Genomic DNA, 56449 nt, shown 5'->3' on the forward strand with positions numbered 1-56449 from the left:
ATTCTGGCGGACGCTGTCGGTTTCATCGCGCTGCTGATCATCGACATCGGCGTGATCCACGAGCTGGCGATCGGCGCCTCCATTGGTGTCGCGGTGATCGTCTTCACCAACCTGATTCTGCTGCCGGTAGCGATCTCCTATCTGGGCATCAGCAAGCGCGCCATCGAGCGCAGCAAGCGTGACGAAGTCACCGAGAAGCCGATGTGGCGCCTGCTGGCCAAGGTCGCCCATCCCAACGTAGCGCCGTTCATGGTCGTGCTGGGTCTGCTGGCTGGTGTCAGCTGCTTCTTCTACCAGAAGGCCAACCTGCAGATCGGTGACCTCGATCAGGGGGCGCCGGAGCTTCGTCCGGATTCGCGCTACAACCTGGACAACGACTTCATCATCCAGAACTACTCGACCAGCTCCGACGTGCTGGTGGTCATGGTCAAGACCGAGGCCGAGGCCTGCTCGACCTATGAAACCCTGTCGGCGATGGACGAGCTGATGTGGAAGATGGAGAACACCCAGGGCGTGCAGTCGGCCATCTCCATGGTCACGGTGTCCAAGCAGCTGATCAAGGGCATGAACGAAGGCAACCTGAAGTGGGAAACCCTGTCCCGCAACCAGGACGTGCTGAACAACTCCATCGCCCGTGCCGACGGCCTGTACAACGGCGACTGCTCGCTGGCTCCGGTGCTGCTGTTCCTCGAGGACCACAAGGCAGAGACCCTCAAGCGCACTGTTGCTGCGGTTCAGGAGTTCGCCGACGAGCACAACCGGGACGGTCTGGAGTTCCTCCTGGCCGCCGGTAACGCGGGTATCGAGGCTGCCACCAACGAGGTGATCTCCACTTCCGAGCTGCTCATGCTGTCGCTGGTGTACCTGTGGGTGGCGGTGATGTGCCTGATCACCTTCCGTTCGATTCCGGCGATGATCTGCATCGTGCTGCCGCTGATCCTCACCTCGATCCTCGGCAACGCGCTGATGGCCTCGCTCGGCATCGGCATGAAGGTTGCGACCCTGCCGGTGATCGCCCTTGGCGTAGGTATCGGTGTCGACTACGGCATCTACATCTATAGCCGCCTGGAGAGTTTCCTGCGTGCGGGTCTGCCGTTGCAGGAAGCCTACTACCAGACGCTCAAGTCGACCGGCAAGGCGGTGCTGTTCACCGGTCTGTGCCTGGCCATCGGCGTGGCGACCTGGATGTTCTCGGCCATCAAGTTCCAGGCCGACATGGGCCTGATGCTGACCTTCATGTTCATCGTCAATATGTTCGGTGCCATGCTCCTGCTGCCGGCCCTGGCGCGCTTCCTGATCAAGCCTGAGAAGCTGGTGGGTAAGAAGGGGGGATCGCTGCTGGCACACTGAGACAGGTAGTGCTTGACGAAAAACCGCGGCCCCTGGGCCGCGGTTTTTTCGTTATGGGCTCCGATGGAGTGGGGATGCGCGGTGTGCTTGTACTTGAAGCATGTGTGCGTTTGCGTAGGGCGCGCCGCGCGCACCGCCGATTGCGGTTCTGGATGCGATGCACGCACAGGTCGTAGCCAGGAGAAATTGCCCGTCAGGGGACAGGGCAGATCCTATGCGTCGGAGCTGGTACGCGGGGCGCACCCTACAAAGTGCGGCGGCTATCGACAGCAGGGCGCGCCAGGCGTACCGCGGATATTGCAGTCAGCGTGGATAGAGCGGCGGCAATGCGCTGCTTTCCTGCGCCACCGCGCTGGGCTCCTGGCTGGCGGGCAGGTTGCGGATTGCCTTCCACAGCTCCTCGCCTTGCCATTGCTGGCCTGTCTCGCTGTACAGCGCGCCATTGAGGCCGTCGAGTGCGTCCGACAGCGGGACGTAGCGCGCAGCCATATCGGCGAGCGTTTCCGGCTGTTGCCGTGCCCAGGCATCCAGAGCGTGGCGGGTTGCCTGTGCATCGCCGGCCTGACAGGTGCGTTTGAGGTCATCGAGCAGTGTGCGCGGGCTCGGGCCAGCCTGTGCCGTGCGCTGAATCGCCGGTTGCCGACGGGCATGCCACCACAGTCCGAAGCCGAGCAGAGTGGTCAGGCTCAGCAGCGCGCAGGCCAATTGCCAGGGCCACAGCTGCGGCCCCTCGATCACCTGAGTCGTCACCATCGGCGTGTTGGGTTGTTCGTCATTCTGTAATTGCGGGTTCTCGGCAACCTGCAGGGTGCGGGCGGAGAGGGTGGTGCGCTCCAGCGTGTCGGTCTGGGTGTTCCACCACACTACCTCCAGCGGTGGCAGGTCGAAGCTGCCGGCGCGATTGGGTACCAGCGCTTCGCGCTCTTCACGGGTACCGATGATGCCGTTCTCGCTTTTCTGGTCGTTCATCTGCGGCTGATCCGGGTAACGACGCAGACCTTCGACCTGAGTCGCCGGCAACGGCGGCAACTGGGCGCTGGAAAGGCCGTCAACCTTGAGGATCAGGCGCCGGGTCAGCGAGTCGCCGACCTGGCTCCGTTCCGGTTGCGGGTTCCAGGTTTCCGCCAGGCCCAGAGCGCGTGCCGGCAGCCAGGGTACGTCAGCCGGGTAGTCGGCCGGTTTGGGTTTGACCTGCAGGGGAATGTCCGGCGACTTGACCTGGGTGACCTTGCCGGTACGCGGTCCGAAGGGCAGGAAATCGTTGTTGCGCGAGCGGTCGACCAGGGTGGCACTGAAGGTCTGTCCGGGAATCACCAGTTGGCCGCTGCGTTGCGGATAGATGGCGTATTGCAGCTCGATTACGCCGTGCAGCACTCCGCCGATGCTTTTCTCGTAGGTGCGTGGTTCGCCCAGCTGTTCGGCCCGTGCATTCTCTATGCGCAGCGGCGTCAGGTTGCTGTCGTCATACATGGACACCGAGTGGTAGATGCGCAGGGTCAGCACGGCCTGGGCCTGCACGTATACGCTTTCCTGATCGAGGCCGGCGTCGATGAACACGGGGGCCAGCTTGTCGGTGTTGCCGGTGTTGACCGCTTCCTCGACGATCAAGGTGATTGGCAGGGTTTCTGCGTCCTCCAGCCGGATCGCCGGAATGATCACTTCGCCACTGCGGCGTGGCTGCAGCGTGAGGATCCAGCGGGTGCTGGCGCGTGGCGTGTCACCAATGCTGCTGAGGCGATTGACCTGACGGCTGCCGAGAATCTCGAAGTCCTTTTCCAGCGGGCTCAGATCCGGGCGGCCGAAGCGGGTCGGGTCGGTGGACTCCAGGGTCAGCACCACGGTCTCGCCTTCGCTCAGGCGGGTACGGTCGACACTGGCGAAAAAGGCTTCGGCACAGGCCTGCCCGGCGAGCACTAGAAGGAGCAGGAAGAGCAGAGGCTTCATCGGTTCGAGTCCTGACGCTGTTGCTGTTCATACCAGAATTTACGCCGCAGCAGCTCGGCCGGATCGTCCGGGATCTGCCGCAGCCATTGTTCCAGCGCTTGTCGACGTTCGGCCGCAGTGCCCAGGTCGGCTTCCGTGCGGGGCCGCTCGACCGGCTCGGCTTCGTCCGGCGTTTGCTCGCTTGTGTCGGGCTGGGCGTTGTCTTCGCCTGCACCATTCGCGCTGCCTGGCGTCTCGCTGTCGTCGCCGTTCTCTGCCGTGTTGCCCGGTTGGGCTGGTTGCGCGGCATTATCTTCGGAGGGCTGGCCGGCCGACGATTCGTTCGCCTCCGGCTGCTCGTTGGCGGTGGGCTGCTGTTCGTCCGTATCGTCATCGGCAGACTGCTGCTGATTCTCGCGTTGGCGCAGGGCTTCTTCCACCAGAGCCTTGTTGTGCTGCGCGGCAGCCAGCTCCGGCTGGCGCTCCAGAGCCTGTTCGTAGGCGTCGAGCGCTGCCTCCAGTTCGCCGGCCTTGGCCAGGGCGTTGCCGCGATTGTAGTGGTCGGCGGCGCTGTCGCCCCTGGCAAAGCGTTCTGCCGCAGCGGAATAGTCCGCGGCCTCGTAGAGTGCCTTGCCTTGCCACTGCGGATTGACGAAGTGCCGCGCAGCCTCGTCCGGGCGTTGGGCTTGCAGCAGACGCTGGCCCTGTTGATCGGGGCGCAGCCAGAGTTCGTCGAACTCGAAGGCCAGGCTGCTTTGCGGCGGCAGCATCAGCAACAGTGGCAGGCAGAACAGCCAGCCGCGGCGTCCGGCGCAGGCGGCCAGCAACAGCAGCGGCAGCAACAGCCAGTAGCCCTGATCGATACGGCTGTCGAGCTGTGTCGGCTCGCCGGCAGCGCGCATGGTCTGCGGACTGTCGAGCAGGCCCAGGCTGCGCAGGTCTTCGTCATCCAGACGAATCGCAGCGTAACGGCCATCGTGGGCCTCGGCGGTTTCCCGCAGGCTGCGTGCATCGAGGCGTGGAATAAGGATGGCGCCGCGCGAGTCCTTGAGGAAGCTGCCGTCCTCCTGCGCCACCGGTGCGCCTTCACGGCTGCCGACGCCAAGCACCAGCAGCGGTACCGGGTGTTTCTTCAGCGCTTGCTGGATGCCGCCGCGTTCCGTTTCATCGAGGGTGCTGGTGATCAGCAACAGACGACCCTGACCCAGTTGCGCCTGCTCAAGCAGTTGCAGCGCACGTGTCACGGCCAGATCGGCGCGCCGCCCCGGTTCCGGCATCAGCGAAGGCTTCAGCGCTTCGAGCAGGTTGCGGCTGGTGGCCAGATCATCGGACAGCGGCACCAGGCTGTGCGCACTGCCGGCGTAGACGATGATCGCCGTCTGCGCATCGCGACGGGCCTCGAGCAGATCGAGCAGTTTGCGCCGGGTCTGTTCCAGGCGGTTGGGACGGCCATCTGTGGCGAGCATCTGTGGCGTCAGTTCGAGCAGAACCACCAGGGGATCGGCGGGCTTCTGGTTGCTCTGCTCGACACGCTGCCAGCTGGGGCCGAGCAGCGCCAGCACGGCCAGCAGCCAGGCCAGGCCGAGCGCCAGCCAGGGCAGCTTGCTGGAGCGTCCGCTGCCGCCCTTGAGCAGTACCTGATGGAATGCTGCCGGTAACAGCAGTTGCCAGCGCCCGCTCTGGCGCTCGCGGTGCCACAGGCGCCAGAGCAGCCAGGCCAGCACGGGCACGGCCAGCAACCACAAGGGGCGCAGCCATTCCGGCCAGAGCAGGCTCATGCCCGCCTCCTTGGCCGCTGCAGCAGGTCGGGCCAGAGTACCTGGCTGACCAGCAACAGCGAGCCCAGCAGCGCCAGCGCCAGCGGCCAGGCATAGAGCGCCAAGGCCGGGCGGGCGAGAGTGGGTTGCTGGGCGACCGGTTCGAGACGGTCGAGGGTCTTGCCGATCTGCTGCAGCTCGGTCTGATTGCGTGCGCGGAAGTATTCGCCGCCGGTGGTGTCGCTGATGCTGCGCAGGCTGGTTTCGTCCAGCTCCAGCGCGCTGAAACCGAAGCTGCCGAACGCGCCGCTTTGCCGCGGTTCAGCGCCGATACCGATGGTGTAGATACGTACGCCTTCGTCGGCGGCCAGTTGTGCGGCAACCAGCGGATCGATTTCGCCGCCGTTGTTCGCCCCGTCGGTGATCAGTACCAGCACGCGGCTCTGGGCCGGACGCTGACGCAGGCGCTTGACCGCCAGGCCGATTGCATCGCCGATGGCGGTGTTCTTGCCGGCGATGCCGATCAGCGCCTCGTCCAGCCAGGTGCGCACCGTGTGGCGGTCGAAGGTCAGCGGCGCCTGCAGGTAGGCCTGACTGCCGAACAGGATCAGGCCGACGCGATCACCACGGCGGCCTTCGATGAAATCGCCGAGCAGGCGCTTGACCAGTTCCAGGCGGCTGATTGGCTCGTCATTCCACTGCATGTCGGCGTAATCCATGGAGCCGGAGATATCCACGGCAAGCAGCAGATCACGGCCGCTGGCCGGCAGCGGCAAGGGCTCACCGACCCATTGAGGCCGTGCGGCGGCGCACAACAGCAAACACCAGAGCAGCACCAGCGGCGCCTGCTGGCGCCAACTGGGCAGGGCCGCACGAGCGCGGCGGCCACTCAGCGCTTGCAGCTCGTCCATGAAACCGACCCGCAGCGCGGCATCGCCACTGTCGGCCGGCGGCAGCAGCAGATGCAGCAGCCAGGGCAGCGGCGCGAGCAGAAAGACCCAGGGCCAGGCGAACTCAAACATGCTTGCGAATCCAGATGGCGACGGCCTGATCGAGTTCGTCGATGGCCTTGTCGCTCAGGGTGCACTGCGGCCTGTAACTGCCATCGACCAGGATCATCCAGCGGGTCAGGCCTGCCGCCGGGCAGCGGTTGTCGAGAAATGCCAGCCAGGCGCGGCTGCTCAGGGTGTGGCTGGCACTGTCCGGATAGCGCTCGCGGCACAGGCGTTTGAGCAGGGCATTGAGCTGCTGCAGCCAGGGGCCGGCGGGAGCGCCGTCGTAGGGTTTGTTCAGGCGTGCCAGTTCTTCGAGCGCGGCCTGGCGCAGCGGTTCGAGAGCCTGTTGTGCCGCTGCCCTGGGGGAACGCCGCCGCCAGCTGCGCAGCAAACGCCAGAGACCCCAGCCCAGCAGTGGCAGCAGCACAGCCAGCAACCACCAGCCCGGCGCCGGCGGCCACCAGGGCACCGGCGGTGGGTCGATCAGCGGCAACAACTGGTCGATGGGGTTCATAGAGATTTTCTCGGATGCAGGGCGCTGAGCTGTTCCTGCAATTGCTCGACCAGTTCGAACTGCGTGCTCAGCGGCAGCAGCGGAACGCCGAGCTTCTGTGCAAGGCGCTGCCAGCGTGTCTCGCGGGCCTGCGCCTGGGCACGATAAGCCTGGCGCAGGTCGCCATTATGGCTGTCGAGCTCCAGCTGCGCGCCATTCTGCGTGAAACGCAGCAGGCCTGCCGCCGGCAGGGCGTGGTCGAGCGGGTCGGACAGCGGCAACAGCAGCAGATCGCTGTGGCGCGCGAGCAGGGTCAGTTGCTGTTCGGCGTTATCGCTGAGGGCGCGTTCATCGCAGAGCACGATTACCAAACTGCCCGGGCGCAGCACCTCGCGAGCGCGGCGCAGGGCCAGGCCGAAGTTGTCACGGCTGGTGTTGGCCCGGCTTTCCGGGCCGAGCGCCTGGTTGGCACGGGCCAGCAGGTTGAGCAGTTGCAGCAGGCTCTGCTTGCTGCGCCGGGGTTTGACTTCGTGCTGATCGTTGTCGGCGAATACCAGGCCGCCGATGCGGTCGTTGTGACCCAGAGCGGCCCAGCCGATCAGTGCTGCGGCGCGGGCGGCGAGCACCGACTTGAAGCACAGGCCGGAGCCGAAGAACAGGCGCTGGCTCTGTTCGCTGACGATGAAGATGGGGCGCTCGCGCTCCTCATGGAACAGCTTGGTGTGGGGCTCCTGGGTCCGTGCGGTGACGCGCCAGTCGATGGTGCGCACATCGTCACCCGGCTGGTACACGCGCACCTGGTCGAAATCCACGCCACGGCCGCGCAGCCTGGAGCGATGCAGCCCCGTCAGCGGGCTGCGCCGGGCCGGCGTGGAGAACAACGGCACTTCATGCACCATGTGGCGCATCTCGATCAGCTCGCCGAGAGCGATATGGATGCCGGGGTGGCTGGTCAGGGTCTGCATGGGGGCTTCAGCCCGTAGCCTGGATGCAGGCCGGGGAAGACACGCAATCGGTCCCGGATCGTATCCGGGCTACGCAAGACAAGCGCGGGGCGCGCGGCTGCATCAGGCCACCGCCACCACGTCGAGGATGCGCTGGATCACGCGGTCCTGATCGACGCCCGAGGCTTCGGCCTCGAAGGACAGGATGATGCGATGACGCAGTACGTCGAACAGCACCGCCTGGATATCCTCCGGACTCACGAAGTCGCGCCCGGCCAGCCAGGCATGAGCGCGTGCGCAGCGGTCCAGGGCGATGGAGCCGCGCGGGCTGGCGCCATAGGCGATCCAGTCGGCCAGCTCGGCATCGAACTTGGCTGGTGTGCGGCTGGCCATCACCAGTTGCACCAGGTACTCCTCAACGGCATCGGCCATGTACAGGCCGAGAATTTCCTTGCGCGCGGCGAATACCGCCTGCTGGCTGACCCGGTGTTCGGGCTTGGCCTCGCCATTGAGTGCATCGCCGCGTGCCTGAGCGAGGATCTTGCGTTCCACCGCTGCGTCGGGAAAACCGATCTTCACGTGCATCAGGAAGCGATCGAGCTGCGCTTCGGGCAGCGGGTAGGTGCCTTCCTGCTCGATCGGGTTCTGCGTGGCCATGACCAGAAACAGCGGCGACAGGTCGTAGGTCGAGCGGCCTACCGAAACCTGGCGTTCGGCCATGGCTTCGAGCAGAGCCGACTGTACCTTGGCTGGTGCGCGGTTGATCTCGTCGGCCAGTACCAGGTTGTGGAAGATCGGCCCCTGCTGGAACACGAAGCTGCCGGTTTCCGGGCGATAGATCTCGGTGCCGGTGATGTCCGCAGGCAGCAGGTCTGGGGTGAACTGGATGCGATGGAACTCGCCTTCGATGCCTTCGGCCAGCTCCTTGATCGCCTTGGTCTTGGCCAGACCGGGAGCGCCTTCGACCAGCAGGTGGCCGTCGGCGAGCAGGGCGATCAGCAGGCGCTCGATCAGCTTGTCCTGGCCGAGAATCTGGGTGGAGAGAAATTGGCGTAACGCGACCAGCGCTTCACGGTGTTCCATCGTCGGGCTCTTCTGGCGGATGAGCGGGCGTTCAAAGCTCGCGTGCAGACCGCCGACTTTAATGCATTTGCCGCTTCAGCCGCTATCGGCGGCGCTGTTCGCGAACAGTCCGGCAACAGAAATGCGAGCTATGTCGCCCGTGCCGCAATGCCCCGCCATTGATGACGAGGCAGTTGGTTTTCTTGCCCCCGGCGCGGCGTTACTGCCATTGCCCGAGTAGCTGACGCTGGGCAAGCAGAGCGCTTTCCTGAGTGGTGGGCGTCAGGTACAGCGCCTGGCCGGGCAGGCATTGCGCCAGCCGTGCCACGGCCTGTGGCGTCAGCGCGCCCAGGCGCGGGTAGCCGCCGATTGTCTGGCGGTCGTTGAGCAGAATGATCGGCTGGCCGTCTGGCGGCACCTGAACCGCGCCCAGCGGAATGCCCTCGGAGATCATCGAGCCACGCTGACATTGCAGCTGCGGACCGTTGAGGCGGATGCCCATGCGGTCGGCGCGCTGGTCGATCAGCCATTCGCTGTTGAAGGCATCGAACAGGCTCTGTCCGCGAAAGTCGCCAATCTGCGCGCCTAGTACCAGCTGCAGGCGAGGCGTGCTGCGGTACTCGGGAATGCATTCGGCGGGTATCTGCCGTGTTGCGCTGGCGGCAGAGGTCCAGTCCAGCGAGTCGTCGACGGCGATGGCGCGACCATCGCCATGCAGACCACCGAGGCCTTCGCGCAGCATGCTGGCGCAACTGCCGAGTACCTGCGGCGCCTGGAACCCACCCGGCGCCGCCAGGTAGGCTCGCGCGCCCTGGCGCGGCTGGGCGAAGCTTAGCCGCTGGCCTTTACGCACTTCGAAGCTGCGCCAGGGGGCCAGCGTCTGGTCATCCAGGCGGGCGCCAAGGTCGGCGCCGGTCAGGGCCAGGGTCGCGTCGCGGCGGCATTCGAATTCGGCGTTGCCCAGGGCGATCTCGACCACGGCGGAGGTGAGCGGGTTGCCCAGCAGCCAGTTGGCCCAACGATGGGCGACCCAGTCCAGGGCGCCGCACTGGGTCACGCCAAGGTGACGCACGCCGAAACGGCCGCCGTCCTGCAGCTGAATGAAGGGGCTGCTGCGCAATACCCGCAGGCCGCCGTCGATAGCGCTCATTGGCTGCCCTCCAGAGGGCTGTCGTCACCACCCAGGCGGATGAATTCGGCACGTTCGATGGGCACGAAACGTACCCGGTCACCGGGCTGCAGCAGGCTGTAACCCTCGATATCACCACCGAACAGGCGAACCGGGGTGCGCCCGATCAGGTTCCAGCCGCCGGGCGAAACCACCGGGTAGGCAGCCGTCTGCCGTTCGGCGATACCGACGCTGCCGGCCGCGATGCGCTTGCGCGGCGTGCTCAGGCGCGGTGCGGCGAGGATTTCCTCGACCAGGCCCATGAAGGCGAAGCCGGGGGCGAAACCCAGCGCGAATACCTGATAGGCATGGCCGCTATGCCGGGCGATAACCTCGGCCTCGCTCAGCCCGCTGCGCTGCGCCAGCAGTTGCAGCTCGGGCCCGACGCTGCGGTCGTACCAGGTGGGCAACTGGTGCTCGCGACCACCCTGCAGATCGGCAGGCTGCAAGCCATCGAGCGCCTCGGCGACCTTTGCCCGCGCCTGAGCGCCATCGAGCTGGCACAGGTCGTAGTGCAGCAGCAGCGTGGTGTAGGAGGGCACCAGATCCAGCAGTGCACTGCCGAATGCCTCCTGCAGACGTGCGCGCGCCGCCAGCATCCACGGCATGTTGGCTTCATCGATATGGTCGAACAGACGCAGTATCAGGCTGTCGATCCCGGCAACTTCCAGCCGGACATTGGGCCTCTTCATGCCAGTGCCAGCCCGTCGAAGGCCTGTCGAATACGTTGTACTGCCGCGACCGAACTGGCGTTGTCGCCATGCACGCACAGAGTCTGCGCGTTCAGATGCAGCGCGCTGCCGTCGCTTGCCTGCAGCGCCTCGCCACGCGCAAGAGTGACCGCCTGGCTGACGATCACCTCGCTGTCGTGATGCACGGCGCCCGGCAGACTGCGGCTGACCAGGAAACCTTCGGAATCGTAGGCACGGTCGGCGAACGCTTCGAACCACAGGGTAAGGCCGAATTCATCGCCCATCGCCTGCGCCGCGCTGTTGTCGCGAGTGCACATCAGCATCAGCGGAAGGTGGTGGTTGTACTTGGCTACGGCACTCATCACCGCGCGCAGGGTAGCGGGTTTGCGCATCATGTCCTGATAAAGCGCGCCATGCGGCTTGACGTAGCTGACGTGGGTGCCTTGGCTACGGCAGATTCCTTCCAGCGCACCGATCTGGTAGAGCATCAGGTCTTCGATTTCCTGCGGAGTGCAATCCATAGAGCGGCGGCCGAAGCCGACCAGGTCCTGATAGGCGGTATGTGCGCCGATGCGCACGTCGTGGGCCACGGCCAGGGCCACAGTCTTGCGCATCACGCTGGGGTCCGAGGCATGAAAGCCGCAGGCGATGTTGGCGCAGTCGATATAGGGCATGACCTCGGCGTCCAGGCCCATGGTCCAGGCGCCGAAGCTTTCACCGATGTCGCAATTCAAAAGCAGGCTGTTCAAGTGAGCATCCTAATCATGACGTGCATGGATGTGGTCGGACAGCTTTGAGCTGTTCTGGGAATGGCTTCATTCTTCCGGCGCTGGCCGGAGGCGTCCAACTAATAAATACAGCCGCTGGAGATAGGAAAAGCTGATGGTGGCCGGCATCGGATTTTCCTATCACCAGGCGCCGGTTTTTCCCGTTGGACAGTAGCCGCTGACGGGCTCGACAGTGAGTTGGGTGAACGCTCCCTGACGCCATTCTGGCGTACCCCCGGTGTGTCCCGCACCGGGGGCTTTTGCGTTCCTTTCGAGTCGCCTCGGTACTTGCTTACCAGTCCACGGGGGTATCCCAATGAAGACCGTACCTTGCCTGTCTGCGTTCTGCGCCTTGCTCGTCGTTGTACCCATGGCTCTGCCCGTGCACGGCAGCGAACGCTGGTCGATGTCGGTGGAGCAGCCCGCCGGCAATTTCATCAGCCGCGTGGCTGTGGATTTTGCCAGGAATGTTCGCCAGGCCACCAACGGTCAGTTGAACATTCGTGTTCACCCCAATTCCACCTTGTATCCACGCTTGGAAGTGAAGGCGGCGGTAAGCCGTGGTGATATTCAGATCGGCGATGTGTTCATGTCTGCGCTGGGCAATGAAGACCCGATCTACGAGCTGGACAGCCTGCCGTTTCTCGCCACTGATTATGAGCAGGCACGCCAGCTCTGGGCTGCGAGCCGAGCTGCCGTAGAGCGACGCCTGCTGGCCGATGGTGTACGCCTGGTTTACGCCGTGCCATGGCCTGCGCAGAGCCTGTTCAGCAATCGCCCGCTGCGGGCTGTCGAGGATGTCCGCGACCTGCGCTTTCGCAGTTACAATCCGACCATCTCTCGTCTGGCTCACTTGCTCCATGCTCAGCCCACGATCATCAATACCGAGGATGTGCCGCAGGCTTTTCGTGAGGGGCAGGTAGACATCATGCTCACCTCCAGCGCGACCGGCATGGACCTGCGCGCATGGGACTTCGTCTCGCACTTCTACGACGTTCGTGCCTTCATTCCGAAGAACATCGTTATCGTCAACGAGCGTGCCTTCCAGCGCCTACCCGAAGCTCAGCGCCATGCGCTGATGCATGCCGGCGAGCGCGCCGAACGGGCTGGTTGGGAGTTGTCCTGGGCCTTGACTGGCTACCAGACGCGAATGCTCGCCAGGCGTGGTGTTACTGTCGTGCAGGACATCAATCCGCGACTGCGCCGGGAGCTGACCGACGTCGGTCAGCAGATCACCGAGGAGTGGTTGGCGCGTGCCGGCAAGGAGCATGCGCAGATCATCGAGACGTATCTCGACGGGCAGTCACGTTAGCCTGCCAGCAAGAGTGCCCGGTCGGGGGTATGCCGAACGGGCACTCGCTTTATTCAAGCCAGGCGGAACTGGCTGGCGCTGCGCCCCAGTGCATCGACCTGGGACGACAGCCCCTCGGTGTGATCGCCCAGCGTATGACGCAGGTCCTTGCTCTGCCCGGTATGCACGTGGATGGTTTCCATCTTGTCGGCGATGTCCTCGGTGGTGGTGGAGACTTCCTCGATGGCGACCACGACCTGATTCATTTCGCCGGTCAGCCGCTCCATCGCCGAGGTGATGGAGGTGATCGCATCCGCCACCTGAGCCGCATGCCGTTCGCTGTCTGCCGCGAGATTCAGGCCGTTGCTCATCAGCTGATGCATGTGTCGGGTCTGTTGCTGGAATTCACTGACGATGGCGCTGATGTCGGTAGTTGCCGCGACCGTCTTCTGTGCCAGGGAGCGTACCTCATCGGCTACCACCGAGAACCCGCGACCGGCTTCCCCGGCACGGGCCGCCTCGATGGCCGCGTTGAGCGCGAGCAGGTTGGTTTGATCGGCGAGGCTGTTGATCACGTCGACGATGCCGCTGACCCGGGTGCTGCTCTGGCCGAGTGCGTCGACCTGGCTGTGGGTGTCCTGAATCAGCTGCGCCAGGCGGCTCATGCTGTCGACGCTGGCGGCTATCACCTCGCCGCCGTTGCGTGCGGCATCGTAGGCACTGGTGGTGGCGCTGCCGACTTCGGCCGTACGTTGCGCCATGTCGTTGAGGGTGGCGCTGATCTGATGCGAGGCCGAGGCGGCCTGCTCGGTCTGCATTTCCACCTGGGTGCTGTTGTCGCCCAGCTGGCGCATGGCATCGCCCAGGTGGTTGTGCAGGCGGCTCAGCTCGGCGTTGGCACGTACCACTTCGGCGACGATACCGCCGATGCCCTGAATCATGCGGTTGGCCGAATCGGCCAACTGGTTGAACTCGTCGTTGGTATTGCGGCCCACGGGCAACTTGCCGGTGAGATCGCCGGAGGCGACCTTGCTGAGCAACTGAATGACGTTGCGCAGGCGTGTGACCAGGGTGCGCGAGGCTTGCAGCAGGGTGAAGCAGAGCAGGGCGGCGACGGCGAGGAAACTCAGCCCCATCATCCACAGCGCCGACAGGCGCGCCTGTTCCGCCTCCTGGGTGCGGCGCAGCAACAGGCCACTTTGCAGCGCCTGCGCCTGCTCATCGATACGCGTCTGCAGTTGTTCGCCCAGCTGGCGCAGGCGCTGATTGGTCGCGTTGATGCGTTCGATGTTGCCGTTGGCATCGGCGAAGGCCTGGGCGAAGCCCTGTACGTTCTTGCCGATCGGCGTGTCCTGCCATTCCAGGTCTGTAATCTGCTCCTGCAGCTTGTCGATAGCCGTCAGGGTCATCTGGGCGAACGCCGGATCGAAGGTCGATAGATAGTCACGCTGACTGCTCAGGGCACCGGCGATGAAGGGTTTGATCAAGTCGAAGCTGATCGCTTCCAGTGCCTTGCCTTTCTCGCTCAGCGTCTTGCGCTGGCCCTCGAATGGCGTCAGCCCCAGCGCCTGATTGAGATTCAGCCACTGGCGTTGCTGGGCCAGTTCTTCAAGCAGCACTGTCTGAATCTGCTGGGCGTGCTGCAGGGTGACGTCGTCTCCCAGTGCCTGGGCTTGTGTCAACAGTTGTCCGACGAGTTCTTGCAGTTCACCGAGGCCGTTGTTGAACGCCTCCAGCCGATCAGGGGTGATCTGCTGGCGCGCGGCGTTCTGCCGCCACCAGTGGTTCATCAGCTCGGTACTGGCACCGGCATAGGCTGCCGCTTGTTCCCTTGCCTGTAATGCACTGCTGAGGCTGTGGCTGGCCCATAGAGAGGCCGCTGCCATGAGGATCAGACTGATCAGGGTGAGCGCGATAAGTGCGCGGAATTTTTGTTGCCAGGACAGTAAAAAGCTCACGATAACGCCTCGCCATCTTCTACGGGATGATTCTCAGGGATCGGCAAGTTGTCATACAACTTTAAGGAAAGTCTATGGCCAAAAGACACCTTTTACATTTGGCTTGAGGTTGAACTCGCTTTTGCCTTTCACCAAATACTAGCGAGGGGTAGGCAGGGCTCTGCGTCAGGCACCAGGCGCACTTCCGCATGCACCGCCTCGGTGCAGCCTTGAAAGAAAATGTCGCAGCGCCGCAAGCGACCCGCTCGGGCCCTCGTTAAGCTCGTTGGCCATGTGTGACCGGTCGGTCGCTTCCTTCACGCTGGTCCTCGTGCGACTTGCAGGTGTCATTGCCGTTTCATGGACTAACGTTGAACTAACACCCGGCGACAGCGATCCAGACCTCCTGTCGAACCACCAGCCAAATGGAGCAAAACCATGGCGTTCTTTACGGCGGCCAGCAAAGCCGACTTCCAGCACCAACTGCAAGCGGCCCTGGCACAGCACGTGAGTGAGCAGGCGCTGCCACAAGTAGCCCTTTTCGCCGAACAGTTCTTCGGCATCATCGCACTCGAAGAATTGACCCAGAGACGTCTGTCCGACCTGGTCGGCTGTACCCTGTCGGCCTGGCGCATGCTGGATCAGTTCGATCAGGCCAGGCCGCAGGTGCGTGCCTTCAACCCCGACTACGAGAAGCACGGCTGGCAGTCCACCCATACCGCGGTGGAAATCCTCCATGGCGATATTCCGTTCCTGGTCGATTCCGTGCGCATGGAGCTGAACCGCCACGGCTACAGCATCCACACCCTGCAAAACAGCGTATTCAGCGTACGCCGTGACCAGAATGGCCAGTTGCTGGAGATCCTGCCGCGCGGCACCCAGGGCGAGGGCGTGCTGCAAGAAGCGCTGATGTTCCTGGAGATCGACCGCTGCTCCAGCGCTGCCGAACTGAAAACCCTGGAGAAGGCCATTCACGAAGTCTTCGGCGACGTGCGCATGTGCGTCGCCGACTTCCAGCCGATGAAGGCCAAGGCGCGCGAGCTGCTGGCCTGGCTGGATCGCGCCAGGCTCAAGGTGGACAAGACCGAGCTGGACGAAATCAAGGTCTACCTGAACTGGCTGCTGGACAACCATTTCACCTTCCTCGGATACGAGGAGTTCACCGTCGCGCCGAGCGCCGATGGCGGCACCATGGTCTATGACGAAGCATCCCTGCTGGGTCTGTCCAAGCGCCTGCGCACCGGCTTGTCCGCCGAAGAACTGCATATCGAGCCGGAGGCGGTGGCCTACCTGCGCGAACCGCAGCTGCTGTCCTTCGCCAAGGCCGCAGTGCCGAGCCGGGTGCACCGTCCGGCCTACCCGGATTTCGTTTCCATCCGCGAGCTCGATGCCAAGGGCAACGTGGTCAAGGAATGCCGCTTCATGGGCCTGTACACCTCGGCGGTGTACGCGGAAAGCGTGTGGAACATCCCCTATATCCGCCGCAAGGTGGACGTGATCAAACAGCGTTCGGGCTTCGACAGCAGCGCCCACCTCGGCAAGGAACTGGCCCAGGTGCTGGAAGTGCTGCCGCGCGACGATCTGTTCCAGACGCCGGTGGACGACCTGTTCAACACCGCACTGGCCATCGTGCAGATCCAGGAGCGCAACAAGATCCGCGTGTTCCTGCGCCGCGATCCCTACGGGCGCTTCTGCTACTGCCTGGCCTACGTGCCGCGTGATGTCTATTCCACCGAAACCCGGATGAAGATCCAGCAGGTGCTGATGGAGCGCCTGCAGGCCACCGATTGCGAGTTCTGGACCTTCTTCTCCGAGTCGGTGCTGGCGCGGGTGCAGTTCATCCTGCGCGTCGATCCGAAGAACAAGACCCAGATCGACCCGGTGCGTCTGGAGAAGGAAGTCATCCAGGCCTGCCGTTCGTGGAAGGACGACTACGCCAGCCTGATGGTGGAAAGCCTCGGTGAAGCCCAGGGCACCAACGTGCTGGCCGAGTTCCCGGGCGGCTTCCCGGCCGGTTACCGCGAACGTTTCGCCCCGCATTCGGCAGTGGTGGACATGCAGCACCTGCTCAGTCTGAGCAACGACAAGCCGCTGGTGATGAGCTTCTACCAGCCGCTGGTACACGGCGATCAGCAACTGCATTGCAAGCTGTATCACGCCGACACGCCGCTACCGCTGTCCGACGTGCTGCCGATTCTGGAAAACCTCGGCCTGCGCGTGCTTGGCGAGTTCCCCTACAAGCTGCGCCGCGCCGATGGCCGCGAGTTCTGGATTCACGATTTCGCCTTCACCTACGCCGAAGGTCTGGATGTCGATATCCAGCAGCTCAACGACACCCTGCAGGATGCCTTCATCCATATCGTCGGCGGCGATGCCGAGAACGATGCGTTCAACCGCCTGGTGCTGACCGCCGCCATGCCCTGGCGCGACGTGGCGCTGCTGCGTGCCTACGCCCGTTATCTGAAGCAGATTCGCCTGGGCTTCGACCTCAGCTACATCGCCTCGACCCTGCTCAACCACGCCGATATCGCCAGGGAGCTGGTGCGTCTGTTCCGCACTCGCTTCTACCTCGCGCGCAAGCTCACCGCCGAGGATCTGGAGGACAAGCAGCAGAAGCTCGAACAGGCCATTCTGGCTGCACTGGACAACGTCGCGGTGCTCAACGAAGACCGCATCCTGCGTCGCTATCTGGACCTGATCAAGGCGACCCTGCGCACCAACTTCTTCCAGACCGATGCCAATGGCGCGGCCAAGCCCTATTTCAGCTTCAAGCTCAGCCCTCGCCTGATTCCGGACATTCCGCGACCGGTGCCGAAGTTCGAGATCTTCGTCTACAGCCCGCGTGTCGAAGGCGTGCACCTGCGCTTCGGTGACGTCGCCCGCGGCGGGTTGCGCTGGTCGGATCGCGAAGAGGACTTCCGTACCGAAGTGCTCGGCCTGGTCAAGGCGCAGCAGGTGAAGAACGCGGTGATCGTGCCGATGGGCGCCAAGGGCGGTTTCGTGCCGCGCAGGATGCCGGTCGGTGGCTCGCGTGACGAGGTGATGGCCGAGGGCATCGCCTGCTACCGCATCTTCATCAGCGGCCTGCTGGATATCACCGACAACCTCAAGGATGGCGAGGTGGTACCGCCGCAGAACGTGGTGCGCCATGATGCCGATGACCCCTATCTGGTGGTAGCGGCGGACAAGGGCACGGCGACCTTCTCCGACATTGCCAACGGCATCGCTGCCGAGTACGGTTTCTGGCTCGGCGACGCCTTTGCTTCCGGCGGCTCGGCTGGTTATGACCACAAGGGCATGGGCATTACCGCCAAGGGCGGCTGGGTCTCGGTGCAGCGTCATTTCCGCGAACGCGGCATCGACGTGCAGCAGGACAACGTCACCGTGATCGGCATCGGCGACATGGCCGGTGACGTGTTCGGCAACGGCATGCTGCTGTCGGACAAGCTGCAACTGGTGGCAGCCTTCAACCACCTGCACATCTTCATCGACCCGAACCCGGATGCGGCCAGGAGCTTTGCCGAGCGCAAGCGTCTGTTCGAACTGCCACGCTCCAGCTGGGCAGACTACGATGCCTCGCTGATCTCCGAGGGTGGCGGCATCTTCCTGCGCAGCGCCAAGAGCATCGCCATTACTCCGCAGATGAAGGCGCGCTTCGACATCACTGCCGACAAGCTGGCGCCCACCGAGCTGCTCAACGCGTTGCTCAAGGCCCCGGTTGACCTGATCTGGAACGGCGGCATCGGCACCTATGTGAAGTCCAGCAGGGAGAGCCATGCCGATGTCGGCGACAAGGCCAATGACGCGCTGCGCGTCGATGGCCGCGAACTGCGCGCCAGGGTGGTGGGCGAGGGCGGCAATCTGGGCATGACCCAACTCGGTCGCGTCGAGTTCGGCCTGCATGGCGGTGCCAGCAATACCGACTTCATCGACAACGCCGGTGGCGTGGACTGCTCCGACCATGAGGTGAACATCAAGATCCTGCTCGGCGAGATCGTCTCTGGCGGTGACATGACCGAGAAGCAGCGCAACAAGCTGCTGGCCGAGATGACCGACGATGTGTCCGAGCTGGTGCTGGGCAACAACTACAAGCAGACCCAGGCGCTGTCGCTGGCCGAGCGCCGCGCCCGCGAGCGTGTCGGCGAGTACAAACGCCTGATGAACGCGCTGGAGAGTGCCGGCAAGCTGGACCGCGCGCTGGAGTTCCTGCCGTCGGACGAGGAGCTGAACGAGCGTGCTGCCAACGGTCAGGGCCTGACCCGGCCGGAACTGTCGGTGCTGATCTCCTACAGCAAGATCGACCTCAAGGAGTCGCTGCTCAAATCCCTGGTGCCGGACGACGACTACCTGGCGCGCGAGATGGAAACCGCCTTCCCGGCGATCCTCACCGAGAAGTTCGGCGACGCCATGCGTCGTCACCGCCTCAAGCGCGAAATCGTCAGCACGCAGATCGCCAACGATCTGGTCAACCACATGGGCATCACCTTCGTGCAGCGTTTGAAGGAGTCCACCGGCATGAGCGCGGCCAATGTCGCTGGCGCCTATGTGATCGTCCGTGACCTGTTCCGCCTGCCGCACTGGTGGGCACAGATCGAGGCGCTGGACTACAAGGTGCCGGCCGAGCTGCAACTGCAGCTGATGGACGAGCTGATGCGTCTGGGCCGTCGCGCCACCCGCTGGTTCCTGCGCAGCCGCCGCAACGAGCTGGACGCCGCCCGCGACGTCGCGCACTTCGCACCGCGCATCGAAGCGCTGGTCGGTCGTCTGGACGAGCTGCTCGAAGGCCCGGCCCGCGAACAGTGGCTGGCGCGCTACCAGAGCTTCGTCGAGGCCGGAACGCCGGAAGAACTGGCGCGCGTTGTCGCTGGCACCAGTCATCTGTACACGCTGCTGCCGATCATCGAAGCGGCGGACGTCACCGGCAAGGATGCCAGCGAAGTGGCCACCGCCTACTTCGCGGTTGGCGGCTCTCTGGAGCTGTCCTGGTATCTGCAGCAGATCACCAACCTGCCGGTGGAAAACAACTGGCAGGCGCTGGCTCGCGAAGCCTTCCGTGACGATCTCGACTGGCAGCAGCGTGCGATCACCGTGTCGGTGCTGCAGATGGCCGAAGGGCCGCAGGAAATCGAGGCCCGTGTGGCGCTGTGGCTCGACCAGCATCAACGTCTGGTCGATCGCTGGAAGGCGATGCTGGCTGAGCTGCGCTCGGCAACCGGTACCGACTACGCCATGTACGCAGTGGCCAACCGCGAGCTGATGGATCTGGCGCAAAGCGCCTGATCCGTCCGCTGAAAAGAAAAGCCCCGCCAGATGCGGGGCTTTTTCTTTTGCTGCGCTGTATTCATCGGCCTGTATGCCGCTGCCGGCTGATGCCCGGTCAGCGCAACATCTGCTCGACCAGACGCTTCTCTTCGGCGAGTTCGCGCTGACGGGCATCGATGCGCGAGGCCAACTGGAAGTTGTTGCTGGCGCGGCGCTTGGCGAAGTCCAGCTGCTCGATGGCCTGGTTGTAGTCGCCGACCAGGGCGAAGAACTCCGCGCGTGCCTGGTGCAGACCGATGGTATTGCCGCTCAGGCCGCGTACCTCGGCGACCTGATACCAGACGTCCGGATCCTTGGCGCGGCTCTTGAGCATGTTGTCCAGGGCGCGTTCTGCATCGGCAATGCGTTGCTGCTTGAGCAGCAGGTCGACCTGCGTTTGCTGCAGCGGGAAGTTGCTCGGATAGAGAGAGAACAGGCGCTGCTGACGGCGCTCGGCGGCGTCCAGCCGATTGGCCGCCATATCCAGCTCGATCTGCGCCAGGTTGTAGGTGATGTCGTCCGGGGCCTTGCTCAGCAGCGGGGCCAGGGTCTCGCCGGCCTCGGCAAGCTGGCCGGTTTTCATCTGGGCCAGAACCAGGCCGTAGCGTGCGGCATCGAGCCCGGGGTTCTCATCGAGCATGGCACGGAAACGCTTGGCCGCGACGCCTGGCGTTTCTTCGTAGATCAGCTGCACGCGGGCGCGCATCAACTGGTAGCGCAGGCTGTCTTCGCGACCCTTGGCCGGGTATTGCTCGGCGCGGTTGCGGGTATCGGCGATACGCGACTCGGACACCGGGTGAGTCAGCAGGAACTCCGGCGGCTTGGCGTCATAGCGATACTGACGCATCAGGCGCTCGAACATCAGCGGCATGGCGCGCGGGTCGTAGCCGGCCTTTTCCAGGTTGACCAGGCCGATGCGGTCGGCTTCCTGTTCATTCTGCCGGGAGAAGCGCCGCTGCTCCTGAATGGCTGCGGCCTGGGTCGACATGATGGTGGCAATACCGGCGTCGCCGGCGCCTGCCGCCGCGGCGACGATACCCGCAAGCATCGCAGCCATCAGCGGCAACTGCATGCGCTGCTGTGCCTCGACACCGCGAGCGAAGTGGCGTTGTGACAAGTGCGCCAGTTCGTGCGCCATTACCGAGGCGTATTCGGCTTCGGTCTGCGCATAGAGGAACAGGCCGCCGTTCACCCCGACGATCCCGCCGGGGGCGGCAAAGGCGTTCAGCTGCGGGCTGTTGAGCAGGACGAACTCGAGGCGACGATCCTGCAACTGGCTGGTTTCCGACAGACGATAGACGCTGGACTCGACGAAATCCTTGAGCTGCGGGTCGTCCAGTTGCGAAACCTGGCCGCGCAGCAGGCCGAGCCAGGCGCGACCGAGCTGGTGTTCCTGCTGGGGCGAGACGATCGAGGAACTGGCGTCGCCAAGCGACGGCAGGTCACTGGCGCCCGTATGGGCAGCGAAGAGGCAGGCCAGCGTCAGCAGGGTGGGGCGCAGAACATTCATGCACTCAAGGCTCTCGGGAGGCAAAGGCGTTACTGTAGCCGGCCAGCTACCGCGCTGGCCAGGGTTGCGGCGGCTTGGGTATCCTAGCCGACCAATCAGGAGTTGATGATGACAGACGCACCGGCCTTCGATGCCGAACTCGACGCCTGCGGGCTGAACTGCCCGCTGCCCTTGCTCAAAGCCAAGCTCGAGCTCAATCGCCTGGCCAGCGGCGCCGTACTCAAGGTCAGCGCCACCGATGCCGGCTCGCAGCGCGATTTTCGCGCTTTCGCCAGTTTGGCCGGGCATGCGCTGCTGCATGAAGAGGTCGAAGCGGGTATTTATCGTTACTGGTTGCGCAAGGCCTGAGCTACGCACTGCCATGCAGGCTGTTGAATATAGCGAGCATGTCTCTTTTGCAGATTAAGGATTGTTGATGGTCAAGGTTATTCGCGACTGGTTGCACCGCTACTTCTCCGACGAGCAGGCCGTGGTACTGGCCGTGCTACTGGTGCTGGGTTTTGCGGTGGTGCTGACGCTGGGCGGGATGCTCGCTCCCGTCCTCACCGGTCTGGTGCTGGCGTTTCTCATGCAGGGGCTGGTCAACGGTCTGGAGCGTCTCAAGGTGCCGCAGATTCTCGCGGTCTGGCTGGTGTTCACCCTGTTCATGGGCGGCCTGACGGTGTTTCTGCTGGTGCTGATGCCGTTGCTCTGGCAGCAACTGAGCACTCTGTTCAACGAGCTACCGCGCATGGCGGCCGAATGGCAGTCGGTGTTCCTGCTGCTGCCCGAGCGTTACCCGAATCTGATCTCCGATGCGCAGGTCGTGCAGCTGATCGGCAGCATGCGCGGCGAAGCCGGCAAGTTCGGCCAGTGGGCGCTGTCGTTCTCCCTGTCCAGTCTGCCGGTGCTGGTCAGTGTGATGATCTATCTGGTGCTGGTGCCGATTCTGGTGTTCTTCTTCCTCAAGGACCGCGAGCAGATCGGCCAGTGGTTCCGCAGCTACCTGCCGCGCGAGCGCGCGCTGATCACCCAGGTGGCGCAGGAAATGAACCAGCAGATCGCCAACTACATCCGCGGCAAGTTCATCGAGATCATCATTTGCGGTGTGGTCACCTATATCGCCTTCGCCTACCTGGGGCTCAATTACGCAGCGCTGCTGGCTCTGCTGGTCGGGCTGTCGGTAGTGGTGCCCTATATCGGCGCCGTGGTGGTGACGGTGCCGGTGGCGCTTATCGGTCTGTTCCAGTGGGGCTGGAGCGACCAGTTCATCTACCTGATGGTGGTCTACGGCATCATCCAGGCGCTGGATGGCAACGTGCTGGTGCCGCTGCTGTTCTCCGAAGCGGTCAATCTGCACCCGGTGGCGATCATCTGCGCGGTGTTGCTGTTCGGTGGGCTGTGGGGCTTCTGGGGCGTGTTCTTCGCCATCCCGCTGGCGACCCTGTTCAAGGCCGTGATCAATGCCTGGCCGCGTACCGAACCGGTCGCTGCCGAGTAAGAAGGAAAAATAGACAGAAAAAAGGCCGCAATTGCGGCCTTTTTCGATAGGGGTGAAGCTCAGGCCTTGTTCAGAGCCTCGGCGGCTGCCAGCACCTTGTCGACATGGCCGGCGACCTTGATGTTGCGCCATTGCTCACGCAGTACGCCGTCCTTGTCGATGAGAAAGGTGCTGCGCACGATGCCCATGTATTCCTTGCCGTAATTCTTCTTCAGCTGATACACGCCGAACAAATCGCACAGCTGGTGCTCTTCGTCGCTGATCAGCTCGAAGGGGAAGGCCTGTTTGCACTTGAAGCTCTCGTGCTTCTTCAGGCTGTCCATCGACACGCCGAAAATCAGCGTGTTGGCTGCCTTGAACTGCTCGAAGCGGGCGCTGAAGTCCATGCCTTCGGTGGTGCAGCCCGGAGTGGCGTCCTTCGGGTAGAAATACAGCACTACCTGCTGGCCCTTGAGAGCGGACAGCCTTACCTGCTGGCCGCTGGTGGCCTCGGCCTGGAATTCGGCAACGGGTTTGTCGAGTTCAACAGCCATGAAAACTCCTTCATTCTGAGGTTGTCGGCGATCTCGCGAGCCTGAGCCATGCAAGGCCGAACCTGTTTCTAACGCAGCAGAGCCGCTGCGCGGCACATCGTCATGGATTCTGCGGGCGCCAGGGTTCGATCAGCGCATCCAGATTCAGCGCATCGGCGAAGTCGAGGAACTGGTCGCGCAGCCAACTGATCTGCGTGCCGGCCGGCAGCGTCACGGTCAGCGTGGCATTGAGCATGGTGCCGCCGGTCTGCGGCGCCTGATAGGTGTCACAGGTCAGGTTTTCCAGCTCGACGCGGTGATCGATGAAGAACTGGCACAGTTCGTTGAGAATGTCCGGGCGGTACACGGCACTGACGTACGCCACGTAAGGCAGCGCCTGCGGGCGTACCTCGGCGGCGGCGCTGCGGACCAGATCCACGGTGAAGTCGTGTTTCTTGGCCAGCAGCGGCAGGCTTGATTCCAGGCGCGCCAGTGCATCCCAGCTGCCGGACACCTGCAGCACCAAAGCGCTGAACTCTCCATGACGGCTCAAACGGGTGCTGATCACCGCGCAACGATTCTCGTGAGCGGTGCGGCTGAGCAGGTTGGTCAGACCCATGGCGTCGCGGCCAAGAGCACTGATAACGAGGAATTGTTCGCGAACGGGGGGGGTGGACATGCAGCCTTCCTAAAGCGATGAACGGTCCGCGCACGAGTAGCCACAGACCAAAAGGAGCAGGTTAGCGAAAAGCACCGCCGAGGGGAATGGCGGAACCTTGTGCATCGGACGACGGCCAGTACTGATAAGCCCTTGTCGGTTGCTTGTGCCGGACTGGTGGCACCAGTACCATTACGGCTCAATTTTCCGGCAGGAGCGGTTGCATGATTGCGGGCAGTATGGTGGCACTGGTCACGCCCATGGATGCGCAGGGTGGTCTGGATTGGGAAGCTCTGAGCAGATTGGTGGATTTCCACCTGCAAGAGGGTACCAATGCCATCGTCGCGGTCGGTACCACTGGCGAGTCCGCCACGCTGGACGTGGCTGAACATGTCGAAGTGATCAAGCGCGTGGTCAAGCAGGTTGCCGGTCGTATCCCGGTGATTGCCGGTACCGGCGGCAACTCCACCCGCGAGTCGGTCGAGCTGACCCGTGCCGCACAGGAAGTCGGCGCCGACGCAGCCCTGCTGGTCACCCCGTACTACAACAAGCCGACGCAGGAAGGCCTGTACCTGCACTTCCGCCACATCGCCGAAGCCGTATCCATCCCGCAGATTCTCTACAACGTACCGGGTCGCACCGTGTGCGACATGCTGCCGGAGACCGTCGAGCGTCTGTCGAAGATCGACAACATCGTCGGCATCAAGGAAGCCACCGGCGATCTGCAGCGCGCCCAAGAAGTTCTGGACCGCGTCAGCAAGGATTTCCTCGTTTACTCGGGTGATGATGCGACCGCTGTCGAGCTGATGCTGCTGGGCGGCAAGGGCAACATCTCCGTTACTGCCAACGTTGCGCCGCGCGCCATGAGCGATCTGTGCGCCGCTGCCATGCGTGGCGAAGCTGCCATCGCCCGCGCCATCAACGACCGTCTGATGCCGCTGCACAAGGCACTGTTCCTCGAATCCAACCCGATTCCGGTGAAATGGGCGCTGCACGAAATGGGCCTGATGGGCGACGGTATTCGTCTGCCGCTGACCTGGCTCAGCCCGCGCTGTCACGAACCGCTGCGCCAGGCCATGCGCCAGTGCGGTGTATTGGCTTAACTCAAGGATTCTACGCATGAAGCGACTGGCCGGATTCTCCGCCCTTGCTCTGATCGTCTCCAGCACCAGCGGTTGTGGCTGGCTCTGGGGTGAAAATGGCTACTTCCGTGATCGCGGCAGCGATTACCTGGAAGCGCGCCAGACTGCACCGATGCAATTGCCGGCTGATGTCCAGGCCAAGCGCCTTGATCCGTTGCTGCCGGTACCGGCTCAGATTGCCAGCACCACCGTGACTGCCAGCGAATTCGAAGTACCACGCCCGCAAGGCCTGCAGGTGCGTGCCGACGAGCGCGAGTTCAGCCTGCAGCGCAGCGGCGACTCGCGTTGGGTGGTGGCCCAGCGTGTGCCGGCCGAAGTCTGGCCGCTGGCGCGTCAGTTCTTCGAAGACAATGGTTTCCGTATCGCCAGCGAGCGTCCACAGGTTGGTGAGTTCACCACCTCCTGGCAGCGTTTCGACGAACTCTCCGCGGGTATGGCCCGTCGCCTGAGCAGCCGTGTTTCCGGCGTTGCCTCCGATGCCGAAACCCGCGTGCGTGTGCGCATCGAGCCGGGCGTGCAGCGCAACACCAGCGAAGTCTTCGTCACCAGTGCCGAGCGTCCTGCCGGTAGCACGGCTGATGTCGACTTCGCGTCGCGTAGCGGCAATGCCAGCTTCGAAGCGGCACTGCTCGACGAGATGCTGGTGAGCATGGCCCGTGGCGTGGAGCAGGGCGGTTCCGTATCGCTGCTGGCTGCCCGCGACTTCGACGCACCGAGCCGCGTCAGCCTTAGCGAAGACGGCAACGGCAACCCGGTGCTCAACCTGGGCGCCGATTTCGACCGCGCCTGGTCCGGTGTAGGCCGCTCGCTGGAGCTTGGCGACGTACGTGTCGACGACCTCAACCGCAGTCTCGGCCTGTACTACATCAATCTGGCTGAAGGTGCCCAGGGTCGCGAGGATAAGCCCGGCTTCTTCGGTCGTCTGTTCGGCAGCGAGCCGAGCAAGGACGAGATCGAAGCCCGCGCCGAGCGCTATCAGGTACGCCTGACTCCGGTTGGCGATGGCGTTCAGGTCACCGTGGAAAAGGACCTCAACACCGTTGCCCCGGCCGACGTGTCGCGCCGTGTGCTGAGCCTGATCCAGGATAATCTCGGCTGACCGGCGCCGCGCGCCTCAGCTGTTAATCGATGGGCGAAACCCGCAAAGGTTTCGCCTGTTTTGTTTGCCAGAAACGGAAATGCCGACATGAGCACACCCACCACCCTGAGCCTGAAGAAGATCTACTCGGGCAAGGTCCGCGACCTCTACGAAATTGACGACAAGCGCATGCTGATGGTGGCCACCGATCGTCTGTCGGCATTCGACGTCATCCTCGAGCAGCCGATTCCGGAGAAGGGCAAGATCCTCACTGCCATTTCCAACTTCTGGTTCGACAAGCTCGCCGGCGTGGTGCCCAACCACTTCACCGGTGACAAGGTCGAGGACGTGGTACCGGCCGCCGAACTGCCGTTGGTCGAAGGCCGCGCAGTCGTCGCCAAGCGCCTCAAGCCGGTCGCCGTGGAGGCCATCGTGCGTGGCTACATCGTCGGTTCCGGCTGGAAGGAATACCAGAAGAGCGGCACCGTCTGCGGCATCGCGCTGCCGGCTGGCCTGAAGGAAGCGGCCAAGCTGCCGCAACCGATCTTCACCCCCTCGACCAAGGCGGCCGTTGGCGACCACGACGAGAACATCAGCTTCGAGCAGTGCGAAGCCATCATCGGCGCCGAACTGGCCGCCAAAGTTCGTGACACGGCGATCAAGCTGTACAGCACGGCTGTGGAATACGCCGCTACCCGCGGCATCATCATCGCCGACACCAAGTTCGAATTCGGCCTGGACGAAGACGGCACCCTGACCCTGATGGACGAAGTGCTGACTCCCGACTCCAGCCGCTTCTGGCCGGCCGACAGCTATGTTGAAGGCACCAACCCGCCGAGCTTCGACAAACAGTTCGTGCGTGACTGGCTGGAGTCCACCGGCTGGAACAAACAACCCCCGGCCCCGGCCGTACCGGCCGATGTAGCGCAGAAGACCGCCGACAAGTATCGCGAAGCGCTGACACGTCTGACTGAATAAGTGCAGGCACCTGCAAAACAACAACGCCGCGCTCCCTGAGGGGGAGGGCGGCGTTTTTATGTCTGGGGACAGGAGAGTTTCCCCCAGAAAAGCAAAAGCCCTGAATTGTATTGCAATTCAGGGCTTTTCAGTATGGCGGGAAGATAGGGATTTGAACCCGTTTTTACGGGTGCCCGTTGCTGCCCATCGTTGCCCAAAGCCAGCAAAATCGGGGCTTTCGCCTCACGCCTTCTGCCCATTGCGGCACTCTGTCGCCCATTGATTTCGACACTTTTTCGACGCCATGCTTACTCTCTTGAGGGCTAGGTGATATCCTCAAGCCACTATAGTCACGGTTGCAGCAAAAGATAGACGCCCCTCTAATTTCCAAGCAGGGAATGCTTTCACATGAGCGATGTTGTTTTTCATGGCTTCCACGGTGCCTCTCAGGCCGCTGTAGAGGCTATAGTCCGCTCAGGAGATTTTAGACCTAGCATCGGAAAGCATCACTGGTTCGGTGACGGCAGGTACTTCTTCATTGAGGGCATTTCGGATCCTCAGCTAAACGCCTGTGCATGGGCTAACGTCAGCTCATGGTGCAACCAAAGGCGAGCTCTGAGGTACCGTCACTTTGGCGTACTGAAAGCCAAAGTCCAAGCCCCAAGAGAAAAGATATGTGATTTGCGAACTGATGCCGATGCAATTTCTTTTGAATCTGCTAGAAGATTTGTTGTCTCTAGGCTAGCAGAGTCTGAGAGAGGCATAGAATCATATTTGGACTCCATGGTGTTTGAGTTTCTAGCTGATGAGCTTGATATTTTAGTTTTTGCCGGTAACCAGTATATAAAGCTCACAAAAGCTGAGCGTATATATCAGGTCAATTCAAGAATACCGAACGTAACAATGATCTGCGCGCGAAACGACCAACAGGTATCGATAACAGAGCTTGAAATGGTCACTAGTGGAGAGGTTGAGAGATGAATACCTTAGCTAATAAAGTCAGTGCCTTTATACAGAAATTTGAGGCAGTCCACGCCGATGATTTCGCTGAGTACTTTGCTCAAAAAGTCGGCACATCTACTTTTGCAAGGACATCTGTACGCATTGAAAAATCGCTCGTTATATTCTCCGATATTGAGAATATTAACATTGATTATGAGTCTTACTTTTCCACCTCACCAGCTAATGACTCGCCATATGAAAGCGTTGAGTATCTAGAATGCGCCTAACACTGCACACAACCAAGGCTATCAAGGTATCCATCAAGCAGTACGGACTGCCTGAGGACAGGAGCGAGTCAGAGGTTTGGCTTCCTTCAGAGGTGGATGATATGTCCTCTGAGGAGGAAATGAAGTTCAATCTCAGCCACGCACCAGCCTACGCATCCGAACCTGAAACCGAAGCGTTTGCAGTGGTTTTTTCATTTAGTGCTTTGGTGCCTAATCAGTCATTAGAAGTTGATGTCGAATATATCGCAGAATTCGTAACAGACTCGCCAATCAGTGAGGACTTCAAGAAATCCCACTTTCCTAAAGTTAATGCACCTGCGATAGCCTTTCCTTATCTTCGCGCCTTTATCTCCAATCTACTTCTCAATAGCGGCTACTCACCTCTTATTCTTCCGTCAATAAATTTTGCAGCTAAGAAAGTCGGAGAGTAAGGTCCATCATGATGGGGCGATATTATTGCCTACACTATCGCTGTAGCTTTAAATAAGATTTACAGCTCCGCCGCTCAATACTCCCTTCCTTCAAGGGCCAGCACGTTGAGTCCTTAGTTTCTTTGATAACTGTCACCCGCACCTTCCCAGCCGGTTTTGCCGGTTCTGCGGGTTGATAGCCCTCGAGAATGCTGAGCACGTTGTCAGCCCCTCTCGGGGTGTAGTTCTGATCGTTGAACACGGTCTGTTTGACTGCAGGGCTATCTGAACCAGTGGGCTGCTCAGGTTGCTGCTGAGACATTGCGTCTCGCCTTGCCTGCTCTTCTACGATCCTGTCCCAGTCATTCCTGGGCGTTGGTTCTGATCGTGTGATCTCGGCAACCGGCTTGGGCTTCGGTTGCTGCCTGTTCTCGGCCAGGTTCTTTACGGTGGTTTGCATGAAAGCTTGCCCGGCCATATTGAGTGCGCCGAGCGTAACCACTGTCCCGATCACGCCTGCGAGCACTACGCCCAGGTTTCCACGTTTTCGTGGTCGGCTGGTTAGCCACTCCGGGGCGTCGTCTCTGTCAGCCTTCATCCTTGATCCTCCATCTGCTCGCACAGGCTTTTAGCCTATGGGCATGTGTCTGCTATTCCCTGTTTAGCCTTCGACCATCCCGTCTCTTTGTATAGCTTCAGCCATTCATCGCATGCAGGATCAATCGCTCTAACATCTGATGGTCGCATCTGTACACGTTTCTTGAAGTGCGTTGTCACTTCGGCATCAATGATGCTTTGGCGAGCTGCTTTTTCTTCGGCTGTTAGGCTAGCCAGGGAGTCGAGATCTTTCTGGTACTCCACAAACTCTCTGATTGAACGAATCTGTTCCGGGGTCATGTCCGCGCTAGCAGAGAGGGTTATCGCGAGTCCGATGCTGCCAAGTAGATACTTCATCCTTGCCTTTTCCTTCGGGCATACCAGCGCCTAGCTACTTCCTGGGTGATCGCTATCCCGCGTCTTGATCGGTCAAGTTTCGGTTGGCCTCGTCGTATTCGGGGCTTGTCTGACCGCTCTCGGGTGCAATCTTCCCGCTGACCAGCCATAGAGCGTATTCCGGCGCGATATCAACGATGACCTTGATGTCATCTTCATTGACCCGCCGTCCGCCTTTTCTCAGCGCGTACCACTTTTCTCGGTCGATACCGCTCAGCTCTTCCAGCTTCTTAGCCGTGAGCTTCTTATGCTCAAGAATAGCGACTATGCGCTCTCTCATATTTCTTAATCGTCTAAAAGGCCGGCAATTATTGCTAGTCAACCTTGTCCGGCTGCCTATAATCGTCAGTATGAAACCGGCAAATATTGCCGACTAATGGTTTCACCAACAAAGACCAACATAGTGCAACAAAGGCCACTCCGATGGAAGGAATCCCCCTGACGCTTAAAGACCTTGTGAACCCGCCGCCGATGATGCCGTGGCGTGAGTTCGCAAACTGGATTCGCATGAGTGAAGACCACGACACCGTTCGCGGCTGGATGCGTAACGGCTACCTGCCGCACCTCAAGGTAGGCCGCCACGTAATGGTCAACGTCGCCCTGCTGACCAAAAAGCTTATGGAAGAGGAGTGGGTTGAATGATTGCCCAGCTAGCGAGAACCGCCGCTCTGATGCTCTGCCAGGACTGCCTGCAGGTTCGCCCGTACTGTGAAGCGGGCCACTTTGGTAACTACCGCTGCGACTGCGGTGGCGACTTCTGCGGCTGCACTAGCTGCAACGACTTCGCCCACGGCCAGGGCGCCGACTTCGAAAAGCGCCAAACGCTGGAGGCGACCGATGACAAGCCTGAGCCAGTACGTTCGCCAGCCGCACCCCGCGAACTGCGACTGCTCTGTATGCTGGTCCCGACGCGCGATGGTTCAACCCGAAGCCTGCCCGTCCACAGCATGCAGCCATTGCCGCCCCGTGCACGTCTCAAGGGACTTATTGACCGGACGTTGGCAAGTGAAGCCGGCTTTCATCTGCGCGAAACACAAGCCACCGCGCCGACCGCCAGCGTTCTGGAGCGTTGCCTTTCAAAGCTCCACCTCCGTGCCAACGGACGAGTTTCCGTTCTAGGGGTGACAGCATGATCGTTCTCGATACTCCGTCCATCGTCATGCTCGGCCTGCTGCTCATTAACAGCATCGGCGTCGCCTACTGGTTTGGCCGCATGGACGGCGCCCGCACCGCCCGCCCAGCAGATCCGCGCCTAGCCAACACCCAGGCGGAAACACGCGGCTTCTTAAAAGGCCTGACCGCCGCGCTCGTTGCTATGTCGGTCAAGGGCCGCGCTCCCGGCTCGTCGGATCACGCTTCACCGATCCGGCGAACGGAAGCACGGGCGGAGCGCACCCTTGAACGCCCACCACCCTAAATAGCCTCCGCTCGTGAGTGTGGGGCAGCTCCACCGCCCCGCGCTCCCGAGCCCTCGGCGGCAAGAGTGGGATGACAAGGGCAAAGCCCTTGGTGTTGAACAACTAACCCGCTGCACCAGCGGCGCTAACTGAAAACCTCGGCAAGTCGAGAACCCCACCCGGGCAAAAACGAGAAGTTTGCCCGTGTGGACCCGCTCGGCCTGCTGAAAGGCAAACCCGCGCAATAACGCGCAACCAAGCGAGGAAACACAACATGGCACGCACCACTATGGAACTGGCATTCATCAGCGCTGAGCGCGTGAAGTTCGACAACGTGGACCTGGTGAAGCTGTACCTGGGCGACGAACCGGACGGCGAAAAGGACGTGGGTATTTCGCTGCTCTCGATGCAGGTTTCCGAAGACGTTCGCGAAGAAGTGTGGAACGCCTGCAAAGGCCTCGACGTGCTGGAAACCGCCCGCGTAACCGTCGAGATCGAACGCGGCTCCAAGAACGCTGGCAAGTTCATCGTCCTGCACGTCGAATCGGCCAAGCCCGCTCAGGCCGGCAAGCCTGCCGCCCCGCAAGGCTCCCAACAACAGCCCAAGCCGACCGGTGCTCAACCGGAATCGGCCAAGGCCTGACGGGAGGGCGCCGCCGTGCTGATCGTTGATCGCGTGCTGTGCGACTGCTGTGGGCAGCCCATGGGCCAGCTCTACAACCAGTCCGCCCCTCAGCCCGACCTGCTGCCCGATCTGAACAAGGCGCCCGCCCTCGTCATCTGCCCCGACTGCACCGACCTGGCTGAGGTTCTGCGTGACCCCAGCCAGGCGGAGTAAGGGGGCCTATGAATTTCATCGCCTGCGATGGGGAGTGGTCGGTTGGTGCCTCGGGTGAACTCCTGTGCACGGGCCAACTGGTTTCCATCGCAGACGTTGAAATGCAGGGCCTGATTGGCTCTGCGCTCACCTGGGATGACGTGTCCGAACTGCAAGGCGAAGCAATGATTCTGTTCGCCACGGTGTTCGGGTTCCTCGTCCTGAAAAAAGTCCTGAAATCGAGGTAACAACCATGAAGCACATCCGCACCCTGCGCCGTTCGCTCGGCACCGCTGCTGCAATCGGCCTGCTGTCTGTTCAACAAGCCTACGCCGCCCTGCCCACCGAGGTCAGCACCCAGCTCGACACCACCAAGACCGACGTTGTCGAGCTGGGTGGCCTGATCCTCGTCGTGCTGATCGCGGCTGCCGCGTTCAAGTACATGCGCCGTGCCATGTAACCCAGCAACTGCACGTATGTGCCGAAGCAAGCAAAGCCCCGCCTCGGCGGGGTTTTCTTTTCCGGATACCGCCATGAGCTATCAACTGTTCGTTCTGCTTATCACCGTCCTGGCGCTGTATCTCGTCTTCTTCGGGAGGGTGTGATATGCGCCAGGGTGAATTGCCACGGATTATCACTGCACTGTTTGTCCTGCTCGGCGTGCTGTTCGGTGGGGTGTCTTCAGCCCAGGCTGAAATCTATTACTGGGTCGTCTCCTTCCCCGAGCCGGCAGACACCCGCTATCCAAGTGCGGTGTCCGCTTGCGCTGCGAACCATCAATATTACGCGGCCATCCATTCCGCCAGTTATGAAAAGCTCGAACACAAAACCATCAAGGTCAGTGACACGTCCTTTACGTGCGAGACGCTCGGATTCAATCGCAACCCTTATAGCGGACAACTTGAGCCGTATGGTCGGTGGAGCAACTCAGCTCAACGGCGAGGTGATGGCTGCGAGGGGCAAAACTACAACCCTCAAACGGGCGCATGCGAGGCACCCGAACCTGACCAATGCGAATCCACCATTGGCGACGTGGTTTATCACGAGTTTCGCTTTGCCAGCCTCGGCAGTGACGGCAACCCTTCCGCTGATCCGCCCGTAACCGTCTGCAAAGGCGGCTGCCAGTATTCCCACACCTTTGGCGATTTCAGCTCCAAGCGTGATTTTGGTCCACCTGATCAGCTCGTTGGCTCCTTCGAATACAAGGGCAATGGCACCAGCTGCACGCCTTCAGCCAACGATCCTTCTGTTTTCGATCAACCGCCTGCCAAGGATCCGGTAACCAAGGCGCCGGAGTACGCCACCAGTAACGATTGCTCGGGTTGGGAAACACAGCCCGATGGCACGCTTAAGCGCAACTGCACCGCGAACACCTCGTACAAGGATGAAGGTGAGGTCGAATGTAAAGGCGGCACGGCGGGTTCAGGTTTCAGCAGCAGCGTGAAGTGCACCCCGTCGAAGACCAAGCCACCGCAAAAGTCGGAAACCAACGTCGAGCAGGAGACCACCAAGAAAGACAACCCGGATGGTTCCAGCGAGACCACCACCAAGACCGACACCACCAAGACCGAGTGCAAAGGCACCAAGCCGTGCGAGTCCACCAGCAAGACCGAAACCGAATCGGAAAATACCGACCCCGACGGTAATTCGAACAAGAATGGCAACTGTGTGGGCGACGGCTGCAATCCGGACAAAACCGACGGCACTGGCACCGAGGGCAAAGAAGAAGGCGAACAAGGCGAAGAGCGAACCGCCACAGTCGGCACCTGTGACGGCGGTTTCTCGTGCACCGGTGATCCCATCGACTGCGCCATCCTCAAGCAGCAGAAAGAGCAGCAGTGCTATGCCGAAGAAATGAGCGATTTCGACGGCAAAAAATCCGAAGTCGAAGGCCTGCTGCAGGGCGAAAACTTCGAACTCAACGAAGGGGGCGGCGATATCGACGTGCCGTCCTTCATCAGCCAGGGCACCCGCTTCCTCAGCCCATCCTGCCCACCTGATCGCACGGTTTCCCTTTCCATGGCCGGGCGTTCTGTCGGCTTGTCCTTTCAGCCCCTGTGCAATTTCGCAAGCGCCCTCGGGCCATTCCTGGTCGCTGTCACCGCCGTTATCTGCGCGCTCTACGTTGGCCGCTCCGTAGGAGGTAACTAATGCACTACCTATTCCTTGCACAGCTCCTGATCATGATCGTCGGGCCATTGGTGAAAATGGCGCTGAGGGTCATTGGTTTCGGCTTCGTGTCCTACGTCGGCTTCAACCTGGTGCTTGATCAGGCCCGTAGCTACATGCAATCAAGCATGGGCCAGCTGGGCGCCGAAATCAGCGGCATCCTCGGCCTCGCGAACTTCGACATCATCGTCAACATGTACTTCGCGGCCATCGCCACGCGGTTCATCCTGGCGGGGATCGACAAGGCCCAGGACCGCAAACGCAATCAGGTCTGGCGCAAGCCGGGCGGCACCTCCATCGAAGCATAAGGGGGCCGCACCATGCTCGTTATTCGCACCGGCAAACCCGGCCACGGCAAGACCCTCAACACTATCCGCGAAGTGGACCAGAAAGCCCTGGCGGAAGGGCGTGTGGTCTACTTCCACAACATCAACGGACTCAAACCCGAAACCCTACAGGCGCAGTGGTTCGAGTTCGAAGACCCGGAGAAGTGGTACGAGCTGCCGAAAGACAGCATCGTCGTGATCGATGAGGCGCAAGGCTGGTTTGGCGCCCGTGATCCAAGAGCACGGCCACCGGAGCACATCACCCGCTTCGAAACCATGCGCCACCAAGGCCACGAAGTGCACCTCGTCACCCAGGACCCGCGATACCTGGATGTGCACCTTCGCCGGCTATGCAACAGCCATATTCACTACTGGCGTGTCTTCAAGTCATCCCAGCTGCTACGGTTCGAATCCGAAGTGGTGGTGGAAAAGGTCGAAGTCAAAACCAGCTTCAAGGATGCCGACAAGAAAACGCTCCGCCTCGATAAGCGCTATTTCGGTTCCTATACCAGCACCAACGCCAAGCACCATTTTCAGACCACGGTGCCGACCAAATTCATCCTGGCCGCTGCCGTCATCGCGGTTGCCGTTATCTGGTCGTATCGATTTATCGGGCAGTACGCACCTGCAGGAGACGACGCGGCGTCGGCAGGTGCGCCCGAGGCGAGCATGGTGGAACAAGCCAAGGGGGCTATTGGCTCCTTCATCAATCCGCTTGGCCAGCAGGCGCCTGAGCAAGGCAAAAAGAACACAGCCGCCTACCTGACAGAACGTGTGCCCAGGGTTCCGCAGCTACCTGCTTCGGCTCCGATCTATGACGACCTGACCAAGCCGCAGACCTTCCCGCGACTCTACTGCATGTCCAGCACTGATCCGGAGATATATCGACGGCACTTCGCCAAGCGCCCGAGCGGCATCGTCAACGGACAGCAGACCGTGTGTCAGTGCTACACCCAGCAAGGCACCAAGGTCGAAACGGATTTTCAGTTCTGCCTGAACATTGTTGAAAACGGCTACTTCGACCCGGCTATTGCTGATCGCGGTAAACAACAGCAGTACGGCCAAATGCAGCAACAGCCGATGCACCAGCCCGCCACCGGATATGCCACCCAGCAGCCCCAGCAGGCACCCGTATCAGTCGTCACCTATGAGAAAGGAAGGTTCTTGTGGTGATCAGACGCGGGACGTCGTGTGCGCGTTCTGCGAACGCCTGCGAGGGCCGAGCGGGCGCGCAGAACGCGCCTGCTGACGTCCCTGTAGCACGTCAGATAAACCGATTTCGAAATGGCAAGTAATGGCCAGTAAGGAAACCAAAGCATGAAGATCAAAGATTTCGCCCGTCTCGACCTCAACGGTGAGCACAACAGCCTTGGACGAATTTTCGTTGATCCTGGTACTGCTGAAATCGTCGACCTGTCGAAAGCCAAAATCCTGGCCTGCAGCGTCGATACCGTCCGCCAGTTGTATCGCGGCCTGATCCGCCCGGAAATCATGTGCCTGTTCGACAAGCCCGGCACCATCGTCGATTTCGCTGGCCAGCGTTGGCACTCCGGGCGTGTCAGCAAGGACTCTGGCTACCAGTACAAGCTCCAGAACGCTGACCTAGGCATCATCCTGCTGATCAAGAACTTCAACGCCAAGATCGAAAACATCGGCCCACACCTGAAAATCGAGGTGTCACCGCATGCCATCGACCAGTTCTGCCCCGAGCGCCTGCAGGAACGCTTGGACTACTACGCCAGCCACGTGCTTACCAACGTCGAGCGCAACCAATGCGCTGTCCACCTCGCGCTAGACCTGCAGGGCTGGCAACCGCCCGCTGATCTGGTCGCCCGGATGCACTGCCGCGCACGCGCAGCCCGTGATATCTCCGGCATCAAGGAAATCCAGTGGACGCTGGAGTCTGCCACCTACGGCAAAGGCCAGTCCTACCTGTTCGGCTCCGCTGGAGGCGTCCAGCTCGGTATCTACAACAAGACCGAACAGGCCCGCTCCATCGACAAACTCGACTATTGGGAAGGTGTCTGGAGGCGTCGCGATAGCTTCGATGAAGCTGACCCGGACAACTACAACCCGGAACAAGACGTCTGGCGTGTCGAGCTGCGTTACCACCACTCAGTCATCCAACAATTCGCCTCCGGCTCGTTCGATCTGCAGACCGGCCAGACCATTGAAACCAACAGCTATGCCGCTTTCGCACCGCACCTCGACGGCCTGTGGCGCTATGGCCTGCGCCAGTTCAAGTTACTGGCTCGCCCTGGCTACTTCGAACCCATCTGGACGCTGATCCGTGACGATGTGCGCGTCGATCTGCCGGTCGATTCCCTGGTGGACGAAACTGAGTACAAGCGCCAATACAAGACGTCTCGGGGCTTCTCCGGCAAAAACGTCGAGCTATTCCTGGGAAACTTCGTCAGCCTGCTGGCACGGGAGCGAGTGGGCGCTAGGCGAGCATTTCACCGGCTCAAGGATTGGGAGTGCTGGCCGGTAATCCGCGACCACTATGCCGCCAAAGGCATGGATGAAGACGGGCTGTATAAGCACATCAAGGGCATCCTTGAGGAACGGCATGTGCGTTGGGGGCGTGCTGTCTGATGGCTATCGAGCAACTGCCTGACGGTCGCTGGAAAGTCGACGTTGAACCCATCAAGGGCCGGCGTTTCCGCAAGACCTTCAAGACCAAAGGTGAAGCCCAGCGCTTCGAAGCCACTTGCAGGGCCAAGGTCATCAATGCGCCGGAGTGGGCACCCAAGCCAAAGGATCGTCGCAAGCTCTCTGAGCTGATCGACCGTTGGGCAACACTGCATGCCCACACCCTGAGCGATGGTGAGGCAAGGCGTCGTTTGCTGGATACCATGGCCAAAGAGCTTGGCGATCCGGTGGCGATCAAGATGACCGGCAACGAATATGCCGAGTATCGAACCCAGGCGATCAAAGCCGGTGCCAACCCAAAGACCTTGAACAACCGCCTGGGCTACCTCCGATCAGTGTTCAACGTGCTGCACCAGCTCGGCGAAATCGACTACGCCAACCCGCTGGCTCGCGTCCGTCCTCTGCGTCTGCAGGAGAAGGAACTGGCCTACCTGACCGATAGCCAGATAGAGACGCTGTTCGCCACCATTCACCGCTATTGCCGAACGCCCCATGTCGCCATGGTCGCCGCCATCTGCTTGGCCACGGGTGCCCGCTGGGGTGAAGCTCAGGCACTGACGCCCGACCGAGTACGCAACCAACTGGTTACGTTCGTGAACACCAAAGGCAAGCGTGTCCGCTCAATTCCCATCGCCCTGGAGCTGGAACAACAGATACACCGGCACTTCAAGCAGCATGGCCAGTTCAGCAACTGCCTGAACAGCTTCGACAAGGCATTGGGCGAGTCCCGTTTGCCGGTGCCTGCTGGCCAGTCATCACATGTGCTACGGCACACTTTCGCCAGCCACTTCGTCATGAACGGTGGCAATATCCTCACGCTGCAGAAAATCCTGGGCCATACCACCTTGGCCATGACCATGCGCTACGCGCATCTTGCCCCGGATCACCTGCAGGATGTCGTCAGATTCGGACCGGCTAGCGATCACCAACGATTTCTCGGCATCATCACCCCTTAGCCGTATCAGATCATGAGTGACCCCATGCATAACATCATTCGCCAGCGTCAACAGGCCAAACAGCATGATGAATTCGTGCAACGCAAGGTCGCTGCTGCCAGGGCATCGGTAGAGTCTGGTCGTGGTCGTTCCAATGACGATGTAGAGGCTGAGTTTGCCGATCGCCGCAATAAGGCTTTGGCTCGCTGATATAGCTACCGATCCAGAGCTAGCTGCAGTCTCTAGCCGCTTTCGACACTTCTTCGACACCTTGCATGCCGCAGATAGCAAAAGCCCCCGAAACTCTAGGAATTTCAGGGGCTTAAGCTTGAGATATGGCGGGAAGATAGGGATTTGAACCCTAGGTGCCATTGCTGACACAACGGATTTCGAATCCGTCCCGTTCGACCACTCCGGCATCTTCCCAAGCGGCGCGCATGATAACAGCTCAATGGGCTTTGGCGAAGCTTATTTTGAAATTTTTTCTTGTGCTATCAGATGGTTGGGGCTGAGCCAGGCCGGCGCTTTACTTCGTGCGTCTGCGACAACTCTCGGTTTGCCTGCACCGTCCGTATCGCTCACGAACCGAAGCGGGGGCAACGGGCATTCGCCAGCTCAAGGGGCGAGCAGCGCTGACCTTCACCTGTGGTGTGGCCAGCGCTGCCTCGAGTGTGCGAAGTCGCTAGTTGTTACAAGTGGGGGCGTCGGAGGCATCGCCTGCCGTCCCCATAGCCTGGGTAACCTGCAGGTGGCAGTTACGCCGAACCGTGCTGTCGAGGATCTGGCTTTGCAGCGGCAACAGATCGCCTATCAGCAGGTTTTGCAGCAGCGGTGTGGCCTTGAAGTGGTTGTCCCCCAGGATCGTATCCTGCATGCCCTGCACCCGGATCATGGCCTTGCCAATGTTCTCCAGGGTATTGCCGGTGATCACCAGTTTGCCCGCTGCTGGCCGCTCGTTGCGCAGGCTGATGGCATATTCCGGCGTCGCGTGGATGCGGTTGTCGAGAATCAGCGCACCGCCCAGTTCGGCGGCGTCGATGGCGCTCAGCTTGCTGTTGGCGATGAGGTTGTCCTGGATCAGCAGCGCTGAGCCGTCACCGATCTTCCGCAGCATCATGCCGTAGCCCTCGGATGCGCCCAGACGGTTGCCCTGGATCAGCAGTGCGCCCGTTTGCGCGCTTACCTCGATGGCGCTCTTGCCAGTATGCAGGACCATGTTGTTCTGAATGCGCCCGCTGCTGCCACCGGTGATACGGATCCCGCTGTTGTTCTTCACCCCGTCGATGCGGTTGTCGGCGATCAGAAAACGGCTGTTGCCAAGGTCGATGGCGTATTGCTGCTGGCCGATGAACTGATTGTTACGAACCAGAGCCTGGCTATGGTTGAGTTCCAGGGCGCTGGCCATCTCCTCGAAGCGGCTGTCTTCAATCTGGATCTGCGCGGGTGGGAGGCTGGCCGACTGTTGTGTGCTCAGAGCACTGCTGACGCCACGCGAGAGGTTGGCGTTGTAGCCGATCTTGATCAGTTCCGAGTTGTCGATCAGCAGTTGGCTGCCAGCCCAGTTCATGATGAAGGGGCGGGTAGGGCGGTCAGTGGCCATGGCACGGCCATCGCTCCAGCTCTGCAGGCGAGAGTTGTTCACGCGCAGCAGGCCTTGATTGATCAGCGCCGTGCCGGAGGGGCTGAACAGGTAGAGCACCTGGTCATCGATCAACAGGGCGGCGTCTTCGGCAATCATCAGCGGGTAGCTGAGCAGGTAGCCATCCTCATGGCGACCCAGCACCTTGGCGTCGTTCAACTGCGCTCGCAGCTGCTCCAGCGTGATGCTGCCACCACGAATGACCACTGCGCGGGGGTGCTGCGCCTGATAGCCGGCGATTGCCCTGAACAGGCCATTGTGTACGAAGGGTTCAAAAGGCCAGCTGCCCGCCTGTGCGGAGTACATGGGCTCGAGGCTGACGCTGCCGCGTCGGGCCGTGCCCTGCAGATCAAGCTGTGGCGGCTGGGTGCGCTGCATGATCTGCGCGCTGCTGTTCTGTTGTTGCTGCTGTTGCCATTGCGGGTCGAGCGTGTGCAGGGCCGCCGGGGCTCCGAGGGCTGCCAGGCTGACGGTACAGGTCATCAGCAGCATTACACGAGATAGAGTCAGTGCCTGTGACATGGCGACATCCTGAGTCAGTTGAACTGGGGATACAGCGGCTTGAGGTCGCCGCCAACCTGGCTGTAGTGATTGATATCCTCACCGTGCTCTTCATACAGGCGCCGGCCCCACTGATGTTGCGGGTAGCGGGTGAGGAAGGGCAGCAGCCAGACCATCTTGTGTGGGCCGACAGCAGACTGACGCTCGGTCAGTTCCGGCAGGGTCCTGGGTTCGAGTACGGCGCGGGCGGCGAAGTTGGCGAGCTCTGCCAGCTTTGTTCGCTCCTGCTCGTTGAGTGGGCGGCCGTTGGACTCCGCCGCTTCGGCCAGCAATACCAGAGGAACCAGGGCGTAGTGGCTGTAGTCGGCGGCAAGCCTGCCCCTGGCGACTTCCAGTGGCAGGTACTGGTAGTCACCGTCGCCCTGGGCGAGTTGGCTGAAGGCCCGGCGCAGAGCCACGTCAGCCCAGGCCAGGCCCTTGTCGTCATCAAGCAGCATGGCGCTGGCGGCCACCGCCCAGGCGGCCCAGTAGTCGTGGTTGTTGAAGTAGATGCCGGTGTCATAGCGACGGGGTCCGTACTCGGCAATCACCTTGGCCGACAGGTCCTGCAACCAGCGCCTCTGTACCTGGCTCAGTTGGTAGCGCTCATCGCTCAGTGCCTGCACCTTGAGCAGGGCAGAGGCGATGGCGGCCAGGGCCCATTTGCGTGAGGCGACACCCGTCTTGCTGGCATCGTCACTGAGCAAGGCCGATTGGCTGGCCCAGGCATCGAGCCATTGGTCCAGGCAGGCCAGGGCAATGTTGGCCTCGCTGGCCTTGCCGGTGCGCTGGAACACCTGGGCAGCCTTGATCAGACCGCCGATATAGCTTTGCACCTGTTTGCGGATGCGCTGGGTGTCGCGGCTTTGCCGTACGACCAGGCGACTTTTGCTGGCGTCGCTCTGGTCGTACTTGCTGTCCAGCTGCAAGTGTCCGGTATAGGCGGGAGGAGGACTCTTGGGGCACTTCTCCTGACGATAGTCACCTACCAGGCTCGCGGCCTTCGTTGACTGCGCTGCCCACACCGACTGCGCCGCGTTGGCGTTCAGCGAGCCAGATAACAGGAGCAGCAGGGCAGCCATGCGCGGGCTTACAGGCATAGTCGGGTCTCGACCTGGAATGGCTGTTCGACGGCCTGGGTGGGTTCGAGCAGTACCGACAGCAGGTTCGCATCGCGAAATTCCGCTGCGCGGCTCAGTTCCAGGTAGTACTGCCCGCCGGTGACGATGGCTTCGCGGCGGAACCACACCTTGTCGCGGGTGCCGTTGTCGTAGTAGGTGATGATGTAAAAGCTCTTGATGTTGGGGTCGCTGATGCGGATGTCGAGCACTGCGTCGCGCCCCTTGAGGTCCTTGCGCTGCTCACCGGCGTTGCTGAGCAGTTCGATACGATCGTTGAGCCCCAGGCTGGGCCGTTCGACATGCCCTTCGAGCAGGCTTTCGCCGGCTTTGCAGCCACCGTTGATGGCCGGAATCAGCTGGCGGTAGGTCAGGTCGCCATCGAGGCGATAGTTGGCCGGCAGCTCCCAGATGATCAGCTTGGGCGCCTTGTCCGGGGAGTAGTTGGGCGATAGCAGGTACTCCAGCAGCGAGCCGTCCTGGCCTGCGCCGGGCATGGCGTAGTTGATCAGATCGGTGCTCAGGTACTGCTTCAGAAAACCATCGAAGTTGAACTGCTTGGTTTCGTCTTCCCGGGCTGCGGAGTTACTGGTACCTACCAGCACGACTTCCGGGTCGGGCTGATCTTCGAACAGCAGGGCGGCATCGTTGTCTTCCGGAACGGTCTGGTAGCCGGGCACGAACTGATAACCGAAGTGGTTGCCACAGATTGCCGCCAGGCCGAGGTTGAGCGTGCCGTCCTTGTAAAGGGTCATGGTTTGTTCGGTGGTGTAGCCCTTGTGCGGCAATTGCGCGTACACCGGGTGCTGGCGAATGGTGTCGGCGGTCACGCGGGCGGTGGCCTCGGCGCCTATCGGGGTCCAGTGGTGGTCGCGGCGGAAGAAGAAGTCCTTCGGCGGCTGCTCCACCAGAGGCATGATGTCCGGAACGATGGCACCGCCGTCACGCATCTGCTGCAGGAAATTGCGCAGGTTGGTACTGGCGCGTACATAGTCGAAGTCATGCATCTGCCCCGGCTGCAGCTGGGCGCGATGCATCAGGCCGCGGGTCGGCTGTACCGCTACCGCGACATGGGTGCCATGGCTGGCGAACGCACGCATCAGGCGGGCGAACTCCGGCTGCATGTTCGGCGGAATGCCGAACTCGTTGGTCAGGTCGACTTCCGAACGGAACAGCCAGCGATCACGCCCTGGCACAATCTGCCTGAGCGACTTCATGTTGCCCTCGGCATATTCCTCGGGCGCACTGAGTTGCGGGCAGATCAGGCATTGCAAATCCGTGCATTCACCGGTTTTTTCGCTCTGTTCTGCAGCGTAGGCGTTGTGTACGCCCGCCGCGATCAGGCTGCCGATGGCCAGTAGAAAATAGTGCTTCATGCTCTTGGAGGTCATCGTCCGCTCACTTGTTTGACCAGCTGTTCAGGATTCATTCGCTGGGGTCGATGCTGTTGGCCAGGGTAATCGCGCGGTAGCCGCTGGCCGCCGGCAGCAGGGCATAGGTGTAGGAGCGGCCTTTTTTCAGGAACATCTCGTCGAAACCGACCAGTTGGTCGTTGTCGGCATAGGCGGCGAAGGCGATCTTCAGCTCATTGACCATACGGCTGCCGGTCTGGTCGCGCGTGATGGTGTCGACCACCACATGCTTGCCATCGGTGGTCTTCAACGCGGCTGGCTTGTCGGTGAGGTTGTAGAAGGCGATCTGGGCCTTGCGTGGTTCGTTGACGAACTGGTCGGCGATCAGCCGCAGCTCGCCGTCGCGGTAGATCACCGTGCTTGCGGTGTTGGCCTTCAGCTCGTGTTCCAGCGCCTGGGCGCCCACGGCGATGCGGTGCTTGCCCGGTGCAACGAAGCGATAACCGCCGAATTGCCCGCTGGTGACCAGCTGGGGTTTGCTCTTGCTGCTCAGGGTGACTTCGATATTGCGCTCGCTGAGGTTCAGCACCCGCACGAACGCCGAGTTGGCCGGCGCCACGGGGTCGTACAGATCGGCGTTGCCGTCCTGGGCTTGGGCGGCAGCGCTGGTGATTGTCAGCAATATCATCAGTGCGCGGGAAATGAAGGCGGGCATACGACGGTACCTCGGTCAGTGGTGGACTGTTTCTGGGTTGGCCAGAGAAGGAATCTGGCGCTGGACGAGCAGGGTGCGCAGGGGGAATTCCCAGATCACGGTCTGCAGCTCGCCACTTTTCGCGGCCGGGCCGGCGAGAAATTCGTTCATCGACTGGAACGGGCCGCGGGCCTCGAGCGCAACGCTTACCAGATCGCGCTGCAGGGCCTCCTTGAGAAAGCCGACGAAGTTCCAGTCATCGATGCGGGTATAGCTGGTGCCTACCAGCGCCAGCGACACGGCCTCTTCGCCGAACAGGCTGTCGCCGAGATCGTCGTGGCTTTGCTGCAGGGTTTCGTAGAGCTGGATATGCACCGGCTCGAAGTAGCTGGGCGCCAGTCTGGGGTCGAACTTGAGGTAGTTGAGCAGATCGCCGGTGACTTCTTTTTCGCTGACCGCCTGGGTCAGATAAGGCGTCTCGCCCTGCAGCTCGGGAAACTGCCTGGCCAGGGTCTGGGCTGCCAGTTCGGCGCCTCTTGGGCTCCAGTGGGTATCGTTACGCAGAAACAGCTGTTCATCGGCCGCAGCGCTCAGGTAGGCGCTACGCAGATCCACGGTGTCGATACCCTGCTGGCGCAGGCGTTCGCTGAACTGCTGGTACAGCCCGGTGATCTGCTCCGAAGGGGCATAGACGGAGTGCGCGGCATAGGTGTCCAGCTTCATCGGCACCGGCAGGACGATCAGCCGCGCGCCCTGTTGCGCCAGTTGCGCGCGTGCCTTGTCGATCAGCGCGATCTGTCGCTCCAGGTTGCTCTCGAGGTCCCTGGGCTGCAGGTACTCCTGATTGGTGAACAGCCAGCCGTCATGTCCCAGTACCACGCCACTGGCGCCTTCGCGAAAGATCAGATGCTGGATGTTGGCCCACAGCTCGACGGACGGGTCGCGTAGGAACAGGCGCTTGTCATAGAACTGCTCGAACCTGCGCACCAGCTTGCCGTCAAGAAACAGCGACATGGCCTGGGTCTGCGTACCGGCAAAGGCGAACACCGTCGGCAGAGAATAGAGAAACATGGCGCTCAGCATCACGCAGAAGAGAATCCCGTTGATCTTGCTGGCCGAGTTCATCACCGGAAACATGGGGGCATCCTCAGAACTGGAAGTACAGGAAGGGTGAGAAGGAGTTCGCGGCCAGACGTGTCAGCGTAAGCAGGAAGCCTACCCACAGCAGCAAGGCACTGAAGCCGCTGACGTGCTGCATGAAGTAGTCGTTCTGGCGGGTGCCGGCGTAATAGCGAATGTTGATGCCGCCGGCGATCACGATCCACAGCAGAGCGATCAGGGTAAAGGTCATGGTCATGGCGGAGGTGCCGAACCAGTAGAGGTCCAGCGAGCCGATGCCATTGAGACCGATCAGCGCCTGGTAGACCTGCAGGGCGTGCGGCAGGTTGCCGGTAAAGAACAACGGCATGCAGGAGGCCAGCACGAACATGCAGCGGGTATTGCGCCAGAAGCTGTAGGGCGTGTTGACCTTGGTGGCGATGCCCAGCTTGCGCTCGATGACCATGGCGATGCCGAAGAACAGCCCCCAGAAGATGAAGGCGAAGCTTGGACCATGCCAGAGCCCCGAGAGCACCATGGTGACGACCAGCCCGACGAGCATGCCGACCAGGCGCTTGCGTACCAGCGGCATGTACACATAGTCGCGCAGGAAGTCGGCCAGGGTCATGTGCCAGCGCTGCCAGAACTCGGTGATGCTCTGCGCGATATAGGGCTGGTTGAAGTTTTCGGCGAAGCGAAAGCCCATCATCATGCCCAGGCCGATGGCCATGTCGCTGTAGCCGGAGAAGTCGAAGTACAGCTGCAGTGCGGAGATCAGCAGGCCGAACCAGGCATCGGCCATCTGCAGTTCACTGCCGCCGCCGATGAACAGGGTGTTCATCGGTGCCAGCGAGTCGGCAATCAGCACTTTCTTGATGAACCCGAGCATGAAGCGGCAGGCGCCGAGGGAGAACAGCTCCAGCGAGTGGGTGCGATTCTTCAACTGCTTGTCGATCAGGCTGTAGCGCAGGATCGGTCCGGCAATCAGCTGCGGGAAGATGGCGATATAGGCAGCGAAGTCGACGAAGCGATTGGTCGGCTCGGCATTGCGTCGATAGATGTCGACGATGTAGCTCAGCGCCTGGAACACATAGAAGGAGATGCCCAGCGGCAGGATGATGTGTTCCAGGGTGAAGGTGTTGATGCCCAGAGGCTCCAGGATCGCGACCAGCACGTCGGCACCGAAGTTGGCGTACTTGAAGTAGCCGAGGGTGGCCAGATTGCCGATCACGCCGACGGTCAGCAGGCGAAAGGCGATCTTCTTCTCGCCGGCATCGACCCGCGCCTTGATGCGCAGGCCGAACCAGTAGTTCCAGTACGAGATGGCGACGAACAGCAGCAGGAAGTCCGGACGCCACCAGGCGTAGAACAGATAGCTGCCGAGCACGATCACGTACGAACGCCAGTGGTCCCTGGCTATGTAGTAACAGAGCAGGAATACGGGCAAGAACAGGAACAGGAAGACGTTGGATGCGAAGATCATGCTAGCGCTGCTCTCGGTCAGTAAGTCAGGGTTATGCCCAGCGTCAGTTGATAATCGTCGCCGATTTCCAGCGCACTGCCGGCCCTGAAGTAGCTCAGGCTGGCCAGGGTGTTGAGCTGTATCCGCTTGCCGTCATACGCCAGCGGGAACATGCGCCAGTAGTGGTTGATGTCCAGCACCTGGCCCAGGTGGGCCGAGCCGGTATCGCGAACCACGCCTTCGGTGGTGGTGCGCAGGGGCAGTTGTGCTGTGCGATTGCGCAGGCGCAGGTCGCTGACACGCAGATCCAGCGCGGTGCGATCGGTGGGCTGGGTTTCCAGCACGATGCCGTAGAAGGCCAGGTTACTCAGGTTGACGCTGACCAGGTTGCTGACCAGGCGGCTGCTGTAGCTCAGCGGATCGTTGCGCCGGTCGGACTGGATACGGTTGAGCGTGAAGCCGTCGCTTCCGCTGTCGTCCGGTCGATCGGTAAGGCCGGCGCTGATGCCCACGCGCGGTGTCCATGGCAGCGTTTCGAAGCGCTTGCCGACATCCGCCACCACGGCCCAGCCGGTCTTGTCGCCGCTGTCGCGCAGGCCGTTGCGCTGGGTGGTTTCCATCCTGCCGTCGAGGGCGGCGACTTCCAGGTGGTAGTCGCTGATCAGTGACGTCAGCTGACGGGTGTCTCCGTGCAGGAACACGCCATAACGCAGGCCATCGAAGTCCTGGCGGTCATCGGGCGAGCTGCCCGAGTAGTCGTCCTCATGCAGCAGGCGTACGCCAACCCAGTGGTCGGCATGCCAGCGCCAGGCGTACTCGCCCATCAGGTAACGAATCTTCCTGTCACGCGGGTCGAGGCGGTTGTCGTCGGAGTTGTAGTAATAGAATTTTTCGGCGACGGCGACGAAGCCGCTGGCGAAGCTGTCGTTGTAGTCCAGACGCAAGGCTTCGATGCTGTCGTCCCACCAGATGCCGAAACGATCACTGAAGCGCTGGCGACCGAAAGTCAGGGAAAAGCGCGGGTCGTCGCCCAGCAGGTTGCGCCGTACATAGAACTCGCGCGCTTCGCTGTAGGCATGGCGGCGCCTCGACAGGCTCTCGTCGTTACCCTCGTCGTTCTGCAGGGCATTCGGGTCGGTGTCGTAGTTGAGCCACAGACGACCGAAGGCTTCCCACTTCGCCCAGCGTTGTTCGGGGGAGTACCAGCGATAGGACGGTTCGTAGCGCAAGCTGAAGAAGCTGCGACGATCTTCGCCCAGGCGCGTTTCGTCCGGTCCGTAGCCAGTACGCAGAAACAGCTTGTGGGTCAGCAGGGAGGTGACCGGTTCCAGCTCGGGTGAGGCGATGCTGGTGTCTTCTGCATGCAGCAGACCGAGCGGCAGGCAGGCGAGCAGCAGGGCTGCGCGGCTAAGGGAGTTGGAAGCGCTCACAGTGTGGAATCCTCGATAAGACGGTTGCCTTCGGCGGCGGCGATATCGCGCTGTTCAGGCGTGAGCCGGGAGCTGAGTGAGTGCATCAGATTGGTTGCGCGCTGGTCTCCCAGCTCGTGGGCGGCGTAGGCGAAGGAATAGGCCTTGCCGTTATCGCGGCAGATGGCGCGGCCGTAGGTATAAAGTCGGGCGATGCGCAGCAGGGCGTTTACCGAACCGCGGCGGGCCTCTGCCATGTACAGCTCCAGGGCGCGGTCCTGATCGGCTTCGTCCAGTGCGCCCAGGCTGTAAAGGTCGCCTTCAAGCAGCTGTGCTTCGGGGTACTGCTCGGCCTGCAGTTCGCTGATCAGGCGTTGGCTCAGCTGCGGGTCGAGGGTGCGCCACATGACCATGTGCAGGCTGGCGCGCAGTGCCTTGATGCGCTGCGGGGTGATCGGGTTCTCGCGTTCGGCCATGCTCAGGGTCAGATTCTCACCCTGCCGTTGTTCCAGGCGCTGGATCAGCGCCAGTACCGGCTCGGGGCTGTAGCGATCCGGCGCGGTCATGAGGAAGCTGGCCTTGCTCAGCATCGCCGGACCGAAATCGCGGTCTATGGCGTTGTCCAGCCACTGCAGCACCTCGCGGTCGAGCTGTTCGACCAGGCTGGCATGGGCCTTCGCCTTGAGTTCACGCGCCTGTTTTTCTTCATCGGTCTGGGCGCGGGTTGTCGGGCGATTGTTGTTGAAGGTACTGATCTCGATGTTGCGGATGCTCATGACCTGCTGGGCGATGCGGTGCACCAGGTCGACCGGCAGAGCGCTCATGCGTGGCGCCAGGCGCTCGGCGAAGGCGCGAAACAGGACGTTGCGCTCTTCGCCAAGAAACTCGTAATAGCGCTGTACGGCACGCGGGTCGCTTTCCACGGCCAGCTGGAACCACTTCTCGGCTTCGCTTCTTTCGCCGTAGCGAGCTGCCGCCACCGCTCTGTACAGCGGCGCGTGGCAGTAGATCAGGCAGGCGCGGTCATAAAGCTCGATCAGGCGGGTGACCTCGCTCTGTGTGAACAGCTCGGGGTAGACCAGAAACACTTCCAGGCGTGTGTCGACAGCGACGAAATCTCGCCCGGGCGTGAAACGGTCAAGTGCCTGGTGCATGTAGGCGCGGTTGGCTTCACGCCAGCGCGGCTTGCCGTCGACCAGGCGGGCCAGGGCTGTCAGCGCGCCGATGTCCCCGCGGCCATCGGCAAACGCCTGCCTGAACAGGTCGATGGCTCGCGTGGTATTCGCCGGGCTGCGGCTGGCCAGTACCTCGCCGAGCAGGCGTGTGGCGCCCAGGTCGCCACGCGCCGCCAGATGGCGCAGGTCTTCTTCGACCTCCGCCTGGCTGTCCTGAAACAGCGCATAACGGACCTGTTCGAGGCTGCGTGCCGCGTGAGCCGAGCTGGCGAGTGCCAGCGTCAGGGCGGTTGTGCAAAGAAGATATCTGACCGGCATGGCGACCTCAGAACGTCCAGCGCAGTGGCAGGCCGAGTTTGAAGTCGACGGCAGTGGGCAGCTGATAGGCGCTGCGCGGCAATTCCTGCTCAGGCTTGATGGTCAGCTCGACCATCTGACGCTGATCGTCCACGCGGCTGCCCACGATCTCGCCGGTGTAGATTTCGTCGCTGCCCAGTACGCGCATCTCGACTGCACGCACGCGCTCGATCTTGTCCATGCGCTCGAACGGCACACTGGCCTTGACGTGCAGCGGCTTGTCCTGCGGCAGCAGATGCATCAGCTGCTCCTGCTTGTAGGCAAAACCGTCCATACGGGGGCGCGGGAAGTACAGGCTGCAGTTGCACGGGCTGGCGATCACCGTTTCCACGGTCACGCGGCCGAGCAGGGCGGCCGCATCCTGCTCGGAGAGGCTCGCCAGGGCGGCGATGTCGGACGGACTGGTGAGGCTGCTGGCCAGTTGCGTGGAAACGCTGGCCAGTGGCTGGCCGGTACTGACGCTGGTCTGTCCGGGCGCTATCAGGTACTTGAGGTTGCCGTTTTCCGGCATGCTCAGTACGTAGGCCTCGGCGCTGACCACTGCCTGCGCGGCGGGCAGGTGGAAGAACAGCAGGTAACTCTTGTAGACGATCAGGCTCAGTGCCGCCAGGCCGGCGCCGAGAAACAGCAGCGAGCCCAGCGCCGCCTTCAGGCGTTCCGTGGGCGTGCGCGAGCTGGCCTGTTTGGTCTTGCGCTCCTTGATGTAGTTCTCACGCTGCATCACGTTGAACAGGCCGTTGATGTCGGCGATGTCGCCGGACATGTAGGCCGAGATGATGTAGCGCAGGATGTCGCGCTTCTGCCGATCCAGTTCGACGAACTCGGCACCTACTTCATGGCCGCGTTGGGAGACGATCTTCAGTTTGGTGTCGATGTTCAGATCGATCGCATTGAGCTTAAGCTTGATCGAGCCGTGGAGCAGGCTGCCGAGTGTCAGCGGCTGCTCGAGGCTCAGGCCGATGCCGCCCAGGGAAATGTCCAGGATCTCGCATTCCACACCCTTGAGGCCGTGGCCATTGAGGGCTATGCGGGCAGGAATCTTGGCGCGGACGAACTGGCGCTCATCGATTGCTTCGTGAACAACATTTACAGGTAAGACAGTGGTGCTAGTCATAGCATTCGCGCCTTTACTTAAGGTTGCGTGAGTTCTAGCAGGACCGAAATGACCCCGAAGAAGATGGCAATGGAGGACAACAACATCGTCTTCGACGTCCATCGATTAAGGGCCGCATCGAAACTGACGCTGCCGTTGCTGAGCGTGGTCTTTTGCCGGGTCCAGCTTTGCTGATCCATGTGGAACATGGTGTAAACCTTCATCACCGAGCCGACGATCTGGTTGTAATACAGAACGAAGGGGTACATCGGATGTACCGGGTGCTTGGTGAAGAAGAACAACAGCGTTACCAGGGTGCGCGACAGCAACACCCAGAACAGGTACAGCAGCAGGTACTGGATACCGAACAGCAGGCCGGCCACTACCGAGGCGCTCAGGCCCATCAGGCAGGTCCACATCGATACGCGCTGGTCGTACAGCACGTACATGGTGAACAGGCCCAGACGGTCGAGACCCAGTAGGCGGGTGGCACGGAAGTTCTGCCGCAGCGAGTTGCCATACCAGCGGTACATCAGTTGCCGGGTTGCGCGCAGGAAGCTGTTGTCTGGTGGATGCTCCACCGTCAGGGTATGGCTGTCGGGCACATAGAAGGTGTCCCAGCCTGCGCGCATCAGGCTGAACCAGGAGGACTTGTCGTCGCCGGTGAGGAACTGGAAGCGTCCCAGGCGCCAGTGATCGAGGAAGTCGGCTTCCACGTCCTTGATGAATTCCGGGTTGGTCATCACGCTGGCGCGGAAGAACGACAGGCGACCGGTCATGGTCAGCACCCGCTTGCTGAGTGCCATCGAGCACATGTTGATGTGCCGCTGGACAAAGCGCATGGTGTGCCATTCCTGCATCAGCTTGCTGCCTTCCACCTCGCAGAACTCGTTGGTGGTGATGCCACCGACGGTGGGCAGATAGGCGAACATGCTGACGGCGCGCTCGACGCAGCCGGGCAGCATCATGGTGTCGCCATCGACCACGCCGACCACCGAGTTCTCCAGCGGCATCTGCCGGGAGAGGGCACGGAAGGCATGGGCCAGTCCATCACGCTTACCAGTGCCGCGGGCACGCACGATGATCAGCTTGATGTCGTCCCGATCGCGCACTTCCTGGCGCATGATGTCCTTGATGAAGTTCTCGTCGCCCTTCTCCACGATCGAGGCGATGACGGTGCAGGGCACAGGCATTCGCTGCACTTCCTGAAATACCGACTGATACACCTTGAAGGTGGTGTGAGTCGGGATGCGGAAGCTGGTTACCACCATGAACATATGGTCGGGCAGCGCTGCGGTCCCCATGCGTTCGACGGCCTTGCGCATCCGCGGGAAGCGCCAGTGCAGGAAGTACATCCCGCGCAGGTAGTGAGTGGCCGCATTGCCGTAACGCCACATACCCAGGGCGCCGATCAGGAAAATGAACTTCTGGTGCGACGGGTCGAGATAGCTCGGGTCGACCATTTCCGAGCCAAGCGCGATCAGGGCGATCAGGCATAGCCAACCGCACAGCTTGCCGAAACCGGGCGAGGTCTTGAGCCAATTGAATAACCTGGGCATGTGACGTGCTTCCTCCAGTGAAGCCGTATACGAACGTCAGAGGTTGTTACATCGGGAGTCGCTAGATGACTGTGGCGTCGGTGCGCCCGTAGACATCCTCGAAGCGCTCGATGTCGTCCTCTCCCAGATAGCTCCCGGACTGGACTTCGATGATTTCCAGGGGGATCTTGCCGGGGTTGGCCAGACGGTGAACGGCGGCGATGGGGATGTAGGTCGACTGGTTTTCCCAGAGCAGGAAAGTCTTGTCGTCACAGGTCACCCGCGCAGTACCGGAAACCACGATCCAGTGTTCGGCACGGTGGTGATGCTTTTGCAGCGACAGGCTGGCGCCCGGCTTGACCACGATGCGTTTGACCTGAAAGCGATTGCCGCTGTCGATGGAGTCGTAGCTGCCCCAGGGGCGATAGACCTGACAGTGGTTCTGCGCTTCGGAGCGCCCGTCGCCGGCGAGGGTGTTGACCAGATGCTTGACGTCCTGCACCCGATCCTTGTGGGCGACCATCACCGCATCCTTGGTTTCCACCACGACCACGTCCTTGAGACCGACCAGGGTCACCAGCTTGTTCTGGCTGTGGGCCAGGCAGTCCTGACTGTCGTGGATCACCACGTCGCCGGAGCGGCAGTTGCCGTTGTCGTCCTTCTCCTGAACGTCCCACAGCGCGGACCAGGAGCCGACGTCGTTCCAGCCGGCTTCGAGTGGCACCACACAGGCGCGGTCGGTCTTTTCCATCACGGCGTAGTCGATGGAATTGTCCGGGCAGCACTCGAAGGCGCTGGGGTCGATACGGATGAACTGCATGTCGCTCTTGCTGCGGCTGAGCGCCAGTTGGCAGGTGTCGTAGATGTCCGGGTCATGACGCTGCAGCTCTTCCAGGTAACGGCTGCTGCGGAACAGGAACATGCCGCTGTTCCAGACGTAGTCACCTTGCGCGACGAACGCTTTGGCGGTGGCCAGATCGGGTTTCTCGACGAACCTCTCCACCGAAACAACGCCATCAGGCAACCCGGCACGTGTGCCGGTCCTGATGTAGCCGTAACCGGTTTCGGCCCGCTCGGCGGGAATGCCGAACAGGACCATTTCGCCCTGTTCCGCTGCCTTGCGTGCCTTGCTCAGTGCGCTGTGGAACGCCGGCAGGTCTTCGATCACGTGATCAGCCGGCAGCACCAGAAGCAGCTCGTCACGCCCGGCGGCGAGCAGGTGCATGGCGGCGATGGCCACGGCCGGCGCGGTATTGCGGCCGAACGGCTCCAGCAGAATGGTCTGCGCCTCGCTGCCGATGGCGGCGAGTTGCTCGCTGACGATGAAGCGGTGCTCCTCGTTGCAGACCACGATGGGCTTGCTGATGCCCTCGATAGCCAGGCGGCCGAGCGTCTGCTGAAACAGCGTTTCGTTGCCGGTGAGGGCGAGGAACTGCTTTGGATACAGCTTGCGCGAGAGCGGCCAGAGTCTGGAGCCGCTGCCGCCGGACAAAATCAGAGGAATCATGCTGTCACTCCTTGTAAACATCGATTCGGATCGTATGGGCAGTGAACTGGCGACACGCCGTGACCAATCAAGCGGCACTCGACCGGTGCCGCCTCTGTTTTTGTTAGCTGTCTGCTACCAGCAGATACCTTCGCGATTGGCCTGGGTGGGATGGGCCATGAACCCAACCAGGTCGAGGATCTGTTTGTCGTTGCCAACGCTCTCCATGACCTCGGCAAAGCGTTTCTCGCCGTTGCCGATGATCAGTACGTCAGATTGCGCGACCACCTCGTCGAGGTCCTTGCACAGCAGAGAGGAAACGTGGGGAATCTTCGACTCGATGTATTCCTTGTTGGCACCGAAAACACGAGCGTACTCGACGTTGCTGTCGAAAATGCGCAGCTCGTAGCCTTTGCCGATCAGCATTTCGGCCAGTTCAACCAGCGGGCTTTCACGCAGGTCGTCGGTGCCGGCCTTGAAACTCAGGCCCAGCAGGCCGATGCGACGCTTGTCATAGCCCTGGATGATGTCGAAGGCTTTTTTCACCTGGTTTGCATTGCTGCGCATCAGCGAGCTGATCAGGGGCGCCTCGACGTCGAGGCTGCCGGCGCGGTAGGAGAGGGCGCGCACGTCCTTTGGCAGGCACGAACCGCCGAAGGCGAAGCCGGGCTTCATGTAGTACTTGGACAGGTTCAGCTTGTTGTCCTGGCAGACCACATCCATCACTTCGCGACCGTCGACGCCGACGGCCTTGGCGATATTGCCGATCTCGTTGGCGAAGGTGACCTTGGCCGCATGCCAGACGTTGCAGGTGTACTTGATCATCTCCGCTACTTCGATGGACTTGCGGATGATCGGCGCGTCCAGTTCGCTGTACAACTCCTGCAGCAGGTCGCCGGACTGCTCGTCCAGTTCACCGATCACGGTCATGGCCGGGAAGTCGTAATCCTTGATTGCCGTACTTTCACGCAGAAACTCCGGGTTGGTCGCCACGCCGAAATCGACACCGGCCTTCTTGCCCGAGGCCGCTTCGATCAGCGGGATAACCACATTCTTCACCGTGCCTGGCAGAACGGTACTGCGCACGACTACGGTGTGGCGCTCCTGCTTGTCGCGCAGGGCGGTACCGATCTGCTTGCATACCGACTCCATGTAACCGAGGTCGAGGTCGCCATTGCGCTTGCTGGGCGTGCCCACGGCAATGAAGGACAGATCGCTGGCCAGGACTGCAGCCGCTACATCGGTTGTGCCACGCAGCCGGCCGGATTCGACGCCGGCTGCGAGCAGTTCGGCGAGACCGGGTTCGACGATGGGGGATTTACCCTGGTTGATCAGGTCGATTTTGGTTTGCGATACATCGACCCCAATGACCTCGTGGCCACGAGCCGACAAGCAACCGGCACAAACGGCACCGACATAACCCAATCCAAAGATGGTGATTCTCATAGGTCCCTCTTTTATATAGTTGAGCTGGTCGTTTGGGAGCCGACCAATATCCGTGTTCATTAAGTACGCCGCTGTTATTGCATAATGCTTACTGCAATCCGGGGCTGTTACTTGAAGTGGCGCGGATACTAAGTTGGCTTTTTTGGCTTTTCAAGCAAAACGTGAACCAAAAGTTATTGTTTCTATAGCCAAACTTTTCTTAGTTTTTTTATCAATAAAATCAAATAGTTATAGTTTGATATTTTTTAGGCGCCAAAAAATAGTTGTCATTTTAAGTGTTATTTTTATGGCGCCATAAAAACATTACTCAGCGTGCCTAGTTGTGTTGCACGTGGATGAGATTTTGCTCGGAAGTTGTGCATCGAAGCCGTCGCGGAATCTGCATGGCACCGAGACTGATGGCGACAACTTGCTGCCGCTGTAATGAGGGTGCGTTCTCGCGAGGCTTCGTCGGAAGGGGCGGGGCGCTGCTCAAGTCTGTGAGTCATGCCGCGTAATTGAGGCTTGGCACAATGCCATTGCCTGGACTACTCTCCGGTCACCGGGCTAACGAAGTGGCCAACAGGCAGGACGCCGACCCCATACACTTCGTTAGCTCGGTATCCCGATTGCTCTCTGCGCGCCGTCCGCGCAGGGAAAACGACAAAGCCCTCTCTCGAGGGCTTTGTCGTTTCTGACGGTGGGCAGAGGCTTCAGCAAAGGCGTCCTTGCCGGTTTCTTTCTTCCGGCCCTTTCGGCTGCCTGCTCGCGCCTACTGCGGGTGTTGCACAGGTGCTTTGTCGGGCTTGGCGGCGATCAGGTGCTCGGGCAGGTCGAGCAGATCGGTATCGTAGGTTTCCAGTGGCGGCGGGCGGCGTTCGAAGCGCGCGCCCAGTACCAGCATGCAGGGTGTCAGCAGCAGGGTCAGCACCGTGGCGAAGGCCAGGCCGCCGGCGATGGCGCTGGACAGCTGGGTCCACCACTGGGTCGAGGGCGCGCCGAAGCCGAGGCTCGGTGTCACCAGGTCGACGTTGATGCTGAGCACCATCGGCATCAGGCCGAGGATGGTGGTCACCGCCGTCAGCAGTACCGGACGCAGGCGTAGGCTGCCGGTCTCCAGCGCCGCTTCGTACGACTCAAGGCCCTGGCGGCGCAGCTGGTTGTAGGTGTCGATCAGGATGATGTTGTTGTTCACCACGATGCCGGCCAGGGCGATCAGGCCCATGCCGACCATGACGATGCCGAACGACTGGCCGTTGATCAGCAGGCCCATCAATACCCCGGCAGTGGAGAGGACGATGGCCGATAGCACCAGCGCCGCCTGGTAGAGGCTGTTGAACTGGGTCACCAGGATGATCGCCATGAGGAAGATGGCGACGACGAAGGCGGTCATCAGGAAGGTGGCCGCTTCGCGCTGGTCGGCGTCTTCGCCGGCGAATTTCACCTTGACCTCGGCCGGCACCTCGCCGAGCGCTTCGCGCAGGGCCTTGAGGCGTTCGTCCAGGCGCGCGCCTTCGGCCAGGTCGGCTTGCAGGGTGATGGTGCGATCGCCGTCGACGCGGGGCAGGGTGCCGACCTTGGGCGCCGGCTGCAGGTCGACGAAGTTGCTCAGCGGCACCTGGCCGACCGGGGTGTTGAGGGTGAGGCGGCCGAGCTGGTCGAGCGAGCGCCAGTTGCCGGGCAGGCGTACGCGGATGTCGACTTCGTCGGTGGCGTCTTCGGGGCGGTAGGTGGCCAGTTTCAGGCCGTTGGTGATCATCTGCACCGCGTTGCCGACGCTGAGCACATCCGCGCCGAAGCGGGCGGCCGCTTCGCGATCCACCTTGATCCGCCATTCGATGCCGGGCAGGGCGCGGTCGTCCTCGATGTCGGCGAAGCCGCCGAGCCTGTGCATTTCATCGCGAATGCGTTCGACCCACTGTTCGCTCTGCGCCGGGTCCAGCGAGCTGATCTGTAGCTTCACCGGTTTGCCGTCGGTGGGACCCTGTTCCTGTTTGCGAAATTCCAGCACCACGCCGGGGATGCTGGCGGTGCGCCGGCTCATCTCGGCGAGGATTTCCCTGGCCGGGCGCCGCTGATGCCAGTCGACGAACTGGAACTGCAGGGTGCCGATCACGT

At 61.6% G+C, this 56449-nt stretch carries 52 protein-coding genes and 1 tRNA gene (2 of these 53 running past the window's edge); 23 read left to right on the forward strand and 30 right to left on the reverse strand.

The genetic code is table 11. From position 1 onward, the window contains the following. Positions 1–1350 carry the 3' portion of an efflux RND transporter permease subunit gene (locus tag OEG79_RS07485; RefSeq protein WP_264148149.1) on the forward strand. 1029 nt of this gene lie to the left of the window's left edge, so 1350 of the gene's 2379 nt are visible here — the last part of the coding sequence; its start codon lies off the left edge, out of view; the stop codon is at positions 1348–1350. Positions 1351–1653: 303 nt separating this feature from the next. Here OEG79_RS07485 and OEG79_RS07490 read toward each other — a convergent pair whose 3' ends face one another. The 9 genes from OEG79_RS07490 to OEG79_RS07530 form a co-directional block, all read right to left on the reverse strand. Beyond that, the gene (locus tag OEG79_RS07490) at positions 1654–3294 is read right to left on the reverse strand and encodes a BatD family protein (RefSeq protein WP_264148150.1); all 1641 of its coding nucleotides are present in this window, start codon (positions 3292–3294) and stop codon (positions 1654–1656) included. After that, entirely contained in the window at positions 3291–5051 is a 1761-nt protein-coding gene (locus tag OEG79_RS07495) for a VWA domain-containing protein (protein WP_264148151.1), read from the reverse strand. Before OEG79_RS07495 ends, OEG79_RS07490 begins: the two co-directional genes overlap by 4 nt. Further along, a complete protein-coding gene (locus tag OEG79_RS07500) occupies positions 5048–6052 on the reverse strand; it encodes a vWA domain-containing protein (protein WP_264148152.1) in 1005 nt (334 codons plus the stop codon). Before OEG79_RS07500 ends, OEG79_RS07495 begins: the two co-directional genes overlap by 4 nt. Further along, complete coding sequence (locus OEG79_RS07505) at positions 6045–6539, reverse strand: DUF4381 domain-containing protein (RefSeq protein WP_264148153.1); 495 nt, start codon at positions 6537–6539, stop codon at positions 6045–6047. Before OEG79_RS07505 ends, OEG79_RS07500 begins: the two co-directional genes overlap by 8 nt. After that, positions 6536–7483: a DUF58 domain-containing protein gene (locus tag OEG79_RS07510; protein WP_264148154.1), complete on the reverse strand. Its 948-nt coding sequence runs from the start codon at positions 7481–7483 to the stop codon at positions 6536–6538. Before OEG79_RS07510 ends, OEG79_RS07505 begins: the two co-directional genes overlap by 4 nt. Before the next feature lie 102 nt (positions 7484–7585). Further along, positions 7586–8545 carry an AAA family ATPase gene (locus OEG79_RS07515; RefSeq protein WP_074856748.1) on the reverse strand — a complete coding sequence of 320 codons (960 nt, stop codon included), beginning with the start codon at positions 8543–8545 and terminating at the stop codon, positions 7586–7588. Between the two features lie 199 nt (positions 8546–8744). Further along, positions 8745–9674: a biotin-dependent carboxyltransferase family protein gene (locus tag OEG79_RS07520; RefSeq protein WP_264148155.1), complete on the reverse strand. Its 930-nt coding sequence runs from the start codon at positions 9672–9674 to the stop codon at positions 8745–8747. Continuing rightward, positions 9671–10384: a 5-oxoprolinase subunit B family protein gene (locus OEG79_RS07525; protein ID WP_264148156.1), complete on the reverse strand. Its 714-nt coding sequence runs from the start codon at positions 10382–10384 to the stop codon at positions 9671–9673. Before OEG79_RS07525 ends, OEG79_RS07520 begins: the two co-directional genes overlap by 4 nt. Beyond that, positions 10381–11133 carry a 5-oxoprolinase subunit PxpA gene (locus OEG79_RS07530; protein WP_264148157.1) on the reverse strand — a complete coding sequence of 251 codons (753 nt, stop codon included), beginning with the start codon at positions 11131–11133 and terminating at the stop codon, positions 10381–10383. The genes OEG79_RS07525 and OEG79_RS07530 overlap by 4 nt, the downstream gene beginning before the upstream one ends. A 388-nt stretch (positions 11134–11521) precedes the next feature. Between OEG79_RS07530 and OEG79_RS07535 the strand changes: the two genes are divergently transcribed. Further along, positions 11522–12463 carry a TRAP transporter substrate-binding protein gene (locus tag OEG79_RS07535; protein ID WP_264148158.1) on the forward strand — a complete coding sequence of 314 codons (942 nt, stop codon included), beginning with the start codon at positions 11522–11524 and terminating at the stop codon, positions 12461–12463. A gap of 53 nt (positions 12464–12516) precedes the next feature. Here the strand turns inward: OEG79_RS07535 and OEG79_RS07540 are convergent, their stop codons facing one another. Further along, complete coding sequence (locus tag OEG79_RS07540; RefSeq protein WP_264148159.1) at positions 12517–14400, reverse strand: methyl-accepting chemotaxis protein; 1884 nt, start codon at positions 14398–14400, stop codon at positions 12517–12519. Positions 14401–14817: 417 nt separating this feature from the next. Between OEG79_RS07540 and OEG79_RS07545 the strand changes: the two genes are divergently transcribed. Further along, complete coding sequence (locus OEG79_RS07545; protein ID WP_264148160.1) at positions 14818–19659, forward strand: NAD-glutamate dehydrogenase; 4842 nt, start codon at positions 14818–14820, stop codon at positions 19657–19659. A 97-nt stretch (positions 19660–19756) separates the two neighbouring features. Here OEG79_RS07545 and OEG79_RS07550 read toward each other — a convergent pair whose 3' ends face one another. Beyond that, a complete protein-coding gene (locus OEG79_RS07550; RefSeq protein ID WP_264148161.1) occupies positions 19757–21190 on the reverse strand; it encodes a M48 family metalloprotease in 1434 nt (477 codons plus the stop codon). 108 nt (positions 21191–21298) lie between these two features. Here OEG79_RS07550 and OEG79_RS07555 point away from each other — a divergent pair, with 108 nt between their 5' ends. Then, positions 21299–21538 (forward strand): sulfurtransferase TusA family protein, encoded by a 240-nt coding sequence (locus OEG79_RS07555; RefSeq protein WP_264148162.1) that lies wholly within the window; start codon positions 21299–21301, stop codon positions 21536–21538. Positions 21539–21605: 67 nt separating this feature from the next. Continuing rightward, a complete protein-coding gene (locus OEG79_RS07560; protein WP_264148163.1) occupies positions 21606–22670 on the forward strand; it encodes an AI-2E family transporter in 1065 nt (354 codons plus the stop codon). Positions 22671–22729: 59 nt separating this feature from the next. On the opposite strand, the gene OEG79_RS07565 is transcribed toward OEG79_RS07560, so the two are convergent. Next, on the reverse strand, positions 22730–23203 hold the full coding sequence (locus OEG79_RS07565; protein WP_264148164.1) for a peroxiredoxin: 474 nt from the start codon (positions 23201–23203) through the stop codon (positions 22730–22732). A gap of 100 nt (positions 23204–23303) precedes the next feature. Further along, a complete protein-coding gene (locus tag OEG79_RS07570; protein ID WP_264148165.1) occupies positions 23304–23861 on the reverse strand; it encodes a glycine cleavage system protein R in 558 nt (185 codons plus the stop codon). 203 nt (positions 23862–24064) lie between these two features. Here OEG79_RS07570 and dapA point away from each other — a divergent pair, with 203 nt between their 5' ends. From dapA to OEG79_RS07595, 5 genes are all read left to right on the forward strand, one after another. Further along, positions 24065–24943, forward strand: coding sequence for a 4-hydroxy-tetrahydrodipicolinate synthase (gene dapA / locus OEG79_RS07575; RefSeq protein ID WP_264148166.1), 879 nt, complete (start codon positions 24065–24067; stop codon positions 24941–24943). Between the two features lie 16 nt (positions 24944–24959). Then, on the forward strand, positions 24960–26081 hold the full coding sequence (gene bamC / locus OEG79_RS07580; RefSeq protein ID WP_264148167.1) for an outer membrane protein assembly factor BamC: 1122 nt from the start codon (positions 24960–24962) through the stop codon (positions 26079–26081). An 87-nt stretch (positions 26082–26168) separates the two neighbouring features. Continuing rightward, entirely contained in the window at positions 26169–27038 is an 870-nt protein-coding gene (locus OEG79_RS07585; RefSeq protein WP_264148168.1) for a phosphoribosylaminoimidazolesuccinocarboxamide synthase, read from the forward strand. Between the two features lie 387 nt (positions 27039–27425). Then, complete coding sequence (locus OEG79_RS07590) at positions 27426–27998, forward strand: hypothetical protein (RefSeq protein ID WP_264148169.1); 573 nt, start codon at positions 27426–27428, stop codon at positions 27996–27998. 238 nt (positions 27999–28236) lie between these two features. Further along, positions 28237–28677 (forward strand): protein-export chaperone SecB, encoded by a 441-nt coding sequence (locus OEG79_RS07595; protein WP_264148170.1) that lies wholly within the window; start codon positions 28237–28239, stop codon positions 28675–28677. Between the two features lie 34 nt (positions 28678–28711). Here OEG79_RS07595 and OEG79_RS07600 read toward each other — a convergent pair whose 3' ends face one another. The 3 genes from OEG79_RS07600 to OEG79_RS07610 are packed head-to-tail and all read right to left on the reverse strand — an operon-like array spanning position 28712 to position 29929. Then, entirely contained in the window at positions 28712–29254 is a 543-nt protein-coding gene (locus OEG79_RS07600; protein WP_264148171.1) for a hypothetical protein, read from the reverse strand. Between the two features lie 35 nt (positions 29255–29289). Next, on the reverse strand, positions 29290–29610 hold the full coding sequence (locus tag OEG79_RS07605) for a hypothetical protein (RefSeq protein WP_264148172.1): 321 nt from the start codon (positions 29608–29610) through the stop codon (positions 29290–29292). 52 nt (positions 29611–29662) lie between these two features. After that, positions 29663–29929: a hypothetical protein gene (locus tag OEG79_RS07610; RefSeq protein ID WP_061237382.1), complete on the reverse strand. Its 267-nt coding sequence runs from the start codon at positions 29927–29929 to the stop codon at positions 29663–29665. A gap of 143 nt (positions 29930–30072) precedes the next feature. Here OEG79_RS07610 and OEG79_RS07615 point away from each other — a divergent pair, with 143 nt between their 5' ends. The 13 genes from OEG79_RS07615 (at position 30073) to OEG79_RS07675 (ending at position 38155) form a co-directional block, all read left to right on the forward strand. Further along, on the forward strand, positions 30073–30291 hold the full coding sequence (locus tag OEG79_RS07615; protein ID WP_003245701.1) for a hypothetical protein: 219 nt from the start codon (positions 30073–30075) through the stop codon (positions 30289–30291). Positions 30292–30486: 195 nt separating this feature from the next. Next, entirely contained in the window at positions 30487–30768 is a 282-nt protein-coding gene (gene pflM, locus OEG79_RS07620; protein WP_413247529.1) for a lysogeny maintenance protein PflM, read from the forward strand. 10 nt (positions 30769–30778) lie between these two features. After that, a complete protein-coding gene (locus tag OEG79_RS07625) occupies positions 30779–31066 on the forward strand; it encodes a hypothetical protein (protein WP_181880679.1) in 288 nt (95 codons plus the stop codon). A gap of 254 nt (positions 31067–31320) precedes the next feature. Beyond that, positions 31321–31689 carry a hypothetical protein gene (locus tag OEG79_RS07630; RefSeq protein WP_264148173.1) on the forward strand — a complete coding sequence of 123 codons (369 nt, stop codon included), beginning with the start codon at positions 31321–31323 and terminating at the stop codon, positions 31687–31689. A gap of 15 nt (positions 31690–31704) precedes the next feature. Beyond that, on the forward strand, positions 31705–31884 hold the full coding sequence (locus OEG79_RS07635; protein ID WP_241351298.1) for a hypothetical protein: 180 nt from the start codon (positions 31705–31707) through the stop codon (positions 31882–31884). 8 nt (positions 31885–31892) lie between these two features. After that, positions 31893–32111: a hypothetical protein gene (locus tag OEG79_RS07640; protein ID WP_264148174.1), complete on the forward strand. Its 219-nt coding sequence runs from the start codon at positions 31893–31895 to the stop codon at positions 32109–32111. A 5-nt stretch (positions 32112–32116) separates the two neighbouring features. Beyond that, positions 32117–32323 carry a major capsid protein gene (locus OEG79_RS07645; RefSeq protein ID WP_264148175.1) on the forward strand — a complete coding sequence of 69 codons (207 nt, stop codon included), beginning with the start codon at positions 32117–32119 and terminating at the stop codon, positions 32321–32323. 146 nt (positions 32324–32469) lie between these two features. Continuing rightward, positions 32470–34014: a virulence factor TspB C-terminal domain-related protein gene (locus tag OEG79_RS07650; protein ID WP_264148176.1), complete on the forward strand. Its 1545-nt coding sequence runs from the start codon at positions 32470–32472 to the stop codon at positions 34012–34014. After that, the gene (locus tag OEG79_RS07655) at positions 34014–34340 is read left to right on the forward strand and encodes a DUF2523 domain-containing protein (protein WP_264148177.1); all 327 of its coding nucleotides are present in this window, start codon (positions 34014–34016) and stop codon (positions 34338–34340) included. The genes OEG79_RS07650 and OEG79_RS07655 overlap by 1 nt, the downstream gene beginning before the upstream one ends. Before the next feature lie 12 nt (positions 34341–34352). After that, on the forward strand, positions 34353–35531 hold the full coding sequence (locus tag OEG79_RS07660; protein WP_264148178.1) for a zonular occludens toxin domain-containing protein: 1179 nt from the start codon (positions 34353–34355) through the stop codon (positions 35529–35531). A 144-nt stretch (positions 35532–35675) separates the two neighbouring features. Next, a complete protein-coding gene (locus OEG79_RS07665; protein ID WP_264148179.1) occupies positions 35676–36953 on the forward strand; it encodes a hypothetical protein in 1278 nt (425 codons plus the stop codon). Next, positions 36953–37966, forward strand: a complete 1014-nt coding sequence (locus OEG79_RS07670; RefSeq protein WP_264148180.1) for a tyrosine-type recombinase/integrase — start codon at positions 36953–36955, stop codon at positions 37964–37966. Before OEG79_RS07665 ends, OEG79_RS07670 begins: the two co-directional genes overlap by 1 nt. Before the next feature lie 24 nt (positions 37967–37990). Then, positions 37991–38155, forward strand: coding sequence for a hypothetical protein (locus OEG79_RS07675; RefSeq protein WP_264148181.1), 165 nt, complete (start codon positions 37991–37993; stop codon positions 38153–38155). A 126-nt stretch (positions 38156–38281) separates the two neighbouring features. Here the strand turns inward: OEG79_RS07675 and OEG79_RS07680 are convergent. The 14 genes from OEG79_RS07680 to OEG79_RS07745 form a co-directional block, all read right to left on the reverse strand. Continuing rightward, a tRNA-Ser gene (locus OEG79_RS07680) sits at positions 38282–38371 on the reverse strand. Positions 38372–38627: 256 nt separating this feature from the next. After that, complete coding sequence (locus OEG79_RS07685; protein ID WP_264148182.1) at positions 38628–40106, reverse strand: right-handed parallel beta-helix repeat-containing protein; 1479 nt, start codon at positions 40104–40106, stop codon at positions 38628–38630. Between the two features lie 14 nt (positions 40107–40120). Further along, positions 40121–41224 (reverse strand): polysaccharide lyase, encoded by a 1104-nt coding sequence (locus OEG79_RS07690; RefSeq protein ID WP_264148183.1) that lies wholly within the window; start codon positions 41222–41224, stop codon positions 40121–40123. Continuing rightward, positions 41215–42633, reverse strand: coding sequence for an alginate O-acetyltransferase AlgX-related protein (locus tag OEG79_RS07695; protein ID WP_264148184.1), 1419 nt, complete (start codon positions 42631–42633; stop codon positions 41215–41217). The genes OEG79_RS07690 and OEG79_RS07695 overlap by 10 nt, the downstream gene beginning before the upstream one ends. A 34-nt stretch (positions 42634–42667) precedes the next feature. Continuing rightward, complete coding sequence (locus OEG79_RS07700; protein ID WP_264148185.1) at positions 42668–43309, reverse strand: alginate O-acetyltransferase AlgF; 642 nt, start codon at positions 43307–43309, stop codon at positions 42668–42670. A gap of 15 nt (positions 43310–43324) precedes the next feature. Then, positions 43325–44425, reverse strand: coding sequence for an alginate O-acetyltransferase (locus OEG79_RS07705; RefSeq protein WP_264148186.1), 1101 nt, complete (start codon positions 44423–44425; stop codon positions 43325–43327). A gap of 10 nt (positions 44426–44435) precedes the next feature. Continuing rightward, positions 44436–45869: an MBOAT family O-acyltransferase gene (locus OEG79_RS07710; RefSeq protein WP_264148187.1), complete on the reverse strand. Its 1434-nt coding sequence runs from the start codon at positions 45867–45869 to the stop codon at positions 44436–44438. 17 nt (positions 45870–45886) lie between these two features. Next, positions 45887–47278 (reverse strand): alginate export family protein, encoded by a 1392-nt coding sequence (locus OEG79_RS07715; RefSeq protein WP_264148188.1) that lies wholly within the window; start codon positions 47276–47278, stop codon positions 45887–45889. Then, positions 47275–48750: a sel1 repeat family protein gene (locus tag OEG79_RS07720; RefSeq protein WP_264148189.1), complete on the reverse strand. Its 1476-nt coding sequence runs from the start codon at positions 48748–48750 to the stop codon at positions 47275–47277. Before OEG79_RS07720 ends, OEG79_RS07715 begins: the two co-directional genes overlap by 4 nt. A 7-nt stretch (positions 48751–48757) precedes the next feature. Next, entirely contained in the window at positions 48758–49903 is a 1146-nt protein-coding gene (locus OEG79_RS07725) for a PilZ domain-containing protein (protein WP_264148190.1), read from the reverse strand. A gap of 17 nt (positions 49904–49920) precedes the next feature. Further along, on the reverse strand, positions 49921–51441 hold the full coding sequence (locus OEG79_RS07730) for a glycosyltransferase family 2 protein (protein ID WP_264148191.1): 1521 nt from the start codon (positions 51439–51441) through the stop codon (positions 49921–49923). A 61-nt stretch (positions 51442–51502) separates the two neighbouring features. After that, on the reverse strand, positions 51503–52927 hold the full coding sequence (locus tag OEG79_RS07735) for a mannose-1-phosphate guanylyltransferase/mannose-6-phosphate isomerase (RefSeq protein ID WP_264148192.1): 1425 nt from the start codon (positions 52925–52927) through the stop codon (positions 51503–51505). A gap of 114 nt (positions 52928–53041) precedes the next feature. Then, positions 53042–54352, reverse strand: coding sequence for a GDP-mannose 6-dehydrogenase (algD, locus tag OEG79_RS07740; protein WP_264148193.1), 1311 nt, complete (start codon positions 54350–54352; stop codon positions 53042–53044). Between the two features lie 751 nt (positions 54353–55103). Next, positions 55104–56449, reverse strand: the end of a protein-coding gene (locus OEG79_RS07745) for an efflux RND transporter permease subunit (protein ID WP_264148194.1). 1801 nt of this gene lie beyond the right edge of the window; only the last 1346 of its 3147 coding nucleotides appear in the window; the start codon falls outside the window, past its right edge — the gene reads right to left on this strand; its stop codon occupies positions 55104–55106.

The organism is Pseudomonas sp. Z8(2022) (assembly GCF_025837155.1).
GTDB lineage: Bacteria > Pseudomonadota > Gammaproteobacteria > Pseudomonadales > Pseudomonadaceae > Aquipseudomonas.

Bases quoted from the DNA above. Each gene is read 5' to 3' on its own strand.
- OEG79_RS07505 (WP_264148153.1), bottom strand. From the start codon at position 6,539: ATGAACCCCATCGACCAGTTGTTGCCGCTGATCGACCCACCGCCGGTG.
- OEG79_RS07500 (WP_264148152.1), bottom strand. From the start codon at position 6,052: ATGTTTGAGTTCGCCTGGCCCTGGGTCTTTCTGCTCGCGCCGCTGCCC.
- OEG79_RS07655 (WP_264148177.1), top strand. From the start codon at position 34,014: ATGCACTACCTATTCCTTGCACAGCTCCTGATCATGATCGTCGGGCCA.
- OEG79_RS07670 (WP_264148180.1), top strand. From the start codon at position 36,953: ATGGCTATCGAGCAACTGCCTGACGGTCGCTGGAAAGTCGACGTTGAA.
- pflM (WP_413247529.1), top strand. From the start codon at position 30,487: ATGACAAGCCTGAGCCAGTACGTTCGCCAGCCGCACCCCGCGAACTGC.
- OEG79_RS07705 (WP_264148186.1), bottom strand. From the start codon at position 44,425: ATGTTTCCGGTGATGAACTCGGCCAGCAAGATCAACGGGATTCTCTTC.
- OEG79_RS07515 (WP_074856748.1), bottom strand. From the start codon at position 8,545: ATGGAACACCGTGAAGCGCTGGTCGCGTTACGCCAATTTCTCTCCACC.
- OEG79_RS07630 (WP_264148173.1), top strand. From the start codon at position 31,321: ATGGCACGCACCACTATGGAACTGGCATTCATCAGCGCTGAGCGCGTG.
- OEG79_RS07570 (WP_264148165.1), bottom strand. From the start codon at position 23,861: ATGTCCACCCCCCCCGTTCGCGAACAATTCCTCGTTATCAGTGCTCTT.
- OEG79_RS07605 (WP_264148172.1), bottom strand. From the start codon at position 29,610: ATGAAGTATCTACTTGGCAGCATCGGACTCGCGATAACCCTCTCTGCT.
- OEG79_RS07610 (WP_061237382.1), bottom strand. From the start codon at position 29,929: ATGAGAGAGCGCATAGTCGCTATTCTTGAGCATAAGAAGCTCACGGCT.
- OEG79_RS07550 (WP_264148161.1), bottom strand. From the start codon at position 21,190: ATGAATGTTCTGCGCCCCACCCTGCTGACGCTGGCCTGCCTCTTCGCT.
- OEG79_RS07685 (WP_264148182.1), bottom strand. From the start codon at position 40,106: ATGTCACAGGCACTGACTCTATCTCGTGTAATGCTGCTGATGACCTGT.
- OEG79_RS07700 (WP_264148185.1), bottom strand. From the start codon at position 43,309: ATGCCCGCCTTCATTTCCCGCGCACTGATGATATTGCTGACAATCACC.
- OEG79_RS07645 (WP_264148175.1), top strand. From the start codon at position 32,117: ATGAAGCACATCCGCACCCTGCGCCGTTCGCTCGGCACCGCTGCTGCA.
- OEG79_RS07660 (WP_264148178.1), top strand. From the start codon at position 34,353: ATGCTCGTTATTCGCACCGGCAAACCCGGCCACGGCAAGACCCTCAAC.
- bamC (WP_264148167.1), top strand. From the start codon at position 24,960: ATGAAGCGACTGGCCGGATTCTCCGCCCTTGCTCTGATCGTCTCCAGC.
- OEG79_RS07650 (WP_264148176.1), top strand. From the start codon at position 32,470: ATGCGCCAGGGTGAATTGCCACGGATTATCACTGCACTGTTTGTCCTG.
- OEG79_RS07625 (WP_181880679.1), top strand. From the start codon at position 30,779: ATGATCGTTCTCGATACTCCGTCCATCGTCATGCTCGGCCTGCTGCTC.
- OEG79_RS07615 (WP_003245701.1), top strand. From the start codon at position 30,073: ATGGAAGGAATCCCCCTGACGCTTAAAGACCTTGTGAACCCGCCGCCG.
- OEG79_RS07600 (WP_264148171.1), bottom strand. From the start codon at position 29,254: ATGAAGGCTGACAGAGACGACGCCCCGGAGTGGCTAACCAGCCGACCA.
- OEG79_RS07640 (WP_264148174.1), top strand. From the start codon at position 31,893: ATGAATTTCATCGCCTGCGATGGGGAGTGGTCGGTTGGTGCCTCGGGT.
- OEG79_RS07510 (WP_264148154.1), bottom strand. From the start codon at position 7,483: ATGCAGACCCTGACCAGCCACCCCGGCATCCATATCGCTCTCGGCGAG.
- OEG79_RS07560 (WP_264148163.1), top strand. From the start codon at position 21,606: ATGGTCAAGGTTATTCGCGACTGGTTGCACCGCTACTTCTCCGACGAG.
- OEG79_RS07730 (WP_264148191.1), bottom strand. From the start codon at position 51,441: ATGCCCAGGTTATTCAATTGGCTCAAGACCTCGCCCGGTTTCGGCAAG.
- OEG79_RS07725 (WP_264148190.1), bottom strand. From the start codon at position 49,903: ATGACTAGCACCACTGTCTTACCTGTAAATGTTGTTCACGAAGCAATC.
- OEG79_RS07695 (WP_264148184.1), bottom strand. From the start codon at position 42,633: ATGACCTCCAAGAGCATGAAGCACTATTTTCTACTGGCCATCGGCAGC.
- OEG79_RS07590 (WP_264148169.1), top strand. From the start codon at position 27,426: ATGAGCGATGTTGTTTTTCATGGCTTCCACGGTGCCTCTCAGGCCGCT.
- OEG79_RS07545 (WP_264148160.1), top strand. From the start codon at position 14,818: ATGGCGTTCTTTACGGCGGCCAGCAAAGCCGACTTCCAGCACCAACTG.
- OEG79_RS07690 (WP_264148183.1), bottom strand. From the start codon at position 41,224: ATGCCTGTAAGCCCGCGCATGGCTGCCCTGCTGCTCCTGTTATCTGGC.
- OEG79_RS07710 (WP_264148187.1), bottom strand. From the start codon at position 45,869: ATGATCTTCGCATCCAACGTCTTCCTGTTCCTGTTCTTGCCCGTATTC.
- OEG79_RS07525 (WP_264148156.1), bottom strand. From the start codon at position 10,384: ATGAAGAGGCCCAATGTCCGGCTGGAAGTTGCCGGGATCGACAGCCTG.
- OEG79_RS07555 (WP_264148162.1), top strand. From the start codon at position 21,299: ATGACAGACGCACCGGCCTTCGATGCCGAACTCGACGCCTGCGGGCTG.
- OEG79_RS07490 (WP_264148150.1), bottom strand. From the start codon at position 3,294: ATGAAGCCTCTGCTCTTCCTGCTCCTTCTAGTGCTCGCCGGGCAGGCC.
- OEG79_RS07675 (WP_264148181.1), top strand. From the start codon at position 37,991: ATGCATAACATCATTCGCCAGCGTCAACAGGCCAAACAGCATGATGAA.
- OEG79_RS07595 (WP_264148170.1), top strand. From the start codon at position 28,237: ATGCGCCTAACACTGCACACAACCAAGGCTATCAAGGTATCCATCAAG.
- OEG79_RS07585 (WP_264148168.1), top strand. From the start codon at position 26,169: ATGAGCACACCCACCACCCTGAGCCTGAAGAAGATCTACTCGGGCAAG.
- OEG79_RS07720 (WP_264148189.1), bottom strand. From the start codon at position 48,750: ATGCCGGTCAGATATCTTCTTTGCACAACCGCCCTGACGCTGGCACTC.
- OEG79_RS07520 (WP_264148155.1), bottom strand. From the start codon at position 9,674: ATGAGCGCTATCGACGGCGGCCTGCGGGTATTGCGCAGCAGCCCCTTC.
- OEG79_RS07735 (WP_264148192.1), bottom strand. From the start codon at position 52,927: ATGATTCCTCTGATTTTGTCCGGCGGCAGCGGCTCCAGACTCTGGCCG.
- OEG79_RS07495 (WP_264148151.1), bottom strand. From the start codon at position 5,051: ATGAGCCTGCTCTGGCCGGAATGGCTGCGCCCCTTGTGGTTGCTGGCC.
- algD (WP_264148193.1), bottom strand. From the start codon at position 54,352: ATGAGAATCACCATCTTTGGATTGGGTTATGTCGGTGCCGTTTGTGCC.
- dapA (WP_264148166.1), top strand. From the start codon at position 24,065: ATGATTGCGGGCAGTATGGTGGCACTGGTCACGCCCATGGATGCGCAG.
- OEG79_RS07665 (WP_264148179.1), top strand. From the start codon at position 35,676: ATGAAGATCAAAGATTTCGCCCGTCTCGACCTCAACGGTGAGCACAAC.
- OEG79_RS07565 (WP_264148164.1), bottom strand. From the start codon at position 23,203: ATGGCTGTTGAACTCGACAAACCCGTTGCCGAATTCCAGGCCGAGGCC.
- OEG79_RS07535 (WP_264148158.1), top strand. From the start codon at position 11,522: ATGGCTCTGCCCGTGCACGGCAGCGAACGCTGGTCGATGTCGGTGGAG.